The sequence below is a fragment of the Nannocystis sp. genome, from assembly GCF_016714285.1.
In the GTDB taxonomy this organism is placed as follows: Bacteria; Myxococcota_A; Polyangia; order Nannocystales; family Nannocystaceae; genus Nannocystis.
Genome location: NZ_JADJNN010000010.1, coordinates 172,745 through 230,415, shown reverse-complemented (window position 1 = coordinate 230,415; position 57,671 = coordinate 172,745). Strand labels below are relative to the sequence as shown.

General features: G+C 73.1%; 37 protein-coding genes, 2 tRNA genes and 4 pseudogenes (1 of these 43 cut by a window edge). 18 read left to right on the top strand and 25 right to left on the bottom strand.

The window, feature by feature from the left end; all coding sequences use genetic code 11:
• Window positions 1–1,478, top strand: the 3' portion of a protein-coding gene (locus IPJ59_RS19165; RefSeq protein ID WP_293272812.1) for a peptide chain release factor 3. 223 nt of this gene lie to the left of the window's left edge; only the last 1,478 of its 1,701 coding nucleotides appear in the window; its start codon lies off the left edge, out of view; the stop codon is at window positions 1,476–1,478.
• Between the two features lie 16 nt (window positions 1,479–1,494).
• On the opposite strand, the gene IPJ59_RS38730 is transcribed toward IPJ59_RS19165, so the two are convergent.
• The 3 genes from IPJ59_RS38730 to rpmB form a co-directional block, all read right to left on the bottom strand.
• A complete protein-coding gene (locus IPJ59_RS38730; RefSeq protein WP_463673372.1) occupies window positions 1,495–4,065 on the bottom strand; it encodes an extracellular catalytic domain type 1 short-chain-length polyhydroxyalkanoate depolymerase in 2,571 nt (856 codons plus the stop codon).
• 76 nt (window positions 4,066–4,141) lie between these two features.
• On the bottom strand, window positions 4,142–5,362 hold the full coding sequence (locus IPJ59_RS19155; RefSeq protein WP_293253206.1) for a serine/threonine-protein kinase: 1,221 nt from the start codon (window positions 5,360–5,362) through the stop codon (window positions 4,142–4,144).
• Between the two features lie 42 nt (window positions 5,363–5,404).
• Window positions 5,405–5,641, bottom strand: coding sequence for a 50S ribosomal protein L28 (gene rpmB, locus IPJ59_RS19150; protein ID WP_293253203.1), 237 nt, complete (start codon window positions 5,639–5,641; stop codon window positions 5,405–5,407).
• 283 nt (window positions 5,642–5,924) lie between these two features.
• On the opposite strand from rpmB, the gene IPJ59_RS19145 reads away from it, so the two are divergent.
• A complete protein-coding gene (locus IPJ59_RS19145) occupies window positions 5,925–6,533 on the top strand; it encodes a superoxide dismutase (protein WP_293253200.1) in 609 nt (202 codons plus the stop codon).
• A 70-nt stretch (window positions 6,534–6,603) separates the two neighbouring features.
• On the opposite strand, the gene IPJ59_RS19140 is transcribed toward IPJ59_RS19145, so the two are convergent.
• The 9 genes and pseudogenes from IPJ59_RS19140 to IPJ59_RS19100 all read right to left on the bottom strand — a co-directional run bounded on the left by IPJ59_RS19140 (window position 6,604) and on the right by IPJ59_RS19100 (window position 12,327).
• Entirely contained in the window at window positions 6,604–7,113 is a 510-nt protein-coding gene (locus IPJ59_RS19140) for a hypothetical protein (protein ID WP_293272810.1), read from the bottom strand.
• A gap of 60 nt (window positions 7,114–7,173) precedes the next feature.
• Window positions 7,174–7,806, bottom strand: coding sequence for a hypothetical protein (locus IPJ59_RS19135; protein ID WP_293272809.1), 633 nt, complete (start codon window positions 7,804–7,806; stop codon window positions 7,174–7,176).
• A 153-nt stretch (window positions 7,807–7,959) separates the two neighbouring features.
• On the bottom strand, window positions 7,960–8,526 hold the full coding sequence (locus IPJ59_RS19130; RefSeq protein WP_293272808.1) for a hypothetical protein: 567 nt from the start codon (window positions 8,524–8,526) through the stop codon (window positions 7,960–7,962).
• Window positions 8,527–8,635: 109 nt separating this feature from the next.
• On the bottom strand, window positions 8,636–9,016 hold the full coding sequence (gene apaG / locus IPJ59_RS19125) for a Co2+/Mg2+ efflux protein ApaG (protein ID WP_293253191.1): 381 nt from the start codon (window positions 9,014–9,016) through the stop codon (window positions 8,636–8,638).
• A 49-nt stretch (window positions 9,017–9,065) separates the two neighbouring features.
• Window positions 9,066–10,922, bottom strand: coding sequence for an aldehyde ferredoxin oxidoreductase C-terminal domain-containing protein (locus tag IPJ59_RS19120; RefSeq protein WP_293272807.1), 1,857 nt, complete (start codon window positions 10,920–10,922; stop codon window positions 9,066–9,068).
• A 31-nt stretch (window positions 10,923–10,953) separates the two neighbouring features.
• Window positions 10,954–11,214 (bottom strand): MoaD/ThiS family protein, encoded by a 261-nt coding sequence (locus tag IPJ59_RS19115; protein ID WP_293272806.1) that lies wholly within the window; start codon window positions 11,212–11,214, stop codon window positions 10,954–10,956.
• Window positions 11,215–11,216: 2 nt separating this feature from the next.
• A complete protein-coding gene (locus tag IPJ59_RS19110) occupies window positions 11,217–11,771 on the bottom strand; it encodes a hypothetical protein (protein WP_293272805.1) in 555 nt (184 codons plus the stop codon).
• Window positions 11,772–11,805: 34 nt separating this feature from the next.
• Window positions 11,806–12,123, bottom strand: a pseudogene (locus IPJ59_RS19105) (redoxin domain-containing protein); the annotation flags it as partial.
• Between the two features lie 12 nt (window positions 12,124–12,135).
• On the bottom strand, window positions 12,136–12,327 hold the full coding sequence (locus IPJ59_RS19100) for a thioredoxin domain-containing protein (RefSeq protein WP_293253180.1): 192 nt from the start codon (window positions 12,325–12,327) through the stop codon (window positions 12,136–12,138).
• Window positions 12,328–12,813: 486 nt separating this feature from the next.
• Between IPJ59_RS19100 and IPJ59_RS19095 the strand changes: the two are divergent.
• Both IPJ59_RS19095 and IPJ59_RS19090 read left to right on the top strand, forming a co-directional pair.
• Window positions 12,814–13,553 (top strand): annotated as a pseudogene (locus tag IPJ59_RS19095) (protein kinase domain-containing protein); the annotation flags it as partial.
• Window positions 13,554–13,586: 33 nt separating this feature from the next.
• Entirely contained in the window at window positions 13,587–15,347 is a 1,761-nt protein-coding gene (locus IPJ59_RS19090) for a tetratricopeptide repeat protein (RefSeq protein WP_366524640.1), read from the top strand.
• A 78-nt stretch (window positions 15,348–15,425) separates the two neighbouring features.
• On the opposite strand, the gene IPJ59_RS19085 is transcribed toward IPJ59_RS19090, so the two are convergent.
• Together IPJ59_RS19085 and IPJ59_RS19080 are read right to left on the bottom strand one after the other, a co-directional pair.
• Window positions 15,426–16,451 carry a hypothetical protein gene (locus IPJ59_RS19085; protein WP_293253172.1) on the bottom strand — a complete coding sequence of 342 codons (1,026 nt, stop codon included), beginning with the start codon at window positions 16,449–16,451 and terminating at the stop codon, window positions 15,426–15,428.
• Between the two features lie 9 nt (window positions 16,452–16,460).
• On the bottom strand, window positions 16,461–17,234 hold the full coding sequence (locus tag IPJ59_RS19080) for an alpha/beta fold hydrolase (protein WP_293272804.1): 774 nt from the start codon (window positions 17,232–17,234) through the stop codon (window positions 16,461–16,463).
• A 148-nt stretch (window positions 17,235–17,382) separates the two neighbouring features.
• On the opposite strand from IPJ59_RS19080, the gene IPJ59_RS19075 reads away from it, so the two are divergent.
• Window positions 17,383–17,934: a hypothetical protein gene (locus IPJ59_RS19075; protein WP_293253166.1), complete on the top strand. Its 552-nt coding sequence runs from the start codon at window positions 17,383–17,385 to the stop codon at window positions 17,932–17,934.
• Between the two features lie 111 nt (window positions 17,935–18,045).
• Here IPJ59_RS19075 and IPJ59_RS19070 read toward each other — a convergent pair whose 3' ends face one another.
• From IPJ59_RS19070 to IPJ59_RS19055, 4 genes are all read right to left on the bottom strand, one after another.
• Entirely contained in the window at window positions 18,046–25,800 is a 7,755-nt protein-coding gene (locus IPJ59_RS19070; RefSeq protein ID WP_293272803.1) for a tetratricopeptide repeat protein, read from the bottom strand.
• A 360-nt stretch (window positions 25,801–26,160) separates the two neighbouring features.
• Window positions 26,161–28,515 (bottom strand): hypothetical protein, encoded by a 2,355-nt coding sequence (locus IPJ59_RS19065; protein ID WP_293272802.1) that lies wholly within the window; start codon window positions 28,513–28,515, stop codon window positions 26,161–26,163.
• Window positions 28,512–30,905: a S46 family peptidase gene (locus IPJ59_RS19060; RefSeq protein WP_293272801.1), complete on the bottom strand. Its 2,394-nt coding sequence runs from the start codon at window positions 30,903–30,905 to the stop codon at window positions 28,512–28,514. The genes IPJ59_RS19065 and IPJ59_RS19060 overlap by 4 nt, the downstream gene beginning before the upstream one ends.
• 41 nt (window positions 30,906–30,946) lie before the next feature.
• Entirely contained in the window at window positions 30,947–31,321 is a 375-nt protein-coding gene (locus tag IPJ59_RS19055) for a DUF962 domain-containing protein (RefSeq protein WP_293253154.1), read from the bottom strand.
• Between the two features lie 114 nt (window positions 31,322–31,435).
• Here IPJ59_RS19055 and IPJ59_RS19050 point away from each other — a divergent pair, with 114 nt between their 5' ends.
• Complete coding sequence (locus IPJ59_RS19050) at window positions 31,436–32,785, top strand: DUF4114 domain-containing protein (protein ID WP_293253151.1); 1,350 nt, start codon at window positions 31,436–31,438, stop codon at window positions 32,783–32,785.
• Between the two features lie 226 nt (window positions 32,786–33,011).
• Here the strand turns inward: IPJ59_RS19050 and IPJ59_RS19045 are convergent, their stop codons facing one another.
• Window positions 33,012–34,253 carry a serine hydrolase domain-containing protein gene (locus IPJ59_RS19045; protein WP_293272800.1) on the bottom strand — a complete coding sequence of 414 codons (1,242 nt, stop codon included), beginning with the start codon at window positions 34,251–34,253 and terminating at the stop codon, window positions 33,012–33,014.
• Window positions 34,254–34,352: 99 nt separating this feature from the next.
• On the opposite strand from IPJ59_RS19045, the gene IPJ59_RS19040 reads away from it, so the two are divergent.
• The 7 genes and pseudogenes from IPJ59_RS19040 (at window position 34,353) to IPJ59_RS19010 (ending at window position 42,115) form a co-directional block, all read left to right on the top strand.
• Window positions 34,353–34,499, top strand: a complete 147-nt coding sequence (locus IPJ59_RS19040) for a hypothetical protein (protein ID WP_293253145.1) — start codon at window positions 34,353–34,355, stop codon at window positions 34,497–34,499.
• 69 nt (window positions 34,500–34,568) lie between these two features.
• Window positions 34,569–35,252, top strand: a pseudogene (locus IPJ59_RS37945) (SDR family NAD(P)-dependent oxidoreductase); the annotation flags it as partial.
• Window positions 35,253–35,296: 44 nt separating this feature from the next.
• A complete protein-coding gene (locus tag IPJ59_RS19030; protein WP_293272798.1) occupies window positions 35,297–35,452 on the top strand; it encodes a hypothetical protein in 156 nt (51 codons plus the stop codon).
• 164 nt (window positions 35,453–35,616) lie between these two features.
• Window positions 35,617–36,744 carry a transposase gene (locus IPJ59_RS19025; RefSeq protein ID WP_293272797.1) on the top strand — a complete coding sequence of 376 codons (1,128 nt, stop codon included), beginning with the start codon at window positions 35,617–35,619 and terminating at the stop codon, window positions 36,742–36,744.
• 31 nt (window positions 36,745–36,775) lie between these two features.
• Window positions 36,776–37,369, top strand: a complete 594-nt coding sequence (locus IPJ59_RS19020) for a hypothetical protein (protein WP_293253136.1) — start codon at window positions 36,776–36,778, stop codon at window positions 37,367–37,369.
• 12 nt (window positions 37,370–37,381) lie between these two features.
• Window positions 37,382–38,785 carry an MBOAT family O-acyltransferase gene (locus IPJ59_RS19015; RefSeq protein WP_293272796.1) on the top strand — a complete coding sequence of 468 codons (1,404 nt, stop codon included), beginning with the start codon at window positions 37,382–37,384 and terminating at the stop codon, window positions 38,783–38,785.
• A 6-nt stretch (window positions 38,786–38,791) separates the two neighbouring features.
• On the top strand, window positions 38,792–42,115 hold the full coding sequence (locus IPJ59_RS19010; protein ID WP_293272795.1) for a hypothetical protein: 3,324 nt from the start codon (window positions 38,792–38,794) through the stop codon (window positions 42,113–42,115).
• Between the two features lie 42 nt (window positions 42,116–42,157).
• Here IPJ59_RS19010 and IPJ59_RS19005 read toward each other — a convergent pair whose 3' ends face one another.
• From IPJ59_RS19005 to IPJ59_RS18995, 3 genes are all read right to left on the bottom strand, one after another.
• Entirely contained in the window at window positions 42,158–42,856 is a 699-nt protein-coding gene (locus IPJ59_RS19005; RefSeq protein WP_293253129.1) for an SDR family NAD(P)-dependent oxidoreductase, read from the bottom strand.
• Window positions 42,857–43,039: 183 nt separating this feature from the next.
• A complete protein-coding gene (locus IPJ59_RS19000) occupies window positions 43,040–45,418 on the bottom strand; it encodes a GMC family oxidoreductase N-terminal domain-containing protein (protein ID WP_293253127.1) in 2,379 nt (792 codons plus the stop codon).
• 221 nt (window positions 45,419–45,639) lie between these two features.
• Window positions 45,640–45,728, bottom strand: a tRNA-Ser gene (locus IPJ59_RS18995).
• Between the two features lie 291 nt (window positions 45,729–46,019).
• On the opposite strand from IPJ59_RS18995, the gene IPJ59_RS18990 reads away from it, so the two are divergent.
• From IPJ59_RS18990 to IPJ59_RS18980, 3 genes are all read left to right on the top strand, one after another.
• Window positions 46,020–46,784 (top strand): CPBP family intramembrane glutamic endopeptidase, encoded by a 765-nt coding sequence (locus IPJ59_RS18990; RefSeq protein ID WP_293253125.1) that lies wholly within the window; start codon window positions 46,020–46,022, stop codon window positions 46,782–46,784.
• Window positions 46,785–46,952: 168 nt separating this feature from the next.
• Window positions 46,953–47,026: transfer RNA gene (locus IPJ59_RS18985), tRNA-Arg, on the top strand.
• 172 nt (window positions 47,027–47,198) lie between these two features.
• Window positions 47,199–48,680, top strand: a complete 1,482-nt coding sequence (locus IPJ59_RS18980) for a single stranded DNA-binding domain-containing protein (protein ID WP_293272794.1) — start codon at window positions 47,199–47,201, stop codon at window positions 48,678–48,680.
• 161 nt (window positions 48,681–48,841) lie between these two features.
• Here the strand turns inward: IPJ59_RS18980 and IPJ59_RS18970 are convergent.
• Both IPJ59_RS18970 and IPJ59_RS18965 read right to left on the bottom strand, forming a co-directional pair.
• Window positions 48,842–50,244: pseudogene (locus IPJ59_RS18970) on the bottom strand (dihydrolipoyl dehydrogenase).
• 188 nt (window positions 50,245–50,432) lie between these two features.
• The gene (locus IPJ59_RS18965; protein ID WP_293272791.1) at window positions 50,433–51,233 is read right to left on the bottom strand and encodes a uracil-DNA glycosylase family protein; all 801 of its coding nucleotides are present in this window, start codon (window positions 51,231–51,233) and stop codon (window positions 50,433–50,435) included.
• A gap of 168 nt (window positions 51,234–51,401) precedes the next feature.
• Here IPJ59_RS18965 and IPJ59_RS18960 point away from each other — a divergent pair, with 168 nt between their 5' ends.
• Together IPJ59_RS18960 and IPJ59_RS18955 are read left to right on the top strand one after the other, a co-directional pair.
• The gene (locus tag IPJ59_RS18960) at window positions 51,402–53,624 is read left to right on the top strand and encodes an alpha/beta hydrolase (RefSeq protein WP_293272790.1); all 2,223 of its coding nucleotides are present in this window, start codon (window positions 51,402–51,404) and stop codon (window positions 53,622–53,624) included.
• A 136-nt stretch (window positions 53,625–53,760) separates the two neighbouring features.
• Complete coding sequence (locus IPJ59_RS18955; RefSeq protein WP_293272789.1) at window positions 53,761–54,567, top strand: crotonase/enoyl-CoA hydratase family protein; 807 nt, start codon at window positions 53,761–53,763, stop codon at window positions 54,565–54,567.
• A 135-nt stretch (window positions 54,568–54,702) separates the two neighbouring features.
• Here IPJ59_RS18955 and IPJ59_RS18950 read toward each other — a convergent pair whose 3' ends face one another.
• Entirely contained in the window at window positions 54,703–57,555 is a 2,853-nt protein-coding gene (locus IPJ59_RS18950) for a hypothetical protein (RefSeq protein ID WP_293272788.1), read from the bottom strand.
• Between the last annotated feature and the right edge of the window lie 116 nt (window positions 57,556–57,671).

The following is a 57,671-nucleotide window of genomic DNA, read 5'->3' as shown; positions in this document are numbered from 1 at the left end:
CGACCTCGGTGATGAGCTTCGAGTACCCGCACCCGGAGCTCCCCGCCGACGCGCCGCCGGTGCAGGTCAACCTGCTCGACACTCCCGGCCACGCCGACTTCGGCGAGGACACCTACCGGGTGCTGACCGCCGTCGACGCCGCGCTGATGGTGATCGACGGGGCCAAGGGCGTCGAGGAGCGCACCGAGAAGCTGATCGAGATCTGCCGCCTGCGCGACACCCCGGTCGTCACCTTCGTCAACAAGTTCGACCGCGAGTGCCTCGACCCCTTCGCGCTCATGCAGGAGATCGAGAAGAAGCTCGGCATGACCTGCGTGCCGCTCACCTGGCCGGTCGGCACCGGCAAGCGCTTCAAGGGCGTCTACGACCTCCAGCGCCATCGCATGTACATGTTCGCCGCCCAGGGCCACAGCCGCATCCAGGAGGGCATCCTGGTCGAGGGCCTCGATGACCCCCGCCTCGACGAGCTGCTCGGCGACCAGGTCGACGAGCTGCGCATGGCCGCCGAGCTGCTCGGCGGCGCCAGCCAGCCGCTCGACCACGCCGCCTTCCTCGCCGGCAAGCAGACCCCGCTGCTGTTCGGCTCGGCGATGAACAACTTCGGCGTCCGCGAGCTGCTGGAGGCGTACATCCGCCTGGCCCCCGGCCCGCTGGCGCGGCAGGCCATCACCGGCGCCGCCGCGACCACGCCGCCGGCCCCCGGCGAGCCGGTGCCGGTGCGCACGGTGGACCCCTGCGAGCCGGCCTTCACCGGCTTCGTGTTCAAGATCCAGGCGAACATGGACCCGAACCACCGCGACCGCATGGCCTTCCTGCGGGTGTGCTCGGGCCGCTTCGAGCGCGGCATGCGGGCGCTGCACTGCCGCCTCGGCCGCGAGGTCGGGCTCGGCAACGCGACCACCTTCCTCGCCCGCGACCGCGAGATCGTCGAGGCCGCCTACGCTGGCGACATCATCGGCCTGCCGAACCACGGCACGATCAAGATCGGCGACGCCTTCACCAGCGGCGAGCTGCTGCGCTTCACCGGCATCCCCAGCTTCGCCCCGGAGCTGTTTCGCCGGGTCCTGCTCAAGAGCCCGCTCAAGGCCAAGAGCCTGGCCAAGGGCCTCACCCAGCTCGCCGAGGAGGGCGCCATCCAGGTGTTCAAGCCCTTCCTCGGGACCCAGTACATCGTCGGCGCCGTCGGTCAGCTCCAGCTCGAGGTGATGAAGCACCGCCTCAAGGCCGAGTACGACGTCGACGCCGACTACGAGGGCATCGAGTACTCGACCGCGCGGTGGATCACCCCGCGCAGCGAGGGCAAGACGAAGATCGAGGTCCAGAAGCTGATGGAGAACTTCCACAGCCGCAACCAGCAGAACCTCGCCACCGACAGCCACGGCGACCTCGCCTACCTCGCACCCAACCGCTGGAACCTGCAAAAGGTCGAGGAGCGCTTCCCCGACATCCGCTTCGCGGCCACCCGCGAACACACCTGAAGCGAGCCGCTCCGCCTCAGGCAGCGGGCGCTTCAGGAACGCAGCTTCGCGGGCCACGTGGCCGGACCCGAGCGACGGGGGGGGGCCGGGGGGGGGGGCCGGGGGCCCCTTTGGTCCCGCCTGGGGGGGGGGCGGGGGGCGCGCGCCCCGCCGCCCCCCCCCCCCCCCCCCCCCCCCCCCCCCCCCCCGCCCGCGGGTCCCCCCCCCCCCCCCGGCCGCCCCCCCCCCCCCCCCCCCCCCGCCGCCGCCCCCGCCCCGCCCCCCCGGGCCCCGCGGGGCGCTTTTCTCCCCCCGCGGCCCCCGCCCTCCCCCCGGCCCCCCGCGCCCCCCCCCCCCCCCGCCCCCCCCCTTGCCCCCCCCCCCCCCCCCCCCCCCCCCCCCCCCCCCCCCCCCCCCCCCCCCCCCCCCCCCGCCCCCCGCCCCCGCCCCCCCCCCCCCCCCCCCCGCCCCCCGCGCCCCCCCGGGGGGCGCCGCCCCTTGGCCCCCCCGGTCCCTCGCGGGGGCCCCCCCCCCCCCCCCCCCCCCCCCCCCCCCCCCCCCCCGCCCCCCCCCCCCCCCCCCCCCCCCCCCCCCGCGGCGGGCCCCCCGCCCCCCCCCCCCCCCCCCCCCCCCCCCCCCCCCCCCCCCCCCCGCCCCGCCCCGCCCCCCCCCCCCCCCCCCCCCCCCCCCCCCCCCCGCCCCCCCCCCCCCCCCCCCCCCCCCCCCCCCCCCCCCCCCCGCCCCCCCCCCGGGGGCCCGGGCCCCCCCCCCCCCCCCCCGCCGCCCCCCCCCGGCCCGCGCCCGCCCCCCCCCCCCCGCGCCCCCCGCGGGCTGCCCCCCCCCCCCCCCCCCCCCCCCCCCCCCGGGGCCCCCCCGGGGGGCCCCCGCCCCCCCCCCCCCCCCCCCCCCCCCCCCCCCCCCCCCCCCCCCCCCCCCCCCGCCCGGCCCGCCACCACCCCGCCCGCCCCCCCCCCGCCCCCCCCCCCCCCCCCCCCCCCCCCCCCGCGCCCCCCCCCCCCCCCCCCCCCCCCCCCCCCCCCCCCCCCCCCCCCCCCCCCCCCCCCCCCCCCGCCCCCCGCCCCGCCGCCCCCCCACCCCCCCCGCCCCCCCTCCCCCCCCCCCCCCCCCCCCCCCCCCCCCCTGCCCCCCCCCCGGCCCGGGGGGCGGCCCCGGGGCGGCCCCCCCCCCCCCCTTCCCCCCCCCCCCCCGCCCCCCCCCCCCGCCCCCCGCCGCCCCCCCCCCCCCCCCCCCCCCCCCCCCCCCCGCGCCCCGGCCCCCCCCCCCCCCCCCGCCCCCCCGGGCCCCCGCCCCCCCGCCCCCCGGGCCCGCTGCCGCCCGCGCCCGCCGGTCCCGCCCCCCCCCCCCCCTCCCCTCCCCCCCCCCCCCCCCCCCCCCCCCCCCCCCCCCCCCCCCCCCCCCCCCCCCCCCCCCCCCCCCCCCCCCCCCCCCCCCCCCCCCCCCCCCCCCCCCCCCCCCCCCCCCCCCCCCCCCCCCCCCCCCGGCGCCAGGGCAGCGGGTTCTGCTGGAAGAACTCCCACATCTCGTCGTTGGCCGACAGCTCGGTGTTCGGCGTGCCAAACAGGCAGGTCGGCTGACCCGGCCAGCAGTGGCCCATGCCCTCGTGGGTGCACAGGGTGACGCTGACGTCGGCGTCGCAGATGTCGTGGGTCTTGCACGAGGTGCCGCCATTCTTCTTGGTGGGGATCGCGGCGCCGATGCAGCCGTCGCGCTCGGCCCACTCGTCGAAGGTCTGCGGGGCGCTGATGAAGGCGCCGCCGTTGCCGCCGCCGGTGTAGATGACGAGGACATCGGCGGTGCCGTTGAACATGAGCAGCGGGACCGGTCGGCTCGGCTTGCAGTCGTCCATGCCGTTGACGGCCGAGACCGGGGCGAAGGCGGCGAACAGGTCGGCGGCCTCGCAGGCCAGGCGGTGGGTCATGAAGCCGCCGTTCGACATGCCGGTGGCGTAGATCCGCCTGGGGTCGATGCACAGCTTGGTCTGCAGCTCGGCCACGAGGGCGCGCACGAAGCCGACGTCGTCGACGTTGTCGGTGGCCGCCGTGCCGCAGCAGTCGCCCGCGTTCCACGAGCTGCCGGTGCCGTCGGGGTACACGAGGATGAAGCCGGCCTCGTCGGACTTCGGCGTCATGCCCGAGAAGTCGGCCTCCTGCTTGCCGTTGCCGAGGTAGCCGTGGAAGTTGAACACCAGCGGCGTGGGCTCATCGAGCTTGGCGCTCGCGGGCACGTGCAGGAAGGCCGTGCGCTTGACGCCGTCGTGGACGATCTCGAGGTCGTGGTCGCCGGGCTCGAAGGCGGCGGGCGGGCAGGCCGGCGCGGCGGTGGTCGTGTCGTCGCCGCCGCTGCTGGTGCTCAGGTCGGTGGTCGCGGTGGTCGTGCCTGGACCCGGGCCGGTGCTCGCGTCGCCCGAGATCGAGCCGCCAGTGCTCGCGGGCTCGCCCGTCGTCGGGCTGGTCGGCGACGTGGTGTCAGCGGTGCCGGTGGCCGCGGTCTCATCGCCGCCGCTGCTGCTGCTGCCGGTGTCGCTGCCCTCCGCGCTCTTGTTGCAGGCGACGCCGAGGAGGATGAGGGTCAGGCCGAGGGATCGCATGATCGCGCATCATATCTGGTCGCCCCCGGAGAGGGAGGCGGGCCGGACGCGGCCCCCGGCGGCACCGACTGCGGCATCACAGGCGGACGGTCGGGGCCGGGCCGTGCCAGGTCGGGGCCTCGCTGTCCTCGCTGGTCTCGGTGTTGAGGGCGGCCTGCAGCGCCTGCACCGACGGGAAGCGGGCGGACGGGGTCTTCTCGAGGGCGCGGGTGATCACGCTGTCCCACACCGCCGGGATGTCGGGCCGGAGCTGACGCGGCGGGGTCACCGGGTCCTGACAGTGGGCCAGGCCGACCGAGATCGGTGTGTCGCCACGGAACGGCGGGCGCCCAGTGAGCGCGTGGTAGAGCACCGCGCCGAGCGCGTAGACATCGGTGCGAGCGTCGACCGCCCCGCCCCGCACCTGCTCGGGCGCCATGTACTCGGGGGTGCCGACGATCATGTTGGTCGCGGTCATGCCGGCCTGCAGGTCGCCGCGGGCGATGCCGAAGTCGATGAGCTTGACCCGGTCGTTGGCGTCGATGAGGACGTTGGCCGGCTTCAGGTCGCGGTGGATGATGCCGACGGCATGCGCGGCGCTCAGGCCCTCGCACAGCTGGGCGACGAGCGGCCGCAGCTGGGCGGGCGTGAGGGTGCCGAGGCGCTGGATGCGGGCGCTGAGGCTCTCACCGGCGACGTACTCCATCGACACGAAGAGCAGGCCGTGCTCCTCGCCGAGGTCGTGCATACGCACGACGTTGGGGTGGGAGATCCGCCGGGCCAGGCTGGCCTCGCGGCGCAGACGATCGGCCGAGCCCGGGTCGAGCAGCGCCATGCCGGCGATCACCTTGAGCGCGACCGACTCGCCGAGCTGCTCGTCGCGCGCGAGGTAGACGGCACCCATGCCGCCGGCGCCGAGCGGCCGCTCGATGACGAAGCGCCCCGCGACCTTGGTGCCGGCCCGCATCTTCCCGCTGGCGAGGCTGCCGGCCTCCTCGATGACGGCGGGACGAGACCCCGACCCCGCGGGAGCCGACATGGCGGCGATGCTCTGGGTAGCCAGGCGGTTGATCTTGGCGTTGAGCTCGAAGTCGACGTTGCAGACGATCGTCTCGAGGTTGCGGATGCGCTGCTCGAGCTCGGCGCGCTGCGCCTCGAGGGCCTTGAGCTCGGGCCCCGGCGGCAGCGCTCGCTGCAGGCCGTGGCCCTGCTCCAGCTGCTTCATCTTCAGCTCATGGGCGTACTTGAGGTAACGCAGAGCGACGATCGATCCGAAGATCGAGGAGAAGATGATGAAGGGGATGAGGATCTCGGCCACATCATCCTTGACGCGGGCGAGATCTCGCCCGCGGGGCCGCGCCTAGACCTTCTCGCCGCGGGCCCGGATCTCGGCCAGCACGGACTCGATGCCGCGCTTGTCGATGATCTTCATGCCGTGGCAGCTGACGCGCAGCGAGACGAAGCGGTTCTCGCTCGGCACCCAGTAGCGCTTGCCGTGCAGGTTGGGCATCGTGCGGCGCTTGGTCCGGATGTGCGAGTGAGACACGTTCATCCCCGAGAGGGGGCGCTTACCGGTGACCTGGCAGACTTGCGACATGGCTAGGGGCCTTCGTGAGGAGGCGGGAGATAAGCATCGGAGCGCCTGGAGTGTCAAGTCGCGGCCAGACAGGCGCCACAAAGGCCATGAGCGCATCCGCACCCGCACATCGCGGGCCGCTTCGGGCGTGGAGCCGCGGCCAGGTCAGGGCCAGCGTGGGCGGTGTTACCTTCCCTGCACCCAGGATGGGGCGGCTGTCCGCGATCGCGGCGCCGGCCCGCCCGAGAACCAAATCCTCCCCATTTTTGCGTGGCGGCACGCAGGACACGCCGCAGGAGCCTCGATGACAACCACGACTTACACCCCGCGCGAGTACAAGGCCAACGACTACTCCGGCCTCAGGGGCCTGCACGGCATCACGGACGAGCAGATCGAGGTCCACCTCAAGCTCTACAACGGCTACGTCAACCGCACCAACGCGCTGCTGGCCAAGGTCGCGAAGATGGCGAACGAGGGGCTGCACGCGGACTCCAGCTACCAGGAGCTCAAGCGTCGGGCCGGCTGGGAGTGGAACGGCATGCGCCTGCACGAGTACTACTTCGACAACCTCGGCGCGGGCGCCGGTCCGCTCGCCGCCACGAACGCCTTCGCCGACGCGGTGACGGCCCAGTTCGGCAGCGTCGACGCGTGGAAGGCCGACCTGATGGGCGTGGCCAAGATGCCGGGCGTGGGCTGGGCGATCACCTACCACGACGCGAAGAACGGGCAGATCTGGAACCAGTGGATCAATCAGCACGAGGTCGGGCACCCGTCGGGCGCCACGGCGCTGCTGGTCCTCGACGTGTGGGAGCACGCGTTCTCGGTGTACCGCAAGCCCACCGACCGCCCGGCCTACCTCGAGGACTTCTTCGCCAACGTGCGCTGGGACGTCGTCGGCAAGCGACTCGGCTGATCGCGCCGCGCACGAGCAAGGCCGCCCTCGCTGTCGCGGGGCGGCCTTTGTTGTTTGGTCTGCGAGCAGCTCAGGGGTTGGCGCCGTCGTCGATCCACTGCTTGATCGTGGCGATCTGCTCCGGGGTGACCGAGCCCGAGAGCGGCATCTTGGAGCCGCCGCCGCCGGCCTCGGCCTGGGTGCCCTCGAGCTTGTTGATGATGTAGCTTGCGGTTGAGTCGCCCGCGGTGACGAAGTTCACGGTCGGGGCGCCGCCCGCCTTGACGCCGAGCATCGCGGCGAGGGCGGTGGCCGCGTCGTCGCCCATGACGAGGCTGCCGGAACCCGCGACGTGGTGACAGCTGCAGATCGGATCGAGGATCGGGCCCCAGACGTCGGTCGCGAAGCTGAGCGGGCCGCTGGCGGTGGTTGTGTCGTCCGTGGTGGTCGGCGTGTCGGTGGTGGTTGGGTCGGTGGCCGAGGCGTCGCTCGTCGCGGCGTCGCTGGTCGAGCCCTCGTCGCTGGTGGTCTTGTCGCCGCCGTCGCAGGCCGGGAGGGCGAGGATCGTGGCGAGGATCGTGGCGGTCGCGGAGAATTTCATGGTCTCAGGTCCTTCAGGTGAATGGGTCCAGGCTTGGCGCGCAGGAAGTGCAGGAGGGTCTCACGGGAGGGCGCCCTCGTCGATCCACTGGGCGATCAGATCTATCGTCGCCTGCGGGAGCGGGGCGGCGCCCTTCGGCATCTGGCTGCCACCACCGCCGACGTCGAGCTGGGTGCCGTTGATCTTGTGCCAGAGGTAACTCGTGGTGTGGTCGCCGGGCTCGACGCGGGCGATCGGGGCGCCATTGGCCGCCTTGCCGACCAGGTTCATGTACGCGTCCGCGACCGTGCCCATCTTCAGCCCGCCCGAGCCCGGGGTGTGGCAGTCGCAGCTCACGGGCGGGTTCAACACCGGGTAGACGTCGGCGGCGAAGCTCAGGCCCTCCACGCCGGTGGTCGTGTCCGGGCCGGTGCTGCTCACGACACCCGTGGTGGTCGCGTCGGGGCCGGTGCTGCCGACCTCGGTGGTGGCGGCGGTGGTCGGGTCGGTGGTCGCGTCGGTGGTCGCGTCGGTGGTCGCGTCCGCGGTGGTGTCGGGCGCCCCGGTTGTGGGCGTGTCGGTGGCGCCACTGGTGCTCTGCGCCCCGGTGGAGGCCGACGTGGTGGTGAGGGCGTCGGTGTCGCCCTTGTCGTCCCCGCAGGCGGTGAAGGAGAGCGTCGCGGCCACGAGGAGGAGAGCGCTACGAATTGTCATGATTTGGATCCGTATCGAGGACAAGGCCAGGGCCGACGCTGAGGTCGGCCTGGCATCTTACCGAGATCAGGCCGCGTCGGGCCCGCGGTCTGCCGCCTGCGAGCGACGGCGCCGGGATCGTGACGACGTCGCTGGGTGAACGTGCGCGTGCGATCAGGGCAGCGCGCCGCCGTCGATCCAGCTCTTGATCGTGGCGAGATCGCCGGGCGGCAAGCCGCCCACGGGCATCTGGCTGCCGCTGCCGCCGACGTCGACCTGCGTGTTGTTGAGCTTGTGCCAGAGATAGCTGCCATCGCTGTCGCCGGCGGCGACACGCGAGAGCGCGGGCGCGCCGACCGACATCACGCCGACGAGCTGGCTGTACGACATCGCGGGGCTGAGATCGAGACCGGAGGTGAGGAAGCCGCCGCCGCCGGGCTCGTGACAGCCGATGACGCAGCGCGCGTCCCACAGCGGCTGGACGTCGGCGGTGTAGCTGACGACGCCGGGGCCGGTGGTGGGCGCGTCGGTGGTGGGCGCGTCGGTGGTGGGCGCGGTGGTTTGCTCCTCACCGGTGCTGCCGGCGCTTGGGTCGGTGGCGGTGGTGGTGGCCGCGTCGGTGGCGTTGCTGTCCGTGCCGGTGCCGCTGTCGCCGCAGCCGGTGGCGAGCACGATCGCGGCGAAGGCGAGGGTCCTCAGCGGACGGACGTCGGTGACACAGGGGCGAGAAACAAGGTTCATGGTCGGCGACCGATACCACCCTTGCTGTCCGGCGATCAAGCCGGCGAGGCGGTGGCAAAACAGGTCAACAGCAGCGTGTATTCGCCTGCGCGGGGCGTGTCTCGCGGCGCTAATTCATGGCCTGGGGGATGGCCAGGACGAAGGGTTCGATGCGGGCCTCGAAGCAGCGGCCGTCGGGGCGCAGCATCATGTAGCTGCCGTGCATCGCGCCGTGCGGGGTCTCGAGCACGCACCCGCTGGTGTACTCGAACGAGTCGCCGGGGTGGAGCAGCGGCTGGGAGCCGACGACGCCCTCGCCCTCGACCTCACGCACGCCGCCGGTGGCGTCGGTGATGATCCAGTGGCGCCGACGCAGCTGCGCCGGGTCGCGGCCCTCGTTCGAGATCTTGATCGTGTAGGCGAACACGAAGCGGGCGGGCTCCGATTGCTCTTGCACGTAGCGCGAGCGGACGACGACGCGGATCCCCTGAGTCTCGGCGGTGCTGGACACCTGCACGCCATACCCAAACCACCCGCGGGTGCGCAAGCCCCTCGCGCCATCACGACGGATCGGTCGCCTCGCCGTCGGGACCGCGACCGCGGGCGCGGTGGTACGCGAGCACCTGGGCGGCGAGGCTGGCGCGGTCGATCGGCGGGGCGTCGACGGCGGCGTCGGCGTCACGCACGGGCTCGTCGTGGAAGCGCCCGGGCAGCTGGTCCTCGGCGAGGGTCCAGCCCTCACGCAGGTTGAAGGCGTGGCGCAGGCCGGCGATCGTCGCCACGGCGCGGCGCAGGCTGGCCTCGTCGAAGGGCAAGCCGGTGACCATGCGCAGCAGCTCGGCGCCCTCGCGCCACGGCTCGGGCACGGCGCCACGCAGGAACTTGCAGAGGATCAGCGAGTCGAGCAGGGTCGCGTGGTCCTCGGTCTCGATCACGAGCGCGGGCGCGCGCGCGGGGTCGGCGTGGTAGCGATCGACGCCGGGGCGCAGGTCGGCCTGGTAGGCGCCGCTGCGGTTGTGGTCGGCGCCGCGGCTGGCGACGCACAGGCCGAGCGCCAGGGTCTGCATCGCCCGCGGCTCGTAGCCGGGGAGCTCGAGGCCCTTCACGTGGCAGGCGAAGGCCGCGCTGCCGCCACCGATCAGCTCGGCGGCGCGGCGGGTGCCCTCGGCCAGGAGATCGCCGGGGCCGTCACGGCGGGCGATGCGGGCGAGCCAGGGCACGAGGTCGTCGCCGAAGCGCAGCGGCCAATCGAGGAGGCCGCGCTCGCAGCACTCCATCGCGAAGGCGAGCGAGCCGCCGGCGGAGATCGTGTCGAGGCCGAGCTCGTCGCAGGCCCGGGCGGCGGCGAGGAGGCGGGCGGGGTCGTCGACGCCGCACAGCGGGCCGAGGGCGAACTGGGTCTCGTACTCGAGGCGCTGGCCGCCGTAGCGGTGGTCGCAGCCGATCGTGCAGCCGGCGCAGCCGGCCCGGGTGTGTTCGCCGGCGCTGGCGAGCCCGGCGGGCGCGAGTCGCTTCGCTCTGGCCGCGCCGATCGCCGCGGCCTGGAAGTTGCGCGACGGCAGGATGCGCAGGCGGTCGAAGGTCTCGAGGTTGCTGGCGGTGCCGAGGCGCCGATACTTGTCGGTGCTCACACCCTGGCTGCGCGCGGCGAGGTCGCGGGCCCGGGCGCGCACGGCCGCGGGGTCGGCGACGCCGGCGACGGCCTCGCCGCGCACGGTGATCGCCTTGATCTTCTTGGCCCCGAGGACGGCCCCGGCGCCGCCGCGTCCGGCGTGGCGGCCGTCGTTGGACACGGTGGCGTAGCGGACCAGGGCCTCACCGGCGGGGCCGATCGCGGAGACATGGCTGGCGACACCTGTCCTCTGGAACATGTCCGAAACAGCAGCCGCAGAGAGGCCGGCGAGCTCGGGGCAGGGCGCGACGCGGCAGCGCTGCGGGTCCTCGTCGAGGTGCAGGGTCGAGAGCTGGCCCAGGGCGCCGCGGATGACGACGGCGTCGACGCCGAGGCGCTTGGCGGCGAGGGCGAAGCGCGAGGAGCTGAGGCCGTCGCAGATGCGGCCGGTCAGCGGGCTCTTGCACACCAGGGCGAACTTGGCGGTGGTGGTGAGGGGGGTGCCGAGCAGCGGGCTGAAGACGTAGAGGATCGGCGCCGCGGGGGCGAGCGGGTCGACGCCGGCGGGGGCGAAGCGGAGCAGCAACCACGCGCCGAGGCCGACGCCGCCGATGCACTCGCGGTAGACGGACTCGGGCAGGGGCTGGCGCTCGGCGCGGACGCGGTCGCCGTCGAGGTCGACGAGCAAGATCTGGCCGAAGTTGCCGAACACGCGGCCCATCATGCGGCCGATCTCGCGGCCGATCTCGTGGTCGATCGCGCAAGCGATCGCACGAGGGCGATCAGGACGAGCTTCGGAGCGCATGGCCCAGCGAGCGAAGGTCCCACGAGGGCGATCAGCCGCCGGCCTGGGCGGAGATCAGGACGAGCACGGCGCCGTCGGGGATCTGGGCCTCGGGGTCGGTGAGGAGGTCGCGGCCGTCGACGGCGAGCAGGGCGTGCTCGCTGAGGCCGCCGTCGCGGAGGATGTCGGGCACCAGGCCGGGCAGCGCGGCGGCCAGCGCGGCGAGCAGCTCGCGCAGGCGGCCCGGGGCGAGCTCACAGCGCTCGGCCCCCGCGCGCAGGCGGGGCAGGCCGTAGAGCTCGACGGTGACCACGCCTACTCGGCGAAGTCGTCGACGACGACGAAGGCGTCGGCTTCGGCTGCATCGACCGCCGGGACGGGCGCGGGCGCGTCGAGGACCTTGGTGAGCTCGGGGTGCTCGGGGAGGCTGTCGAGGGTCCAGTCGTGGCGGCTGTAGTAGAGGACCTTGCGGCTCTTGTTGCTGAGCTCGAGGCACAGCTGGAACGGGGCCGGTGCCTCGCCCTCGCAGTCCCACACGCGGACGCCGAGGTCGAGGCGCTTGCGGTCCTGCGGGAGCAGGAGGGTGAGGCGGTCGTCCTCGCGGGACCAGCGGAAGATCTCGATGAAGTGGCGCCACTGCGAGCTCTTGCCGAAGGCGCCGAAGCGATCGCGGCCGTCCTCGACGAGCACGAGGTGGTTGATCATGTCGCGGTCGTCCTTGGGGAGCCGCTCGATCCACACCTGGTTGGCGAGGCGCTGGGCCGAGAGCGAGTCGTCGCCCAGCAAGGCGCTGCCGAGCTTGTAGGTGCCGAGGACGAGGGTGCCAACGGTGGCGAGTGCGACGAGGGTGCGAGTGTTGCTGCGTGCCATCGCCGGCGAGGATGCCAGCGCGGGCACGCCGCGTCTACAGACCGCGGGCAACCTCGAGCACACGTGCAGCCGACGGGCGCCGGTAGAACTTCTCGCCGTCGTCCTCATAGAACACGACGCTGCGGTCGGGGCGGATCACGAAGGTGCCGGCGAGGCCGATCTCAGCCTCGCTGTCCCAGTGCTTGTAGGCCCGCAGCAGCGCGCCCTTCGGGTCGCTGAGGATCGGGAAGCGCAGCTGCTTGCGCTCGACGATCGTGCGCGCTCCGTCCATGTCGTCGGCCGAGACGGCGGCGACCTGCACGCCCATGGCGGTGAACTCCGCGAGGTGGTCCTGCAGCTGCCCGAGCTGCGCGCGACAGAAGGGTCACCAGTGACCGCGGTAGAGCACCAGCACGAGGCCCTTGGGGCCCATCAGCGAGGCGAGGCTGCGCTCGGCGCCGGTGGCGTCGGGGAGCTTGAAGTCGGGGGCGACGGGGAAGGGGGGCGGCGCCTCCATGCCGTTGCGTCGCGGGGCGGCGCCCGGTGCTGTTGCGCAGGCGCTGATGCTGGCGGCCACGCTGAGGCAGAGGCCGAGCGAGAGCCCGACGATGAGACCGCGCCCCCATTGAGCGGGGTGGTGGCGCTGGACGTCGCGAGGGGGTCGCGCGGGGAGAGGCGGCGAGGCACGAGGTGAGCTTGCGACGACGCACCGGCCCGTGGGAGTGAGCGAGACACCGGCGGGCAGCGTAGCGGGAAGCGCATGTGGGCAGCAACCGGGAAGCGGTGGCTGAGGTAGGATCGCCGGTCATGGCGCGCGGGAGCGGTGAGGTGCGGGCGCGGAGCGGGGGCGCGGGGCCGGACTACGCCACGCCGCTGACGCCGATCACGCCGATCACGGGGTGACACGCCGCAGCCCGCGGGGGCGAGGCCGGAGGACACGCCGAGCCACCAGACGCCGATGGCGTCGGCACCGACGCCGATCGAGGGCGACGCGGGTGAGGTCGGCGCGGTGCCGGCGGAGGCCGAGACGACGCCGGCGTACATCGGCCGCTTTCAGGTGATCCGTCGCCTCGGCTCGGGCGGGATGGGGGTGGTGTACGCGGCGTGGGATGAGGCGCTCAACCGCAAGGTCGCGCTCAAGGTGCTGCGCACGCGGACGGGCCCGAGCAAGCGCGACACGGGGCGCAAGCGGCTGCAACGCGAGGCCCAGGCGATGGCGAAGCTGTCGCACCCGAACGTGGTCGCGATCTACGACGTGGGGGTGCTCGACGAGCAGATCTTCCTGGCGATGGAGTTCGTGAAGGGGGTGACGCTGACACGCTGGCTGCGGGCCGAGCGGCGCAGCTGGCGAGACGTGCTGGGGTGTTCGTGCAGGCCGGGCGCGGGCTGGCGGCGGCGCACCGGGCCGGCATCATCCACCGCGACTTCAAGCCCGACAACGTGCTGATCGACGGCGACAACCGGGTGCGGGTGGTGGACTTCGGGCTCGCGCGGGCCGACGGCGGGTCGGGTCTGTTCCCGCGGCCCGACACCTACGAGGCGATCCCGCAGAAGCCGAGCAACAGCATGCTCGACATGCGCATCACCAGGACCGGCGGCATGACCGGGACGCCGGCGTACATGGCCCCGGAGCAGTATCTGGGCCAGCCGACCGACGCGCGCACCGACCAGTTCAGCTTCTGCGTCGCGCTGTTCGAGGGGCTCTACGGGGTGCGGCCCTTCGTCGGCGAGCGCGTCGCGGTGGTCCGTGAGGCGGTGCTCGCCGGTCAGATCCAGGATGTCCCGAAGGACAGCGACGTCCCGGCCTGGCTACTGCGGCTGCTCGCGCGCGGCTTGATGGTCCGCCCGGGCGAACGCTGGCGCTCGATGGACGACCTGCTGGCCCAGCTCGGCAGCGACCCGCGCCCGCCGGTGCGCCGCTGGCTGCTCGTCGGCGGCGGGGTCGTGCTCGCCGGCGTGGCCGCGGCTGCAGCCTTCACGCTCGCGCCGGTGCACCCGATCGCGGCGCCGACAACCTCGGCGCTGGCGCTGTGCGACGTCGACGCGGTGCTGGCGGGGGTGTGGGACGACACGCGGCGGCAGGCGGTCGCGGCGGCGCTGCGCGACGCGCAGGCGTCCGAGCTGCAGGCGCGTCGGGTCGCCGCGGTGCTGGAGCTCCGCGTCGAGGAGTGGCGGGAGATGGTGCGCCAGACCTGCGCGCAGGCGCAGTCGGGCGCACGCGCGCCGGCCGAGCCGGTCGCGGCGTGCCTGCGTCGGCGCCTCGCGGGGCTGCGGGGGCTCTCCGATGCGCTGCTGCGGGCGCCGAAGGAGGCCGCCTCGCGCGGGCTGGTGGCCGCGTGGTCGCTGCCACCGGCGACCAGCTGCGCCGACGCGCGGTGGCCGAAGGAGGCGCCGTGGCATCAGGTCGACGAGCGACCGCTGGCGGAGCTCGACCGCGCCGGCGTGCTGGGTGCGCTGGGTGATGTGGCCGGGGCGCTGGCGCTGGCGCGGGGGCTCGCGATCACGGCGCGCGAGCAGGGCGACCTGCCGCTGCAGGCCGAGGCGCTGCACCGTCAGGCCGCGCTCGAGCGGGCCGCGGGCGACCCGGCGGCGGCGGAGCGCAGCCTGCTGACGGCGCTGTGGGCGGCCGAGGCGAGCCACCAGGACGAGCTGGTGATCGACAGCGAGACGCTGCTGCTCGAGGTGCTCGGCGACCTCGGCCGCGACGACGAGGCGATCGCGCTGTGGCAGCGGCTGACCGCGGTGCTGCAGCGACGCAGCGACGACGGCCGGCGCGAGTCGGCCGCGCTGCACGCGATCGGGCGCCTGCTGCTGCGCCGCGGGCGACACGCGGAGGCCGCGACCCAGCTGGCGCTGGCGCTGCGGCTCGGCGAGCGCAGCCTGAGCCCCGAGCACCCGCAGGTCGGCCGCCTGCTCCTCGACCTCGCGCTCGCGCAGGCGCGGCTGGGGGCGCACGACGAGGCGGCGCGCCAGCTCGACCGGGCGGTGCAGCTGCTGCGCGCGGCGCTGCCGAACGACGACCCGGCGCTGGTCCAGGCCCACCTGGCGCGGGCCGAGGTCGAGCGTCGACGCGGCCGGCTGCGCGAGGCCGCGGCCGACTACGAGCTGGCGGAGTCGCTGCTGGTCGCTAGCGGGGCGCAGGGGCGCGAGCCGATGGCGCTGGCGCAGCTCGGGCTCGCCGAGGTGGCGCGCGCGCAGGAGCGCTGGCCAGCGGCGGAGGCCGGGTTCACGCGGGCGCTGCAGATCCGCGAGCGGCTGCACGGCGCGGCCGACCCGTCGCTGATCGAGCCGCTGATCGGCCAGTGCATCGCGGCGACCGGACGCGGCGCGCACGACCAGGCGATCGCCAGCTGCCGGCGGGCGCTGGAGATCTCCGGACGACCGAGCGGCGCGGCCGGGGTCGGCGCGGCCCGCCTGGCCCTCGCCCGCGCGCTGTGGGCCCAGGCGGCGAGCACCGCCACGGCGACGCCCTCGGTGCGCACGCAGATCCTCGGGCTCGCGCGCGCCGGCCTGGCCGAGCTGCAGGCCGCCGACCACCCGGACTCGCGGGCGATCGCCGAGGCGGCCGACTGGATCGCCGGCCGCAGCGGGCAATGACCCTTCGGCCATGTTCGTTGGGACATGTCCTCAAGGACTGGTACCATCACGGACGGGTGCCATCACGGACGGGTGCCATCACGGACGGGTGAAGAACACCGGCAGCGAGGGGCGCACGTCGACGGCGCGCTCGAGCGCGGCGACCTCGGCCGCGAGCGCCGTGAACAACCCGGGCCAGTCGACGGCGGCCGGGTCGGCGGCCGGGCTTCGCGTCAGCAGGCGGGTGTAGATCTCGCCGAAGTAGGTCATCTCGGCCCCGGACTCGCAGCCGAAGCTGGTGCGGTCGAAGCGGGCCGAGGCGATCGCGGTCAGGTTCGGGACATCGGTGATCGCGTCGGCCCGCAGCTCCGCCCGCGCGGCGTCGAGGAAGCCGCCGCTGTGGCAGGCTTGGAGCACCACCAGCTTGGGCGTGGCCGCGGGGAAGGCCCGCAGCAGCCCGCGCAGCAGCCGCGGCGAGAGCACGAGGTCATCGGGGTCGGCGCCGCGACGCATCGCCATGGCCAGCGGCCCGGGCTCGGCGCCGCGGCCGAGACCGGCGCCCATCTGGATGACGTACTGGTCGAAGAGGTCGCGCTCGCCGGGGAGCAAGCTGTCCTTTGGGACATCCGGCGGCATGATGTCGGCGTCGCCGTGGCTGGTGATGTAGAGGTAGAGGGAGGGCAGCGGGCGCGCTGCCTGCTGGCGCAGGTGGGCGCGCAGGACCGCGGTTGAGGCGGGGTAGCAGGCGCGCAGCTCGGCGGCGAGGCGTCGGTACTGGCGTCGGTCGGCGCGCAGCTCGGCCGGCCCGGGCCGGGCCCAGTAGCAGGCGATCTCGTCGGGGGTGAGGCCGCGGTCGAGCCACAGGCGCCGCTGGGCGACGACCTCGGCGGCGAAGTTGGCGACTTCGGTGCCGCCGGCGACGAGGAAGACGCGGGTGCGCGGCGGCAGCGGGGCGGCGTTGTAGGGCCGCGCGAGCAGCTGCCGCCCGGCGCAGCCCGGCAGCCCGGCGGCCGCGACGAGCGACGCGACGGCCCACCAGCCCGTGACCCGCCGACACACCGCGAGCACGACGCCCAGCAGCGCCGCCGCGACGGCCACCAGGGCGGCCATCCGCAGACGCGCCATCGCCCGGGCTCAGCCGAGGCCGGCGAGGAAGGCGGTGAGCAGCGCGGCGGACTCGCGGCTACGCTCGACCGGCACGTAGTGACCGGCGCCGTGGAGCTCGGCGAGCCGCGCCCCGGCGATGCGACCGACGATCGCCGCCTGCAGGAACGCCGCCGGGAGGAAGGGGTCGTCGGTGGCGACCACCAGGGTGTGGGCCGTGACCGCGGCGAGGGCGTCGCCGAAGTCGGCGCCGCGCCAGGCCTCGAAGGCCTCGGCGATGCAGCCCGCCGGCACGGTGGCGGCGGCGGCGAGCAGGCGCTCGCGACCGACGTCCGAGAGGTTGGTGCAGGCCATGCCGAGGATCGCCGCGTGGGCGCCGGCGTTGTTGGCGTTGCGGAACAGCTCGAGCGCCTGCTCGGGGAAGCCGGGCATGCCGGAGGCGGGCACCGGGCAGTAGAGCAGCATGCCGTCGACGCGGGCGGGCGCGTGGGCGGCGATCCACTGCGAGATCGTCCCGCCCATGCTGTGGCCGACGAGCACGAAGCTGCGGGCGTCGAGGTCGTCGGCGAGGCCGAGGATGTCGCGGCCGTAGCGTTCGATGGTGTAGCCGCTGGCTGGCTTGTCCGAGTCGCCCGCGCCGCGCAGGTCGGGCACGACCAGGCGGACGCCGGAGAGGTCGAGGGCGGCGACGAGGTCGTCCCACACGCGACCAGAGACCATCCAGCCGTGCACGAGGATCACCGTGCGCGGCCCGTCGCCGAGCACCCGATACGCAAGCTTCACACCGTCGTTTGTCGTCGTCACCGTCTCACCTCCGAGCGGGAGCGATGATACCGACTTCGGCCCCGTTGCACAGGGGCACCGGGGCACCGCGGCGCGAAGGGCGGGGCCCTGCATCTGCACCGGCAGGGCCGGCAGGGCGGTCTCCGGCGATCCGCTATGATGGCCGGCGATGCTCCGCCGCCACGCCCTGCTCCTCGCGTCCGTCCTGCTCGCGCCGGCGTGCGTGCGGCGGGCCGACGAGGCGCGGCCGCCCGACGGCAGCCACGCGCGCCGCGACCCACACCCGCACGACGGCCTCGAGCACGAGCACGTGGAGAGTGACGGCGAGCTGAACATCAGCCCCGCGGGCAAGCCGTGTCCGGGGCCGGAGGGGCTGGTGCGGGTGCGGGTGCTGGACACCACGGCGCTCGAGGAGTCTGACCCGCTGGCCTTCGTGCGCGAGCCGGAGCTGCGCTTCGTGGTGATGCTCGCGGTGGTCGAGACGCTGGTCGGCGAGGCGATCGGGTCGCGGCTCGGGGTGCTGGTCCACAGCCCCACCCTGTTCGCGGGCAAGGTGTGGGGCCGGGACGGCTCGCCGGAGAAGAACCCGGCGATGCTCGAGCTGCGGTGGTCGCACAAGTACTGCATGTTCGAGGTGATGCAGTTCCAGGCGCCGCCCTCGGCCCACGCGGACGCCGCCAACGAGGCGCCGCGGGTGCACTCGACCGTGCTCGGACAGTGACGGGTTAACGACGAGAGGCCCACGCGGACGCACGCGACGGTGCTCGGGCAGTGACGCGTTAAACGCGAGAGCCCGCGAGGCGAACCCCGCGGGCCCGGGTTCAGGCGCTGACTACAGCTCGCCGATCTGCTTGAGGAAGTCGGTGGCCTCGGTGCAGTTCGGGTCCTCCATGAGCGCCTTGCGGCCCCACAGCACGGCCTTCTGGCGGTCGCCGCGGCGCTCGGCGATGTAGCCCTGGCGCAGGTAGGCGACGGCGCGGCTCATCGGCGCGGCCTCCATCAGGGCGATGCTGCGGAGCACGCGGATCGCCAGGTCGTAGTCCTCGAGCTTCTCGGCCAGGGCCGCGAGCTCGACGGCGACGTCACCGTTGTTGCGGTCGGTGTTGTGGGCCTCCTTGAGCCAGTGCAGCTGCTGCTCCTGGTTGCCGGCCGAGGCGGCGACGGCGGCCTTGCGGTACTGCAGGACGCACAGCTCGGGCGAGCGGCGGCCCTTCATCGCGTCGATCGCGGCGTCGAGGATCGCGTCGGCGTTGTCCTGCTGCTTGGCCGCGGTGTAGGCCTCGACGAGCAGGAGGTTGACGGCCTGGTCCGAGGGCTTGAGCGCGAGCGCCTGCTTGAGCGCCTCGGCTGCGGAGGCGGCGTCCTCGTCGAGCAGGAGCTCGCCGGCCTGGCGCAGCATGAGGAAGCGGGCGCCCTCATCCTCGATCCCGCTGGCCTCGCCGATGAGGATCCGCGCGAGCGCGGGGTAGTTCTCCTCCTCCTCGTAGATCTGCTTCAGGCGGCCGCGTACGGCCTCGTTCTGCGGCTGGGCCTGGTGGGCGACCTCGAGGCCGGCGCGGGCGTCCTCGGGGCGACCGACCTTGCCGGTGGCCTCGACGAGTTGCAGCACGGCCTCGATCTGGGCCGGGCCGGTCTCGGCGGCGACGAGCTTGGTGACGCTGGCGACCACGTCCTCCCAGCGGCCGGCGGCGCGGTCCATGTCCATGAGCATGCGCAGGGCCTGGGTGTCGCCGGGCTCGCGCGCGACCCACTCGGCGAGGGCGACGCGGGCCTGCTCGCCGGCGCCTTCCTTGCCGAGGATCTCGACCAGGCGCAGGGTGGCCGCGCGCTCGCCGGCGCGGTCGCTGCGGCGGGTGGCGGCGCTGCGCCAGCGCTCGAGGCCGTCGACCAGGTCAGGGATCAGCTCGGGGCCGACGACCTCGTAGGCGCGCTCGAGGTCCTGCGCGGCCTGGGCCTCGTTGCCGACGATCATGCCGAGCTCGGCGCGGCGCCGGAGGAACTCGACGAGGGTGGCCTGGTCGAGCGGCTGCCAGTCGATCGCCTGGGTCAGCTCGTCGATCGCGGCCTGGTGCTCGCCGGTGTCGGCGAGGCGATTGACCAGCTCGCGGAGCAGGACCATGTCGATCGGGTCGTAGCCGCAGGCCTTGCGCAGGACCTCGGCCGCCCTGGCCGCGTCGCTGAGCTTGTCGGCGTACAGCTCGGAGGCCTCGCGCAGCAGGCGGACCGCGTCGGTCGGCTCGATCGCGCGGTCGGCCGAGTCGACGAGCAGCGCGGCCAGGCTGGCCCAGTCCTCGCGCTCGCGGTACCAGGAGTCGAGGCGGGCGCGCAGCTCGTCGCTCTCGGGCGCGGCCTTGTAGCCGCGCTCGAGCACGCGGGCGACGGACTCGGGCTCGCCGAGCTTGACCCACTGGCTGGCGAGGTCGAGGGTGCGCTGGACGGCGGCGTCGCCGGTCTCGACGGCGAGCAGGCGCTCGGTGATCTCGGCGCGCTCGCGGTTGTCGTGCTCCGGGTCGAGCTGGGACAGCAGCGCCTCGATGAGCTCGCGGTTCTGCGGGGCGAAGTCGAGGGCGGCGCGGTAGACCGACTTGGCCTCGTCGGGCTGGGTGCGGCGGTGCAGCTCGCCGAGGCGCAGCGCGCTGGCCACCACGCCGTCGACGTCCTTGGCCTCCTGGGCGGTGAGCAGCTGCTGACCGAGCAGCTCGACCAGCTCCGAGTCGTAGCCGGTGCGCTCGAACACCGAGGCGAGCAGGCGCTCGGCCTCCTTGTGCGATGGCTCCTCCATCAACATGTCCTTGAGGAGGCGGACGGCGTCGGTCTCGCGGCCGATGTTGGCGAGCAGGGAGTGGACGAGCTCGAGGCGGAGGGTGTTGCGCTCTTTGGCGTCGCCGAGGGTCTGGAGGGTGGCCTCGACGAGCTGCTGGAGGCGGCTCTGGTCCTCGAGGCGCTTGTAGACGTCCATGAGCGGGAGCCAGACCTCGCGGTTGCTGGGGTCCTGGGCGAGCAGGTCCTCGTAGAGCTCGGCGGCGAGGCTGAGCTTGTCGGGCTGGGCGGCGGCGAGGCCGGCGAGCTCGAGGCCGAGGCTGAAGACCTGGGATGGTTCAGCGAGGCCGGAGGCGTCGCGGAGGTAGGCGATCGCGCCGACGAGGTCACCGGCGGCCTGATGCCGGCGGGCCAGCGCGAGCAGGGCCCAGATCGCGTGCTCGTTGCCGTCGCCGCGCTCGCGCGAGAGCTCGAGGGTGCGGCCGAGGAGGCTGGCGACGCGCTCGTCGTCGGCGCCGGTCTCGACCGCGAGCTCTGCGGCCTCACGTGCGACCGCGGGGTTGGCATCCTCGGCGGCGGCGCGGCGCTCGAGGAAGGCGAGCAGCTGGACCTTGTCGCCGATCTCACGGACGACGTGCTCGTAGAGCGCGAGCAGCTCGGCGTGGTCGGGCGCGGCCGCGAGGGTGCGGCGGAGGATCGGCTCGGCGACGCTGTAGCGCGGGTCGTGCTCGAGGGCGCGGCGCATCGCGGCGACGCCGGCGTCGCGCGACTCGGGCGCGGCGAGGTGGATCTCGGCGAGGCCGAAGGCCGCGCGGGCGCGGACCTCCGGGGTCATCGCGTCGTCGGGGGCGCTCGAGATGCGCTCGAACAGCTCGACCTGGCGGGCCGAGTCGCCGCGGGCGGCGGCGATGCGTGCGAGGCCCATCCAGGCCTCGACGACGCGGTGGCCCTGGGCCTCGACGCGGCCGTACATCTCTGCCGCGCGCTCGAGGTCGCCGAACTCCCGCTCGACGATCTCCGCGCTGCGGATCAGCAGGTCGGCGGCGACGGCCGAGTCGGCCTTGCGACGGGCGCGCTCGACGAGCGCGGTGAGGCTGTCGACGTAGCGTTGACTCTGGCCGAGGCGGGCGGCCTGCTCGGCGGCGGCGCGGTGGAGGTTGACGGAGCCGGGGGCGTCCTGGAGGGCCTGGAGGCGCAGGCCGAGGGCCTCTTCGGCGCGGCCGGTGGTGTCGAGCGCGTCGGCCAGCTCGCCGAGGATCGCGGCCTTCACCTCGCCCTCGGGGCCGTGTGACAGGCGCGAGCGCAGCACGCGGATGAGCAGCGGTGCGTCGCCGCGGAGCCGCAGCGTGCGCTGCAGCTTGCCGGCCTCGCGGTCGTCCTGCAGCGCGGTGTGGATCGCCGACTCGAGCAGCTCGGCGGCCTGGCCGTCCTGCTTGCGCGCGGCGGCGAGGCGGCTCAATTCGTAGAGCGCCTCGCTGATGCCGAGCACGTCGCTGTTGGCGTCGACGGTGCGGCGGCGGGCGGCCAGCAGCAGGGCCCGGTACGAGCGCTCGGCGCGGGCCGAGTCACCTGACTCCTGGGACAGCTCGGCCAACATCTGCAGGGCCGGGATGTTGGCCATGTCCATGTTGGTCGCGAGCTCGAGCTGGGCGAGGGCCTCGATGCGGTTGCCCTCGCCGCGGGCGAGCGCCGCGAGCTTGGTGTGGACGGCGGCGCGTTCGCTCGAGCGGCGGCGGCCGAACTCGGCGAGCAGCTGCTCGAGGATGACGCGGGCGTCGGCGTGGCGGTTGGCGGCCCACAGCGCGTCGGCGAGGCTCTGCAGCACGCCGCGGTCGTCGGGGACGAGGCGGCGCAGCTGCTCGAGCACGGGGATGGCGCGATCGAGGGTGCCGAGGCGGTCGCGGTAGATCGCGGCGGCCTCGTAGAGGTGGGCGAGGATCTGGGCCCGCTGGTCGGTGTGCGCCGCGGCGACCTGCAGCAGGGCGGCGAGCGGCTCCCAGGCCTGGGCGTCGCGGTAGAGCTTGAGCAGCAGCTCGCGCGTGCGCGACTCGCCGGGCTCCTCGGCGACGGCGCGCGCGAGCACCTGGGTGGCCCGCTCGCTGCGGCTGGCGCCGAGCAGGGCCTCGGCCAGCTGCAGCACGACGCCGGTGCGCTCGGGGCCGGCGGTCTTGTCGAGGCGCTGGGTCAGCCAGGGCACGGCCTCGGCGGGCTCGCTCCGGGCCATGCGCAGGCGGGCGAGCGCGTCGAGGGCGTCGAGGCGGGGCTCGAGGACGACGACGCGGCGGTGGGCCTCGAGGGCGCGCTCGACGTCGCCGAGGCGCTGCTCGGCCAGGGTGGCTAGCTGGGCCCACAGGCGGACGGCGCGGGGCTTGTCGCCGACGGCCTCGAGGCGTTCGGCGTGTTGGCCGAGGAAGCCGGCGAGCTCGTCGGGGCTGGCCTTGGCGGAGAGGACCTCGGTGAGCGCGGCGAGCGACGGGTCGTGGCCGGGTTGTTCCTCGAGGTTGCGGCGCAGCACCTCGATGCGACCGCCGCGCTGCTCGACGATGCCGACGACGCGAGCGATATCGAGGCGCAGCTCGAGCTTGCGGGCGGGGTCATCGGTGCGGGCCAGCTCGTGGTGACGCAGGGTGAGCAGCTCGGGGTAGCGCTCCTCGGCCTCGAGCAGCGCGCCGAGCAGACGCAGGGTCGCGAGGTCGTCGGGGCGCTCGTCGAGCACGCCGCGGTAGAGGGCGATCGCCAGCGTGCGCGCGCCCAGCTCGCCGTAGATCGCGGCGGCGCGCAGGCGCATCGCCTGCGAGGTCTCGGCGGCGAAGGGCAGCGTGGCGCTGCGGGCCAGCAGGTCGGCGGCCTGGCGGCGCTCGCCGGCTTGATCGTGGAGGCGGCCGAGCTGCTGCACGCCCCAGGCGACGCTCTCCTCGGGGCTGCGACGGCCGCGGGCGGCGAGGCCACGGTTCCACAGGGCGGCGGCGCGGTCCTTGAGGCGGTTCAAGATCTCACGCGAGCGCGGGGTGTCGCCGTCGAGGCCAAGGGCCAGCTCGGAGGCCTCGTAGAGCTCGTCGAAGTTGTCCTCGCGCTGGGCGTCGAGGGCGAGCAGGGTGTCGATGAGGGCCGCGTCGGGGGTGGCGCGCTGGAGCTCGGCGAGCTGAATGAGGCGCTCGAGCTTGCCGGGCTCGATCGCCAGGGAACGCTGCAGGGCCGCCATCGCAGCCGCCGCGTCGCCGCGGTGGTCGCGGTGCCACAGCGCGACGCGGGCGGTCAGGAGGGCCGCCGGAGCGGCCGGCAGGCGGGCCCGACCGAGAGCTGTCTCGAGGGACAGGGTGATGCCCTGCCAGCCGTCGTGCTCGCCGGCCTGGGCCTCGAGCAGGGCGAGCAGGGAGGCGTCGAGCTTCTCGTCGGCGGCGACCTGACCGACCAGCGCCGCGGCGGCGGCGTCCCAGCGGTTGACGCGAGCCGCCATGCGCACGGCGCCGCGGACCGCGTCGGGGTCGCCGGGCTCGATCGCCAGGACGGCCTGATAGGCGAGCAGCGCGGGCTCGGGCTCACCGAGCTTGTGCTCGTGGATGCGGGCCTCGGAGAGGCGGAGCTCGGCGCTGCGGCGCGGCTCACCGACGAGGCTGGAGACCGCCTCGCGGTAGGCCTCGACGGCGGTGCGCCAGTCGCCGGTCTGGTCGGCGAGGCGGACCAGGTCGCGCTCGAGCTCGCGGTCGCGAGGGATGCGGGAAAAGGCGCGGCGCAGCAGGGCGAGCGCCGCGTTGGCGTCGTGGACGTGCTGCTCCTGCAGGGCGGCCGTCTCGCGGAGGATGTCGGCTTGCTTGCGCGGGTCGTCGGTGCCGGCGAGGCGGGCCTCGACGATGCCGGCCAGGTCGGGCCACTCCTCGCGCTTGCGGTAGAGCTTGCCGAGCAGCTCGACGGCGGCGGGGCGGGCGACAGCGTCCTCGAGCACCGCGAGCAGGCCGGCGCGGGCGCCCGCGTGGGTCGGGTCGGCCGAGAGGGCGGCGTCGTAGCAGGCGACGGCGCGGGTGCTCTGGCCGAGCTGGCCGCGGTACACGTCGCCGAGGCGGGTCGAGAGGTCGGCGAGGGCGGCGGTCTCGCGACCGGCGGCGCGACCGAGCAGCTCGGCGAGGTCCTTCCAGCGGGTCACGCGGGACAGCAGGGCCGCGAGGGCCTCGACGGTCTCACCGTTCTCGCCGAACTCGCGCTGGATCGCGAGCCAGGTGGTGATCGCGGAGGCGGCGTCGTCGAGCTGCTGGGCCTCGAGGATGGCGACGCGGGCCAGGTCGGCGCGGCGCTGGTGCGGCGCGACCGGGCCGTTGGCGCGCTGACGCAGGGCGCCGACGAGCTCGGCCCAGCGGCTCAGCTGCTCGAGCAGGCGGATCGCGTGGCTGAGGGCCTCGCTGTCGTCGCCGTCGTGGCCGAGGCGAGCGCGCCAGCTGTGCAGCGCGCGCTCGGGCTCGCCGAGGTTCTCGGCGAGGCGAGCCGCGTCGCCGAGGACCTGGCTGCGGGCCGCGTCGTCCTCGAGGGCGCCGAGGCGCTCGAGCACGACGAGGCGCTCGGCGCTGCGACCTGTCTCTTCGAGCAGGCGATCGAGGATGCGTGCGACCCGCAGGGCGGTCGCCGCGGGGGCGGCCGACTCGGCGAGCACGCGGGTGTAGAGCTCGATCGCGGCGGCCGTGTCGTGCAGCGTGGCGTGCTGGACGTCGCCGGCCTCGGCGAGCAGGGCGACGCGGCGCTCGCGGTCGCGGGTAGCATCGGCGGCGCCGAGGAGGCCGAGCACGTAAAGGAGGAATTCGCCGGTGGTCTCGGCGAGGTGACGCAGGCGACGCTGGTCGTCGTGGGCATCGGGGGCGAGGCCGAGGAGAGCGACGTAGTGCTCCATCGCCGAGACGGCGCGGTCGATGGCGACGAGGCGCTCGCCGATCTCGCGATGGAGGGCGATCGCCGCGGCGGGGTCGGCGAGCGGGAGGGCGACGCCGAGGACGCGGATGACCTCCTCGGGGCGACGGGCGTCCTCGAAGCTGCTGCGCAGGAGGTCGAGGGCGCCGGCGCGGACGCTGGCGTCGGCGCTCTTGAGGACGATCAGCCGCTCGAGCAGCGCGGTGCCCTCGCGGTCGCCGGCGCTCTCCTGCAGGAGTGTGCGGACCTCCTCGAGCGCGAGCGCCGGGTCGTGCAGGCGATCGAGCGAGGCCTCGGCGATGCGGGCTTGCAGGCCCGCGGTGGCCTCGCGACCCAGGAGCTCGATGCGCCGCTTCCACAGCGCGACCAGGTCGCCCCACCGGCCCTGACGCTCGAGCAGGCGCTCGAGGCTGGCCTCGAGGCGCTCGTCGCCCGGGCGGAGGCCGAGCAGCTGCTGCATGTAGCCGACGGCGCGGTCGGCCTGGCCGGCGAAGTCGCGGGCGATGTTCGCGGCCTCCTCGAGCAGCTGCACGCGGCGGGCCTCGCCGACGGGGGCGACGAGGGTTTGGTCGTAGACGGCGAGCAGGTCGGTCCAGCGCTCGCGGAGGGTGTAGACGGCGGTGAGCTGGGCGAAGGCCCACTCGGCGCCCGGCTGCACGGCGAGGACGCGGAGGAGGACGCGCGCCAGGCTGGCGTTGTCGTCGCCGAGCCAGGCCTCGTGGAAGGCGGCGGCGCGGCGGCCGAGGCGTTCGATGGCGTCGGGTGAGAGGTCGTGGGCGAGGGCTTCGCGGTAGGCCGCGGCGACCTCGTCGACGCGCTGGAGGATCTCCGCGAGCTGCTCGGCGAGCGCCCAGTGGTCATTCTTTTCGGGCTCGCTGCGCGCAGCAGCGAGGGCGGCGGCGAGGGCTTGGTCGTCAGTGGAGTGGGTTGCCATCGGAAGCCTCGAGTGAGTCGGACCTGAGGTATCGAACCGCGGACAGTGCAGCTGCGGCGCGACGCGTATGCATGGGCGCCGCACGGCCGTGCGGCGTGAAGGCGAGGTTCGCACCATACCAGGCTTTTGCGTCAGCGCGGGCCGTGGGCCGGTCGCAAGTCCTGCTCGAGCAACGGTTCGCGCGAGCGGGCGCAGACGGGTGCGGGCGCGCTCGCGAGCCGAGAACGACGCATATACAGCGATCGCTTGCGAGCGCGATCGTGACAGCGATCGCGGGTCGCGGATCCGCGCGAGGGATCTACGTTCCGTGGGGACCAGTAGGGTTCGCGGACCTCCGGACGCTCGCGGTGTTTCACCGCGTCATGCCGCGCGCTCGGCCTCGGCGAGCCAGGCACGCAGCCAGGCGTGACAGCGCGGGAGCACGGCCTCGGGGTCGAGCTCGAGGGTCTCGGGCATGCGCGCGAGCAGGTGACCGGCGATGCGATGCGGCGCCCAGGGCTGGCGCATCACCCAGCGCCAGTCGTCGGCGACCTCGGCCCGGCGCTCGCCGGGGAAGCCGGCGGCGACCCGCTCGGGCGCGCCGAGCTGCTGTTGCAGCGCCGCGACCTCGGCCCGGCGCAGGGTGCTGCGCGCGGGCTGCAGCAGGCGGCGGTCGATCGCGTAGATGAGGAGGACGATGAGGAAGCCGGCGAGCTGCTCGAGGCGGGCGCGCAGGGCCCCGGTGAAGCAGTCGCTGTAGTGGATCGCGGTCCGGCGGGCGCGTTCGAGGTCGGCGATCAGCGCCGGTGCGCCGCAGGGCGTCAGGCGGGCCGCGAGGTTGAGCGCGAGGTCGAGGTAGGCCCCGCGTTCGCCGGGCTCGTCGCGCGTGCCGTGGCTCCGCGGGTGACGCGGGCCGACGCCCTCCTGCGCGAGCACGAGGTCGAGGGCGCTGTCGAGGTCGAGGTCGCGAGCGGCGGCCATCTCCATCACGATCGCCTGCAGGGTGGTGTCGTCGGCGGCGAGGCTGACGAGGCCGAGCTCGAGCTCGAGGAAGCGATGGAACAGCTCGCGGACGGGGCGGAGCTCGGTCGGTGAGCTGTCGGCATAGAGCGCCGTCGCGGTGACGGGCCCGAGGGTGCCGCCCTCGGCGAGCAGCAGGCCGAGCGGGAGGGCGCGCAGCAGCGGCGCGACGCAGGGGCCCCAGGCCGCGTCGAGGGCCGCGAGCGCGAGCAGCAGCGGGCGCGGACGCAGGGCCGCCGGCCGCATCTCGACCAGGCGCTCGCGCGCGGGCACGGCCCGGCGCAGCACGAAGATCGCCTCGGGGCCCCACCAGCCGGCGTGGTGGCCGAGCCAGACCAGGCGCGCCATCTCGTCGTCGTGGCCGTCGACGCAGCGCGAGCGCGGGACCCTGACCGGGCTGTCCGCGAGGACAGGTCGCAGAGGACAGCCGCCCTCGGCCCACGCGCGCGTGGCCGCCAGCAGGAGGCCGCTGCCGGTCGGGCCGAGCCGGACGTCGCGGCCGAGCGCCTCGCCGAGGTCGACGTGGTCGCAGGCGACCGCGACGGCGACCAGCGCGGCGAGCCAGGCCCGACGAGTCGGCATGTCGAGGGCGCTGTCGGGGTCGGCGACGACGCGCGCGAGCAGCTGGCGGTGCGCGGGGTGACCGAGGTCGAGGCTGCCGAGCATCGCGTGGTGGAGCTCGGCGAGGGTGCCCGGGAGCTCGGCCGTGCCGGCGGACAGGACGGCCAGCACAGCGAGGTCTGCGGGCCTGCGCGTGAGGGCGGCGAGCGCGGGCCGGGCGAGCATCGCGGCCTTGAGGCGCTCGGGTGTGGCGCGGCCCCAGGCGCCGTCGATGCGGCCCCAGCACGCGAGGAAGCGGTCGATCGGCGGGCGGGTGAGCGGCAGGACGTGGAGGCGGCGCAGCAAGCCGCCGACGAACGGGGTCGACCTCGGCTCAGCAGATCTGTCGCCATCGCCGACGCGATCGACGCGATCGCCGACTCGGTCGCCAGTACGATCGGGATCTCCCGTGGAGCTCGCTATGGGCAGCCCCTGCTCGCAGAGGGCGGCCTGCTCGGGGAGGTCGTCGTCGCGGCTGCTGACGATGACGCGGACGCCGGCCGTGGCGAGCTCGCGGGCCCACGCGAGCACGGTCTGTTGGGCGGCGAGCTCGCGCAGCTCGTCGACGCCGCCGAGGATCACCAGCGGATCACAGGGGCCCGCGCGCAGCGGCGCCGCGCGCCAGCTGCGGTCGATGTGGCGCCGGAGGTCGAGCTCCACCGCCGACCACCAGCGCTCGATCGCCTCAGCCACCGACAGGCCGTGCCACGGTCCGGTGAGGCCGAGCATGCAGATCGAGGCGCGCGTGGCGTTGCCGCAGACCAGCAGGGGGATCGGGATCTGCGGCCGATCGGGCGGACGCGCCGAGCCGCACAGGCCGAGCACGAGGTCGTGCAACAAGGTGCACACGCCGGTGCGCGCCGGGCCCACCACCCACAGTCCGCGGCTGTCCCCAGGGACCTGTCCTTCGAGCCAGGTCTCAAGCCGGGCACCCGCGCCAGCCAGCTCGGCCTCGTCGATGTCCTCGGCGAGCGGCTCGGTCCCGAGGCGCAGCTCGCGACACAGCTCGTGCCACGCGACGGCCTGGTCCGGGGTCATGAGGTCGTCGACCAGCGTGTGCCCCAGCCGCCACTGCAGCCAGTGCAGGTAGGTCTCGACGGCCCCCCGCGTGCTCATGCGGCGGACCTCCGTTTGCGCCGGAGCAGCAGGGCCAACAGGGCCAACGCGCCGCCGCTGGCCGCCTCGCCGCCGCTGCAGCCGCAGGCCCGGCGCTCGCGGCAATCTTCGGCGGCCGGCCTGCCCCCGGCGGGAGCAGCGGGAGCAACGGGCACGCCCGCGGCGTCGGGAGCAGCTTGCTGCGGCCGCGGCCCGGCGTCACGCAAACCAGCGACGCCGAGCTCGGCGAGCAAGGGGCCAGCGTCCTCGACGCGGTCGAGCAGCCACAGCATGTAACGGAGGTCGACGATGACGTTGCGCGAGCGGGCGGGGTTGTAGCCGAAGTCGCCGGCGATGTTCTCCCACACGCGATCGAAGTTGAGGCCGACCAGCTCGCCGCGGCCATTGATCACCGGGCTGCCCGAGTTTCCGCCGGTGGTGTCCCCGTTGGCCAGGAAGTTGATCGGCAGGTCGCCGAGCGCGGGGTCGGACCAGTAGCTCTGCGCGGCGCTGCCGGCCTGCGCGAGCACCCGCTCGGGCAAGGTGAAGGGCGAGCTGCCAGTGAGCTTGGCCAGCTGCCCGGTGAGCGTGGTCTGCGGCGCGGCGACCAGCGCCTCGCGCGGGCTGTAGCCGCCGATCGTGGCGTAGGAGAAGCGCAACGTGCCGTTGGCGTCGGGGTAGACCGGACCCTGCCTGACCGTGCGCAGCATGGTGAAGTAGCGTGGTCCGACCCGCGCGCCGCGGCCAACGCGAGCCTCGCCGCGCGCCTCGTAGGCCTCGATCTCGAGCACGAGCGCGCGCGCGAGGACCACGATCGGGTCGTTGCTGCGCGCGAGGGTCTCCTCGTCCGCGGCGAGCAGGGCGAGCGCGACCTCGCGGTCGGCGAGCCGCGAGCCGGAGATCCTTCGCCGCAGGCCCGGCACGAAGGCGTCGCGCTGCGTGAGCGGACCGCTGGCATCGGCCAGCAAGGGCGCGAGGGCGGCGATGCGGGCGGCCTCCGGCACGGCCGCGGCGCGCACCAGCAGCGCCGCGAGCAGCTGGGCGTCGACCTCGGGGTCGAAGTCTCGCAGGCGCCGCTCCACGCGGTCGCGCAGGCGCTTGGCGTCGCGGTCCATGAAGCCGCTGACGCGCTCGAGGTCCGGCTTCTTGGCCTCACGCGCGCGGCGGACGACGTCGATCGCCACGCCAAGGAGATTGCCGGCGTTGCCGAGGCTGTCGAGCAGGAACTCGGCGGCGAAGCCGTCGCGCCGCTCCTGACTGATCGCCCGGATCTCCGGCAACACATCAGCGAAGCCGGCGTTCTCGGGGCGCGCAGCCCACTGCTCGAGCGCGGCCTCCTCGAGCTTGCGACGCTCGACCAGCTTCATGGCCCGCAGCCCCGCGATCATGCCCTCGGCGTTCTTGTGGCGGTTGGCCAGGCTCTTCTTGCTGGCCGCGACCTTGATCCCGAGCGCCGGGTCGCGCCCGCCGAGCGCCTCGAAGATCGCTATCCACTCGCCGTACAGGTCGATGCGGGCGGGGAACACCTGGTCGATGTAGCGCTCGGTCTCCACGACCGGCAGATAGCGCTGGGTGCTGCCCGGGTAGCCGAGCACGGCGACGAAGTCGCCAGGCTTCACGCCGGTGTGCGCCGGCCGCAACCACTGCACCGGCCGGTAGGGCACGTTGCTCGCGCCTTGCTCCGCCGGCTGATTGTCGGCGCCCGCGTAGGCGCGCAGCAGCGAGAAGTCGCCGGTGTGCCGCGGCCACATCCAGTTGTCGACCTCGCCGCCGAACTCGCCGATCGCGGCCGGCGGCGCGTAGACGAGGCGGACATCGCGGAACTCGCGGTAGGTGAAGCGCTGGTACTGGCTGCCGCTGTAGAAGGTGGCGACCTCGCAGCGCAGCTGCGGCCCGGCCTTCTCGCACTCGTCGACGATCTGCTTGCGCGTGCGGTCGATCGCCTGGGCTCGCGCGCGGTCGTCCGGGGCCGCGTCGGCGGCGGCCTGGACCCTCGCCGTGACGTCATCGATCCCCTCGAGCACCCGCACGCTGAGGTCCTTGCCCGGCAGCTCCTGCTCGCGGCTGCGGGCGACGAAGCCGTCCTTGAGATAGTCGTGCTCGACGCTGCTGTTGGCCTGGATCGCCCCATAGGCGCAGTGATGGTTGGTGGCGATGAGGCCGTCGGCGGAGATGAAGGCGGCCGAGCAACCGCTGAGGTTCACCGCCGCGCGCATCAGGCCGCCGCCCTCGCTCCACAGCTGCTCCGGCGCGAGCTCCAGGCCGAGCTCGCGCAGCCGCACCTGATCGAGCTCGGCGATCTGCGAGGGCATCCACTGGCCCTCATCGGCGCGAACCGACCCGGCCGGGACCACCACGACTGCGGTGCCGGCGAGGACGAGGGTGCGAGAGAGCAGGGCGAAGCGCGGCATCGTCGCCACCTTACACCACTTTCACCGCCCCCTGAATGGGCTCACAAGCCAACGGCCTCGCGTGCCCGGCGGGCGAAGCTGAAGTGCAGGCCGAGATACTCGGCGAACTCGACCAGGACCATCAACGGCCCCATCAAGAAGGAGATCGGCCGCTTGAGCAGCGCTGGACGGTTGCCCTCGATCTTGTGGCCGGCGATCTGGATCGCCCAGCCGACCACCTGTCCGCCGACGAGCAGCGCCCAGTCCTGCCACCACAGGCCGAGCACCGCAGTCACGATGAGCAGCGGCACGCCGAACATATGCGTGAGCCGGTTCAGCGGGTTTCTGTGCTCATGAAGATAGAAGGCAAACTCGCGGGTCCAGAAGTCCGAGAGCGCGGCGATGTGCGGAGGGGCGGTCGACGAGGTGCTGGCCATGCAGGAGGTCCGTGAGCGTTGTAACCGATCGCGCCGCGTCCTGTCACGAGCACGAGCTGCATCGACGGTTGCGTCGGCCACCAGGCCGTGCGACGGTGGTGCATGGCGTGGAACATGGGTGGGTGGAGTGTCGTCGCGGGACTTGTTGTTGCGCTTGGTTGGAGCGGCAGCGCCGCGGCGCTCAAGCAGCCGAACAACCAGGTGATCCCGGTCGGGCAGAGCTTGCAGAATCTCTTCAACACGCTCACCGAACCGCTCAACGCGCTCAACGACGCGAAGACCACGCCCGAGACCTTCCTGCCGGCCTGCGAGGTCCAGTTCAAGGTGCTGCAGCGCAACGCCGGCTACAAGAACTCCTTCGGCTGGTACAACGTCGACAAGGTCAAGCCGACCCTCGCCGATCTACATCAGATCCTCAGCTGCAACGACGGCGTCAACACGGTCAAGAAGGTCTCGATCGTCACCGACCCGGCGTACAAGGGCGGCGAGGTCGGCTTCTTCGAGGCCGTGGGCAACTGCGCCGACATCAACAACCCCGGCAGCGTGCTCTACGTGTTCCACAGCGAACCGAAGCACAACCCGGATGCGCAGAACATGAACCCGTTCATCCACCTCATCGTCTACGACAGCATCAACTTCCCACGCACCTACTATTTTGCGTGGGAGGATCTGATCCAGGGTGGCGACAACGACTTCGATGACCTGACCACCAGCGTCGCCGGCGTCTCGTGCAACGGCATGCCCTGCATGCCCTTCATCGACGCCCAGGACCCCGACGGGGACGGCTACTGCGACATCGAAGGGCTGGTCACGCTGGACAACTGCAAGGGTGTGCCGAACAAGGACCAGCTCGACACCGACAAGGACCTGCTCGGCGACGCCTGCGACAACTGCCCCGACGACGACAACCCCGACCAGCTCGACACCGACAAGGACGGCCTCGGCGACGCGTGTGACGCGATCGACACCGGCGAGAGCACCAGCTCGAGCACGGGCGGCACCGGCGGCGACGCCACCGGCGGCACCAGTATGGGCGTGGACACGGGCTCCGGCGGCGGCACCGACTCGGGCCCCGTGAGCACCGGTGTTGACACGCTCACGACGGGCGGCAGCGACTCGAGCCCGCAGACCACCAGCGGCTCCGCGTCGGCCACGGATAGCGGCGCCTCGCAGTCCGACTCCAACGTCAGCGTGAGCGACAGCGGCACGGGCGTCAGCGGTGGCGGCACCGGGGCCAGCGACTCGCTCACTGGCGGTGACTCGCTCACCGGCGGCTCCGCGCCCACCGAGGGCTCCGCGAGCGCCACAGCTTCGGCTACCGACAGCGGCAGCGGCAGCGACAGCGCCGGCGCCGGCGAGGACGGCAGCGGCTGCGGCTGCCGTCAGGACTCCCGGCCCGACGCCGCCGCCGCGCTGCTCCTGCTCACCGGCCTCGCCCTGCGCCGCCGCAGATCCACGATCTGACGACCGGGCCGCCACCGCCACCGCGCCGCAACCCCGTCGACGCCGTCGGCCGGTCGTCATGCCACCGATCGTCCTCCCGCAGCAGCCGGTGCTCAACCTGCGCATCTCCGTCGAGGCCACCCCGGTCAAGCCCCGTCACCGGCGCCAGGCTCATGGCCGACCTCGACGACGGCAGCGACGACGGCTTCTCCCGCCGCCCCACGCGGCTCACGCCGCCCCACGCGGCTCACGCGGGTGGGATCGCGTCAAGGATCTGGTGGGCGAGGGTCTTCAGGGCGCCGGTCTCGGCCATGTCACTGGTGTTCGCCAGCAGGACCACCGCGGCGGGCGGTGACGTCGAGAACAGCAGGAATGCCGTGAAGCCTGCTGTTTGGCCGTCCTTGAAGTATCGATATTGGCCGTCGATCGTCTCGCGTCCGATCAACAGGCCGATCTGCCCGCCTTGCCCGACGGGGCTCGGTCGCTGCGGTTCGAGCGCCCGGGCCCACGCGGCGACCACCGCCGGATCGCCGGTCCCAAGCGCCGCCTCGACAAAGCGGAGCATGTCGGCGCCGGTCGAGCGCAGCGCGCCAGCGCCGGCCAGGGGCTCACCGATCTGATTGGCTGGGGCCGCAGCCGCCTGCCAGTACCCCTGGGCGAGGCGCTCCTGGCTGCCGGCTGGGACGACGATTCGCGTGTCGGACAGCTCAAGCGGAGTGGCCAGGTCGCGCAGGACCAGCGCCTCGTAGCTCGCCTCGCCGGCGTCCTCGACCAGGTAATAGCCGAGGGTTCCGGCGCCCAGGTTGGAGTAGACCATCCGCGCGCCTGGGGCGCTCGTCAACGTATGGGTCGACATGAACGCCGCGAGGTCGTCGTCCGTGTATCCCGCCGCGGGATTGCGAGGATCTGGCGAATGCGTGTTGTTGGGCATGCCCGGCAGCCCCGATGTGTGGGTGGCCAGGTCGAGCAGCGCGATCGCCTGGCCGGCGAAGTGCGGCGCACCGAGCGGGAATACCTCGTCGATCGGATCGGCGAGCGCGACGGTGCCGCGATCGAGCGCGCGGGCTAGCAGCACGCCGGTGACCGCCTTGGTGAGCGAGCCAAGCTCGAAGATCGTATCGGGGCGCGGCGCAGGACCGCCGATCGAGGTCGCGCCAAACCCTGCAACGATCCGCAGGCCGGGCCCCACCACCGCCGCGACCATACCGACCGCTTTGCCCGGCACACCTGCCGGATCGACGTTGGGTGCGACCAACCTGGCGAGCTCGGCGGCGAACGCGTCCTCGGCGGGCGTCGATGCGTCGGTCGCCGTGCTGTCCTCGCTCGTGGCGTTCGCAGCGGTGACCGGGCCCGCGCCCTCCCTGTCGCCACCACACGCGGCGAGGACAGCGAGCACGCATGAGCCGAATGCCGGGTGAAGAGGGCGCCCCATGGCCATGATGATGCCCACGCTCACCACGCTTCGCCAAGGCCCGACGGGCACCGCCATGGACACGACGGAGGGCGTGGCGGCGCCGACCGGTCTCGTCGTCGACCCGGCGGCGGACCTGGGCTACGGCAAGACCACTACAACCTCGCCGACCCGGAGGTGCTCGGGCAGTCGGACACGACGACGATGCGGCTGGACACCGAGGAGACGGACCTCTGCGGCGTCTTCCCCCACATGCATCAGCGCGGCCGCAAGAGGTTGATCGACAAGAAGGAGCAGCGCTGCGCCGCGGACGTCCAAGCATGAACCCAAAGGAATCGTCGACCGGGGGTGGCGACGCAGCGGGTCGTCCGGCCGCGTGGTAGCGTCGCCGCAATGTCAGAGCCACGGACGATCATCGTGACCGGCGGAGGCCGCGGCCTCGGCCTCGCCGCCGCCGAGAAGCTGGCGCGGGCCGGGCACCGGGTCCTGCTCACCGCGCGGGACCACAAGCGCGGCGAGCAGGCCGTCCAGCAGATCCACCACGCCGTGCCCGGCGGCCGCGTCGAGCTGCGGATCCTCGACCTCGCCGCGCTCGCCTCCGTGCGCGCCTTCGCCGGCGAGGTGCTGCACGAGGGCCTGGTCGTCGACGTGCTCCTGCACAACGCCGGGATCATGCAGCAGAGCCGCGAGCGCCGCGTGACCGGCGACGGCTTCGAGGAGACCCTCCAGACCAACACGCTCGCCCCCTTCCTCCTCACCCGTGAGCTACTGCCGGCGCTCGCGCGCTCCACCGCGGCCCGGGTGGTCTGCGTGTCCTCAATGTTGCACATGCCAGGCACGCGCGGCGAGCCGGTGAACTTCGACTTCGACGACCCCCAGCTGCTGCGCGGCTACAACCCCGACCGCGCCTACAAGAACAGCAAGCTCGCGCTGCTGTGGTGGACCTACGAACTCCAGCGGCGCCTGGCGCCGCGCCCCATCACCGCCAACGCGGTGTGCCCCGGCTTCGTGCCGGTCACCGCAGCCGAGAGCGTGCGCGGCCCGATGCGCTGGTTCATGCGCCACGTGCTGGCCCACATGCCCTTCGCGCGCTCACTCGACCAGGCCGCCGGCGCGCTCGCGTGGATGGCCGTCGACCCTGCGATGGAGGGGTTGGCGGCAAGTACTACACCGACCGCGCCGAGCTGCGCTCGAGCGACGATTCGCTCGACCCGGCTCTCGCGGCCCGGTTCTGGCGCCTCGCCTGCGAGCTCGTGGCGATCCCCGACTGGCCGTGATGCATCGACGGCGCAGCGGAGCGGCCTCGACCGATATGGACCGACGACACGCAGGGGCCCGCGGACGACCGCCGCCCCGAACGCCACCCCAGGCACAACCCCCCCCTTGGCCTCCTGCTCGTCGGACTGCAACGCGCGAGTGACTGTGGCCGAGTCCCCGTGCAATGTCCTCCGCGCAACTCGACTTCGCCGATCTCGTCGTACGTGGCGCCGCCGAACTCACCAGGGAGGCCCCGTCGCTGGCGGCCGCTCCAGCGGTCGCTTCGCGTCTGGCGCGGGTGCTCGGAGCCCGCCTCCCCTGCCAGGCGGTGATCCACTGGGCGTGCCCGGTATGCAGCACGCGGACCGTGACGCGCTGGCGCTGCGGCCCCCGGTGCGCGACGTGCAGTGCCGGCGCCCCGGCGAGCGCGAGCCTGCTGCGGCAGATCCCGCAGGTACCGGTGCGCCACTGGGTACTATCGCTGCCGTCGCCGCAGCGCTTCGACTTCGCGGGCGACGCCCGGAGCGAGGCCGCGATCGTCAAGGCCTTCATGCACGCCGTCTTCGCCCGCCTGCGCGCCCAGGGCGGCGATCGGTCGGCGGGCTGTGGGGCGGTCGCCGCGATCCACCGCAGCGGCGCGGCCCTCAACCTCAATCTTCACATCCATGCCCTGGTCGTCGACGGCGTATTTCACCGCTCCCCCGACGGCTCAAACTTCGCAGCCCAGGCGCCCGGACCCGAGGACCTCGCCATCGTCGCCCAGGAGGTAAACGCGGCCCTCGCCCGTCTCCCGGCCAGCGATATCAAGGACCCCGCGCTCGCCACGTTACAGCAGGCCGCGCGCCCGCGCCGCAAGATCAATCGGGCATCGCAGCGCCGCTCCGGCAACACCTTCGACCTCGGCGGTCTCAAGGTCTTCGCCGGCCTCCCTGTGGCAGCCAGCGACCGCGCCGCCCTGCGGCGGCTTTGCGACTATGTCACTCGCACTGCCTCGGCGCGCCTCGCCATGGCCACGTCCGGCCCACACATAGCGACGCACCCCGAGCTCGGCGCCCACGAGCTCGTCGCCCGACTCGTCGCTGCCACCCCTGCCGAACCCGCGGTATCGGTGCGCACATACGGGGTCCTCGCGCCGCGCGCGGCTCATCTCTGGCAGCTCTGCCACGGGCACCAGCTCGAGCTTCCGGCGATGCCCTGCGCCGAACCAAGGCGACTCGCCCGAGCCCGATCGCCCCGTTGCGCTCGCTGCGATGTCGCCCTCGCGGCGTTCGCCGTCGAGGACGCCTCCGACCCACCCGCGCGCGGCACGTGATGCGAACTCGGACCGCCGAGACCTCGGATTGGTGTACCTTGCCGCCGACGCCATGTTTCAGGTCCACCGCTCGGAGTCTGGCCAGTACGTCCTCATGCACCCGGCGACGGAGACCGTCGTCGTCAGCGACGATCTCGCGGCCGGGTTCGCGCGGCTCTCCGCCGCGGTCGGCGACGCCGCGGACACGCCAGTGAGGATGGCACCCGCCGCGTCGACGGTCGGCAGCGGGCGCACCGTGGTGATCGTGGCGGCGGTGCTGCCCTTCGTGTGGTTGCTCGCGCTCTATCTGTCGCTCGGCCGGCTCGCGGCAGAGCTCGCCGTCGAGATACGTGCACCTGCAGACGACGCCGCGGTGGCGACGCGCCGTGAGCTCAAGGAGCTGCGCCTGGAGATCAGCCGCGTCGAGGCCCGTATCAAGGACGGACGCCCAGCGACCGCCCCGGCTGGGTCGAAGGCGGACGACGACGACGACAATCCCGGCGAGCTGAAGCCGCTGCGCCCCGCGAAGGACAAGCCGCAACCCGCGTCGGTCGAGACGACGGCGACCGCCGGGACCAAGGTGCCCGCCGAGATCAAGGCGACCGCCGAGCCGACGCCGCCATCGCCCGTGGACGACGCGCAGTAGCGAGGCCGCCTCGTGGAGTTCAACTCCCTCACGTACCTCGTCTTTCTGCTGGCGACGCTGGGGCTGTTCTTCGCCCTGCCGCGCGGCGCGAGGATGCTGCTGCTCGTCGCTGCGAGCCTGTTCTTCTACGGCGCGTGGAGCGTGCCGTTCACGGGCCTCATCGTCGTCTCCGCGGTGGTCGACTTCATCGCCGCGAGGGCGATCCACCGCGCCCGCGCGGGGCTGCGGCGCAAGCTGTGGCTGATCGCCAGCCTGACGGTCAACCTGGGCCTGCTCGGCGTCTTCAAGTACGCCGGCTTCTTCCGCGACAGCCTGGCCGCCGCGATGGGCTGGCCGCCAGCCGAGGCCCTGGCGATCACCCTGCCGCCGGGGATCAGCTTCTATACGTTTCAGACCATGAGCTACACGATCGACGTGTACCGCGGCGCGCTGGCGCCGTCGTCGTCGTTCACGCGCTTCCTGCTCTACGTCAGCTTCTTCCCGCAGCTGGTCGCGGGGCCGATCGAGCGCGCCGGGCACCTGCTCACGCAGTTCGATCATGCGGTGCGGCAGCGATGTTCACCGGTCAACCTCGCGATCGGCGGGCGCATGATCGTCTGGGGCCTGTTCAAGAAGGTGTGCCTCGCCGACACCTGCGCCCGCTTCGCCGACCCCGTGTTCGCCGCGCCCGCGGGCTACGAGGGCTGGAGCCTGTGGGTCGCCACCTACGCGTTCACGCTGCAGATCTACTTCGACTTCTCAGCCTACTCGGAGATCGCCCGCGGTTCGGCGCGCCTGTTCGGCGTCGACCTCATGCGAAACTTCGACCAGCCCTACCTCGCCCGCAACATCACCGAATTCTGGCGCCGCTGGCACATCTCGCTGTCGACGTGGTTTCGCGACTACGTCTATCTCCCGCTCGGCGGCAGCCGCGGCGGTCGCCTGTTCACCCTGCGTAACCTCGTCATCACCATGTTCCTGTCCGGCCTGTGGCACGGCGCCGCCTGGAACTTCGTGCTGTGGGGGCTGTACCACGGGCTCCTGCTCCTGCTGCACGCGCTGCTGCGCGACACAGCGGCGGCCCGGGCCCTGAGCCGCGGCCTCGGCCGGCTGGCCGCGCCAGCGGCGATGCTGCTCACCTTCCACCTGGTCGTGCTCGGCTGGGTGCTGTTCCGCGTCGAGGCCACGGCGGACATCGCCACGGTGCTGAGCGGAATGACGGGGGCCTTCGCCACGGCGCCCGAGCCGGCGCAGCTGCGCTTCTTCGCCATGGTCGCGCTGGTGCTCGCGGCGAGCTGGGCCGAGCGCCGCCACGGACTTCTGGCCCGGGTCGCGCGTGAGCCGGCGGTGGCCGCGGTGTTCTACGGGCTATTGCTGGCGCTGGTCGCCCTGCTGTCGCGGAGCGGCGGCCCGGCCTTTATCTACTTCCAGTTCTGAGGACCCATGGCCGAACCAACGATCACGGTGTGGAGGGGAGGGACGGTGGTCGACGACGAGCCGTCGCCACGCCGACCATGGTCGCTGATCGTCGGCACCCTGCTGGTGCTGTGGGTCCTCGACCTGACGCTGGCGCTGACGCTGCCGCGACCGGACGCCCCGCCGCTGGCCTTCGACGGCGCGAGCGCGGCGCGAGCGGAGCTCACCGCGGCCGCCGGGGCCGCCGGGGCCGAGGACGCGTGGCTGCTGATCGGTGATTCGGTGCTGGCCGGCGACGTCATGGCCGGGCGCATCGACGGCTGGGAACACGAGCGGGTGGTCGATGCCATGCGCCGCGAGCAGGGTCCGTCGACCCGCGCGCGCCTGTTTCAGGTCGCGCTCGACGGACTCCTGCCGACCGACCTCCTGCACCTGACCCGCGAGCTCGATCGCATCGATCCCGCGGGGCGCGTCGGACTCGTCGTCGAGCTGAACCCGCGCTTCTTCTCGCGCCAGTACGCCGACTTGACCACGTGCACGCGGCCGTGGCTGTGTGAGCTCGGCGCCGAGACGATCACGCCCGAGGGACATGTCCGCTGGGACAGCCTCGCGCTCGACGTCCTGAGCGACCTGAGGGACGCAGTCGCGGCGATCGTCCCGGTGTATCGCCACCGGCGCCGCATCCCGCCGCTGCAGCCCGATCCCGCCCGACTCCTGCGCCCGGCCGCGGACACGGGCGACGCTCTGGCCGCGCGCGCCCGCCTGCTCGCCCACTACCGCGATCCAGCCATCGACGCCGAGGCGACCCAGATGACGGCGCTGCGCCTCGTGGTCCAGCGCCTGCGCGGCGTCGGCCGCCGCGCGCTGTTCTTCACCACGCCGATCGCCGACGACTTCATGGCCCAGGCGCAATCTCCAGCCGAGAACGGCGCCTACACGGCGGCCCTCTCGGCGGTCATCGACGGCGACGGGGCCGACAAGCGCGTCACCCTCGTCCCGCTCGACGACCCCGGCTTCCACGCCCAGCTGTTCCTCGACCACTGCCACCTGAACCCCGAGGGCAACCGCCGGCTCGCGCTCAACCTGCTGCATGCGCTGGGCCTCAGCCTGCGCCAGCGACCGCGGACCGAGGAGCTGGTGCACCCGGAGGGCTTCGACCGCACGCTGGTCGGACGGGCGACCCACGGCTACGTCGATGGCCCGGGCTGGCAAGCCCTGTTCAACGGGCCGCGCGGCGTCGCGGTCGCGCCAGGCGGGCGGCGGATCGTCATCGCCGACAGCGACAACCACGCCCTGCGCGAGCTGGTCGGCGACCACTACACCGTGCGCACGCTGGTCGGCGCGCCGGAGCGGCAGGGCTGGCGCGACGGACATGTCTCGCAAGCCATGCTCGATCGACCCAGCGCGCCGTGGATCGCCGGCGACGACGTGTACTTCGCCGACCAGGGCGGCTCAACCTTGCGACGCGTGCGCTCGGGGATCGTGTCGACGCTGCGGCCACCACAGCTGGAGTTCACGCGCATCGACCAGATCCAGGGCCACAAGGGCGACCTCCTGATCCTCGACGACGGGCGCCGGCTGTTCCGCTACAACCCACGGACGGGCGCCAGCCGCCTGCTCGCCGTCGCCGAGGGCAAGCTCCGGATCGCCGCATTCGCCTCGGCCCCGGACGGACGCCTGTGGCTGGCCGAGCGCGAGGGGCAGATCTGGCAGGCCCGCGTCGGCCACCTGGCGAAGCTCGGGCCGCGCCCCGACGGCGTCGCTCGCGTGTTCCCCGACACCGCGGCGGCCTACGTGCCGCAGCGCCGCGGCTCGCTGTGGCCGCTGAGGTTCGACGAGGTCCAGCTCGACCGGCCGGTGGCGCTGACCTACGTGCCGCGTTACGACGCCCTGCTGGTCGCCGACGACGTGCGGGCGCGGGTGCCGATCGCGGACTATCACGAGCGTGTCCAGCTGCGCCTGCTCGACCTGGCGGAGCGGCGCATGTACCCGTGGATCCACACGCAGGTGGCCTCCAGTTACCTGTACTGGAACACCAACGCCGAGGCCTACGCGTCGACCCTGCACACCGGCAGCCTCGCCTTCGAGCCGGACTCGGCGTCCCTGGTCTACCTCGAGCGCCACCGGTCGCGCCTGCTGTGGCTGTCCGACGGCATCATGGCCACCGCCAAGACCAGCCACACCGCGAACATAATCAACGCTGGCGGGGTCCGCGAGCTGATGGGCAACGAGGCGGGCATCCGGGCGCTCGAGCGCTTCCACCCCGACCACTACCTGCTGCGTCGCGTCGAGCGCCTGCCGCGGCGCGGGCCGTTCACCGGGTTGCTGCTGAGTTCGTCGATGTCGACGATGTCGCAGGCCATCGGACCGTACTCCCTGGCCCGCCGGCTCGAGCAACACCTGCAGGACGCTCTGGGGACCCGCGACGGCGTCCGCTTCGATCTCGCACACAGGGCCTACTCGAGCCCGTTGCTCGAACACTTCCTCGAGGGCACCGATCGCTACACCGCCACGGGGCGCCCCGACGTGATCTTCATCGAGATCCACAACTTCAACAACAAGCTGTTCCGCGGGGACTTCACCGACGATCGCCTGCGCTCGGACCTGCAGCGCTTCGCCGACTACGCCGCCAGGTCGGACGCGCTGGTCGTGCTGTTCGATAACTCGGGGCTCATCTCCATCGAACACGACGGGCTGCGTGCCAGTCCGGAGGTGGTCGAGCGGGCCAAGACGATCGCGCGGCAAATGGGCATGGTGGTGATCGAGCTGACCGACGCCCTGCTGCCGCGCAGCCTCGGCGAGGGCGTGTGGGGCAGCCCGCCGCTCAAGGGCGCCCACTCGACCCCGCACGCGATCGACGCGACCGCGGCGCTGCTCGCCGAGCGCAGCTACCCGATCGTCGCGGCCCACCTCGGCCCCGAGCGCACGCCGGCGCTGCTGCGCGCGGCCGAGACCCCGTGGGTCGCCGCCGACCCCGGCGCGACCCTCGTCGGGGCGTTCACAGAGGTCGCGGCCGACTGGCAGACGATCCTCCCGAACGTGCCCGGCGAGGCGATCCAGCGCGAACGCGGGCCCGAGGGCGCCCTGCTCTTCGTCGATCTCCAGGTGGCGCTCGGCGAGCGGCGCGAGCTGTCCGCCGCGGAGCTCGAGCGCCTCGCCGTCGCCAGCGTGTACACGACCCTCGTCCGCGATCGTTCGTTCGCCGACGTCACGCGGGCCAGCGTGCGCCTGGCCTGGTTCACCCGCTACGACGAGTACGGCGCGGGCGTGTCGACCGGGGCCAGCGTGGTCCTGCAGCGCGAGCTCGACCGCGAGGCCCTGACGGCCCATCTGCAGGCCGCCAGCGAGTGACCGGCCGCCAGCGAGTGACCGGCGCGAGCCCGGCGAGCGGCGCTAGGAGATGTTGACCGAGGCCTCGCTGCGGCTCTGGAACAGCTCCCAGAATCGGTTGGCCACCGACGAGGCCTCGAGGGTCGCATGGCCGGAGTCGAAGGCCGTGCCCTTCACGCTCCCGAGCACCACGACCTCGCCGACGTAGACGCCCTCGCCGGCGAGCCGCTGATGCAGCAAGCCCACGGCCTTGTGCTGGGCGGCCTTCGCCACGGCGAGGCCCATCGCGCCCCAGCTCACGGCCATCGCGTCGATCTTCGGGTCGTAGAAGGCCAGGCCGCCGCCGGTCACGAGCAGCGCGCCCTTCTCGCTGCGGAGGTCCGGCAGGGCCTCCTGGGTCGCGGCCACCATCCCGTGCAGCGACACGTTCAGCGCGCCGCGCAGCTCGTCGATGCTCCCGGTGGTCAAGTCCCCGGCGCCGTAGGCGTACGCGTTCCAGTGGACGATCGCCACGGGACCGAGCGCCGCGCGGGCGTCGCGGACCAGCGCGCGGACGGCCTCCGGATCGCCGAGGTCGCAGGGGAAGGCGCGCGCGGTGATCCCCGCGTCGGTCAGGGCGGCAGCCGCGGCCGAGAGGCGCTCGGCGTTGCGGGCGACCAGCGCGACCGCGAAGCCCTCGCCGCCGAACTTCCGCGCGACCGCGTCCGAGATGCCCGGTCCATACCCACATACAATGATGGTTCGCTGACTGGTTCGCTGCATTGGCCGGACGGTATCACGTCGGGCCCCCACCCCGCCACCCGGCCAGGAACGCGCCGGCCGGGGCCTCGGAGCTCACGCTCAATGCACACACCGGACGTGGTACGTACCCGTATCGACCGCCCCCGATTCACACAGACGCTGGATCTCCCGCTCAACCTCGGTCCGGTCCGCGGCGGTCATCCGTCAACCCTGCGTCGGCCCGTGCGACCCGCCCGCGAACCACTTTCCATACACATCGATCAGCGCATATCCAAAGAACTTGCCAAACTGTGCCACCGCCGCCGCCTGCTCCGCCGCCGTGAGCTGCGCCCCGGTCGCCTGCGTCGTCCCCAGCTGCTTCATGAAGTCGCCGAGCTGCACGTGAATGATGCCCTTGCCGAGCACCGGCGCGTCCGGCCCCTCGCCGTCGTGGATCGTGCTAAACAGCGTCGTCATGTCGGCCCAGACGTCGATACCGGCGTCGTCGTGGACCACCTTGACCCCGTCGAAGTAGTAGGTCTTGCCCTCGCGGCTGTGCATGCGCATGCGATAGCGCAGGTTACGGGTCGCGTCGGCGCCCGGGTTCTCCACGAACAAATTGAAGCGCCCCTCGGAGATCGTCAGCGGCGCCGACGACAGCGCCGGCGCGTCGACGGTGCCGACCATCCCCGCGCAATGCTGCGAGTCGCGGACGATCCGCGCCAGGTCGCGGCAGAACACGGTCAACACGACCTCGAAAGGCGAATCCTCCGCCTTACCGCGGGCCTCGCCGCGCGCGCAGTCCTCCGTCTCCCCGACGGCGAAGTGCCCGCGCATCGCCTCCGAGAAGCTCACCCCGGTCGGGTCGTCGTGGGTCGCCAGCGGCGCCGCCTGGGCCGGAGCTGTCGAGACCGTCAGCCCGCGCGCCTCGGCCAGCAGCTCGAGGTTGCGCTCGGCCAGCGCGCAGATCGTCATCAGCGGATTGGCCCCGAGCGACCGCGGCACGATCGAACCATCACACACCAACAAGTTATCGTACACCTCGGCCCCCCGGCGACCCGAGAACACCTGCCCGCGGTGATTGACCACCCCGTGCTCCGCGTCCTCCGCCATCGCGCAGCCACCGAGCGGGTGCACCGTGATCAACGCGTGCTTCATCAGCGCCGTCCACAGCGGGCTCGGCACATAAGTCCCCCCCTCCGAGCGGACCACCCGCGCCAGCGCCTCGTTGATCTGCGCCACCCCGCGCGAGCTCCCGACCTCCGGCCACGACACCCGCAGGCGGCCCTCGTCGAGGTACAGCGAGCCGCCGCTGTCGTCGTGCCCGGTGACGATGAACGCCGCCGTGTTGCGCAGCGCCCCGACGTAAGCGTCGTCCGCGATCACGCTGACCAGCCCGCGCCCGGCCGCCGCCAGCTTGCCCATGATCGTGCTCGGGCCACCCGAGCCGAACGCCGCCGCCGCCGCCGTCAGCCCGCCGACACACAGCCGCCCGATCGCCCCGGGGATCGCCCCGTCCTGGACCACAAAGCCGTCATCCAGATCGGTCTGCCCGCGGACGTCGATCATCCCCGTCAAGGTCGGCCCGACCGGCGTGTCCGGCGTGTACGGCCGGTCGCCCCAGCCGATCGCGTCCACCTGGTCGTGCTGGTTGAAGCCGAAGCCGATCACGTCGCCGTTGCCGCTGAAGCGCGCCCCGACCCGCTCCGACAGCCGCAGCCCGGCCTCCTTCGAGCGCAGCAGCAGCTCCGTGCTGCCCAGAGTCCCGGCCGCCACGATCACCAGATCGGCGGACACGAACATGTCGGCCGCGCCGAACTTCTCGCGGCCCACCCCGGGACAGTCATAGAACACCAGCCACTGCGAGCCCCGACGCTCGAGCCGACGCACCGCCACCTGCGTGAAGATCTCCGCCCCGTGCGCGTGCGCGTCGGGCAGGTAGGTCGCCGCCACCGTGTTCTTCGCCTCGTGGTTGCAGCCCGTCACGCAGTCGCCGCACAGCTTGCACGCCTGCTGGCGCAACCCCGCGGTCTCGCGGTCCTCGGTGAAGTTCACCGCGATCGGCAGCGGCCCGCTCGCCAGCCCCAGCGCCTTGCCGGCGCGGATCAAGGTGCGCAGCTTGGCCGGCTGCGGCAGGCCGTCAGGGTACCGCGTCGGCCGCAACATCGCCTCGGCCCGGACGAACCCGGCCTCCACCCGCGTCGCCAGGTCGGCCCGCAGCGCCGCCGGCCAGCGCGGGTCAGCGAACACCCGCGCCTCCGGACGCAAGCACACGTTCGCGTTGATCAGCGAGGTCCCGCCGAGTCCGCAGCCGACCAGCACCGAGATGTCGCCGTTGACGCGGAAGTCGAACAGCGCCGTCGGCGAGCCGAGCTGGGCCCCGCCCGCGGGTGTCGGCACGTCGACCTGCACCTCGCCCGTGAACGCCGACTCGATCGCTGGAAAGTCGCCTGGCAAAAATTCGCGGCCGCGCTCGAGCACCGCCACCTGCACACCAGCCCGCGCGAGCCGGGCGGCCGCGACGCCGCCTCCATAACCCGAGCCGATCACGATGGCTGGGTAGTGCGGGCGGAGGGACTCGATCGGGCGGGACAACCTCGGCATGCGCGACCTCGGGGAGGGGACCGTCCGGCCATCGTACGACCGCGACGCGGAGCCCGTCGACGGGCGCCCGCGCACGCACCTGACCGATCGGACAGGCGGGGCCGGCTCCAGGATAGCGACGCCGGACGCCCCACCGGATCGAATTTTTCTCGGCCCGCGCCTGAGCCGCAGCCTGTGCCGCAAACAAAAGAGCCGCCCGTCGACGAACGAGGGCGGCTCAGCGGAACGGGAGGGATTCGAACCCTCGGTAGAGGTTACCCCCTACGCAGGTTTAGCAAACCTGTGCCTTCAGCCACTCGGCCACCGTTCCTGGGGTTTTCGGGGCGCGTGCCGGATGCACGAACCCCTGGCTGTTTCGCGGGGGTGCAACCTATCCGTGTTTGCCCGCCGTTGCAAGCGCGGCTCACCGCGCGGACTGGCGCCGACCCAGGACTCTCGCCCGGGCACCCGGGCACTCGGCGTCAGCCCGGCAGGGCTCCTTGGCGCGGCTCCTTCGGGTCCCTCGGGTGCCCAGGCTTGTGCGGGCGCAGACCCGTGGTGCACAGTCTCGCCGGTGCAGGAGCCACCCTCCGCGGGCCTGACTCCGGGCCTGACTCCGGCTTTGGCTGGCGCGAGCGAGCTGCTGCTGGCCGCGCTCACCTTCTTCTGCGGCCTCAGCCTGGTGCTCGGCGTGCCCGGGCTGCAGGCGGCGATCTTCGGCCTGCTCGACGCGGTGTTCGGCCGCCCCGACCTCAGCCCCGAGAAGATCCACCAGGCCCACGCGGTCGTGCTCACCCCACTGGCCACCCTCGTCGCGGCCTTCCTCTACCGCGGCGTCGGTCGCTGGCTCGACCACCGCGTCGCCAACCAGATCGACCACCGCATACCCGGCTCCCCCGGCCTGCCCGAGCAGCCCTGGCCGCGCAGCGACGCCCGCGACAGCGCCGCCCAGGTCGCCCTTCACCTGCTCGTCGCCGTCGCCGGCAGCTACCTGCTCGCCGTGCTGATGCACCTGCTCGGCGCCCCGGTCGTCGAGCAGGGCCTGGTCCTCGAGCTCACGGCCAGCGGCGACCTGCGCCGCCCCGAGCTGGCGATCCTCTGCTTCTCCGCCCTCGTCCTCGCGCCGATCGGCGAGGAGCTGTTCTTCCGCGGCCAGCTCCTGCGCCGCACCTGGCGACGCGGCGGCCCGCTCGCGGCCTACCTCGCCTCCGCCTTCCTGTTCGCCGCCTTCCACGGCAACCTCCAGGGCTTCGTCGTCTACGCCTGGCTCGGCCTCGTGTTCGCCCACGTCCACGCCCGCACCGGCCGCCTCTCCGCCGCCGTCGCCGTCCACCTCGGCAACAACGCCGTCACCCTCGCCATCCTCCTCCTCGCCCCACCCACCTGACCTGTCCTTGGAGACAGCCACGCCCGCAGCCATTCCCCGAAACCATTCCCCGAAGCAGAACGCGTGAGTTCCCGCTCCGCTCGCCACCCAGCTCCTCCCCGCGACGAGCTTGCTTCGCAGGGGCGCCCTTGATAGGTTCCGCGGCCCCTGCCAAGGGGACATCCAGCTGCACCCGTAGCTCAGTTGGATAGAGCATCGGTCTACGGAACCGAGGGTCGTAGGTTCGAATCCTTCCGGGTGCGCTCCAGAGGGCCTCGCAGCAGCCGCTGCGAGGCCCTCTTTGTTTGTGCGTGGGTCGTCCGCCGCGAGCCCCGCCGCGGCGCCCAGGTGACAACCCGGAAAATTTCGCGCCCGGCGGTTTTATCCGCGCCAGCGCGGTGCTAATGCTCGCGCACCCTTATGCAGCACCGTGGATTGACCGCCCTCCCCATCCTCGCGCTGGCCCTCGCCGCGTGCACCGAGACGCCCGCCACCAGCGACACCGAGGCGACCAGCGCCGGCACGACCGGCACGACCGGCACCGCCAGCGCCACCGCCACCGACGCGACGAGCGACACCCCGACCACCGACACCCCGACCACCGACACCCCGACCAACCCGTCGGGCTCGACCAGCGACGCCACCACCAGCCCGACCGGCCAGAGCACCACCGACAGCGGCGGCGCCGACGTCACGATCTACGACGTGCAGATGGGCAAGTTCGCGGTCGATGATGTCGTCACGATCAAGGGCGTCATCGTCACCTCGCCGGTCAAGCTCAAGGACCTCAAGGGCACCATGTTCGTCGAGGAGCCCGAGGGCGGCGAGTACTCCGGCATCGCCGTGTACATGTACGACGAGGTGACGGCCGCCCTCGACGCCCCGCCCGGCAGCATCGTCGACATCACCGCCAGCTACAGCGAATTCTTCGACAACAGCCAGCTGGTCGTCAAGGCCGTCGGCGACATCACCGTGGTCGGCCAGGGCCAGGTCCCGGCGCCCGCGCTCGTGCAGTCCGCCGACATCGCCACCGGCGGACCCAAGGCCGAGAACTACGAGGGTGTGCTGGTCGAGATCGACGACGCCGTCGTCACCGACCCCGCGATCGACATCGGCCAGTTCGAGGTCGAGGGCGGCGCCCGCGTCTCCGACTACTTCCTGTTCGACCTCGGTCAGGCGCCCAAGCCCAAGCAGGGCGACGTGTACCCCACCGTCATCGGCCCGCTGCTCTACAGCTTCGACCAGTTCCAGATCGCCCCGCGCAGCCTCGCCGACCTCGGCGACCCGGGCGACACCACCGGCGGCACCACCGGCGACACCACCGGCGGCGGCATGTCCGACACCATCTACGACATCCAGATGGGCAAGTTCCAGCTCATGGATCCCGTCACCGTCGAGGGCGTGATCGCCACCAGCGGCCTCACCTTCAAGCAGGACGGCTTCTTCGTCCAGGACCCCAAGGGCGGCGAGTACTCCGGCATCTTCGTCTACATCGGCGGCAACAAGGTCGCCGTGGCCCCCGGCGACGTGCTCACCATCGCCGGCACCTACGACGAGTTCTTCACCTACAGCGAGATCAAGATCGCCAAGCCCGCGGACATCATCAAGACCGGCACCGCCCCGGTCCCCGCCCCCGCCGTCGTCACCTCCGCCGAGGTCGCCACCGGCGGCGCCAAGGCCGAGAACTACGAGGGCGTGCTGGTCCAGGTGAAGAACGCCAAGGTCAGCGCCGCCATCGACATGAACAACGAGTTCATCGTCGACACCAAGCTCCGCGTCGACGACCTGTTCTTCGCCAAGGCCGACTGGGTCGCCCCCAAGATCGGCGACACCTACACGAGCATCACCGGCCCCCTCGCCTACACCTTCGACAACTTCAAGGTCGCCCCCCGCACCCTCGCCGACCTCGTGAAGTGATCCGCCCTGCGCCGCCGCCTACCCGCGGCGGCGCACGCGATTCAACCAAGAATCTTCGATTCAATCATTTGCCATTCTGAGCCCATCCAGCCCAGAACTGGCCGCATTCGCGCCGAATCCGCACAGTCTTTGGCGAGAATAATGATTGAATCACAATTCAATCACCCCCCGCGCAACGCCGCCCGCAGCCCCTGCAGCGCCGTCCGCAGCCCCTCCTCGAGCACCGGGTGATAAAACGGCATCTCCAGCGCCCGCTCGACGCTCAGCCCCTGCTGTACCGCCCAGGCCAGCAGGTGCCCCATGTGCTCCGCCCCCGGCCCCGCCATCTCCGCCGCGCGCAGCACCCCGTCCGCCCGCGTCGCCCACACCCGCGTCAGCCCGACGTTCTTCCCGAGCACCCGTGCCCGCCCCTGACGCCCCCAGTCGACCTCGCCGAACGCGTGCGTCTCGGCCCGCGTATGCGTGCTCCCGTCCCCGACCACCACCAGCTGCGGGTCGGTGAACACCACGCTCAAGGGCAACGCCGCGGCCTCGCCACCACCCCGCCCGGCAGGCTCGCCGCGTTCGCCCCCGCGATGTGCCCCTCGTCGCTCGCCTCGTGCAGCAGCGGCCGCAGCCCTGACACGTCGCCCGCGAGGAACACCGGCGTCTCCGCGACCCGCAGCGTGTGCGGGTCGAAGCCCCGCGGCTGCCCCTGCGCGTCGAGCTCCACCCCTGCGCGCTCGAGCCCCAACCCGTGCAGCTGCGACCTGCGCCCCGCCGCCACCAGCACCCGCTCCCAGGTCCCGGTCCGCAGCGCCCCGTCGTCGCCGCGGTAGCGCATCGTCACCCCGTCGCCGCCGACCCGGATGTCCTCGAGGATATATTGCGTGTGCAGCTCGAGCTCCCGCCGCAGCGCCGCGTACGCGGCCCCCTTGACCGCCTCGTCGCGCAGCGGCCCGAGCACCCCGCGGTTGCCGATGATCGTCACCCGCACCCCAAGGCGCTGCAGCGCCTGGCCGAGCTCGAGCCCGATCGGCCCGGCCCCGACCACCAGCACGCTCGCCGGCAGGTCGGCCAGCTCGAACACCGCCTCGTTGGTCAACAACAGCTCGTGCGGCAGCGCCATGAACACCGCGGGGATCGCCGGCACCGTCCCGGTCGCCACCACCAGCCCGGCGAAGCGCACCTGCATCGACTCCCCGACCTGCAGCAGATCCGGCGCGATCACCCGCGCCTCGCCCGCGAGCAGCTCACCCGCCGCCGCCAGCCTCTCGCAGTCGGCCAGCACGAACGAGACGAAGCGGTCGCGCTCGCTGCGGACCCGACCCAGCACCGCCGGACCGTCGATCCGCGGGGTCCCGGCGTGGACCCCGAACATCCCCGCCGCATGCACCGCGTGGGCCGCCTCACCGGCCGCGATCAACAGCTTCGACGGCATGCAGCCGACCCGCGCGCAGGTCGTGCCGAGCGGCCCGCGGTCGATCATCAACGCCGTCGCCCCCGCCTTGCGCGCCGCTCGCTGGGCCGTGAGCCCCGCCGTCCCGGCGCCGATCACCGCCACGTCCACCGTGTGCAACTTCATGGCTCGTCCTCCACGCGCCCTGCCGACGCGCCGTGAGCATAGCCCCCGCGTCCACCGCCCGGATACCCGCGCCGCGACCATCGCCCCCCACGCCCACCGCCCGATGCCCGCGCGCCGCGAACACCGCCCCGACCGGACACCCCCGCCCGACGAGCACCGCCCCGACCGGACACCCCTCGCCGAGCGACTCAGCCGCGCGCCGGACTGACCCGCGCCCGCGCGGCCACCTTCACCGGGGCCGCCCCCATCGACCTGTCCTTCAGGTCAGGTACATCGAGCCCCAGCGCCCGCAGCTCCGCCGTCGCCGCCTCGGCCCAGCCGCGGTTCGCCACCGGGCTCGCCGGGCTCGGGTGCAAGATCCTCCCGATCTTCACCCTGTCCCCCAGCGCGGTGCGAGCCTGCTGCTCCGCGTAGCCGCCGATCCCGATCACCCACACCGGCGCGAGCAGCTCGACCACCCGCCGCAAGTGACGATCGCAGGCCGCCTGCAGCCCCGCCCGCTCCGCGCTCGCCAGCTTGTCCGGCGTCCGGTTCTTGCCGCTCGCCTCCATGAACAGCAGCGGGCAGTAGTTGGCGACGTAGCGCTCGCGAAAGAACTGCTCCGCCGTGCCCCAGCGCGACTCGACCAGCCCCCACACCCGCGCCCCGCTGACCTCGCTGCGCGTGCACGCGAAGCCCTGCACCGGCCGCTCCGGGTGCTCATGCGCCGGCCGCCCCACCGCCGCGTCGATCCCGAGGAACTCCCGCACCCGCGACACCTCGCCGAACGGCACCCCCGTCTGCCCCATCCCGAACGGCCCCGGGTTCATCCCCAGTAGCACCACCTGCTTGCGCGTCGCCCCGTAGCGCTCGATGTACTGCCGCTGCGGCCCCCAGGCGTACTCGAGCGGGTTGTACACGTGCGTCACCGGCGGCCCGAAGCGCAGCCGCGAGACGTCCTCACAGAGTCGGCGGGCGGCGCTCAGCATCTCCTCGGCGATGGTCGGCATGGGCTCCGCAGCCACCACTAGACGAGCGCGACCGCGCACGCAAGCCCCTGCCCGCACGCACTCACCTGTCCCCACCTGTCCCCCACGATCCCATCGCATCCGGCCAAGCGCGCAGTTTCGCCGGGCGCATTGCTGGGCCTGCGCGTGTCCCGCTGCTATGTTCCGCGCATGCGCTGGACCCCGGTCGCCCCCCTCGCCGCGTCCCTCCTCCCCCTCCTCGCCTGCAACCTCGACATCGGTGGCGGCAGCTGCCACGGCAACTGCTCCGCCTCCGCCACCCTCGACCCCGACGACACCGGCACCGGCACCGATAGCGACACCGATAGCGGCGGCCCGCCCAATTTCTGGCCCGGCGTCGTCTGTGCCCCCGACGCCGACGAGACCCCGCGCTTCTACTTCGACCTGCGCGCCGGCAAGGACCAAGGGCGCGACTTCTTCCGCCTGCCCTTCCCCGCCGACGCAAGGCGCAAGGGCGGCGGCATCGACCTCGAGGGCTTCCCACGGGCCCCCGCCGAGTTCTCCCCGGCGCCGGAGCTCGCCACCGTGATCGACCGCTGGATGGCGCACATCGAGCAGGACACCGACGGCTTCGCGGTCGAGGGCGCCGTCCTGTTCCGCAGCAGCGTCAGCATCGGCCCGGTCAAGGGCATCCGCTACCTCAACATCACCCCCGGCCACCCCGACTACGGCCAGACCCTCTCCGGCCAGACCTTCATCGCCCAGAACGGCCCCGGCAGCGGCAACCACTACATCTGCGACAACTGGCTGGCGATCGAGCCGATCGACGGCCTCCCCCTCGACCCCGGCGCCACCTATGCCGTCGTCCTCCTCGACGGCACCAAGCCCAAGGCCGGCGGCGAGTTCGAACAGGACACTGACCTCAAGGCCATGTTCTCCGGGACAGCCCCGAAGGACCCGCTGCAGGCCGCCGCCTGGCCGAGCTTCGCCCCCCTGCGCGACTACATCGCCGCCGGCGACGGCGTCACCGAACTCCGCGCCGACCAGATCGTCGCCGCCACCGTGTTCACCACCGGCCGCCACCGCGACCTCCTCGCCCGCGCCCGCGAGGCCGTCCACGAGGGCCCGCTGCAGGTCAGCGAGCTCCACACCTGCGACGCCGCCGCGCCCTCGCCCTGCTCGAGCGACCCCGGCCTCAGCGACGACGAACGCAGCGCCCGCAGCTGCGGCGCCAGCAGCAGCAAGTTCACCGAGATCCAGGGCCGCGTCACCCTGCCGATCTTCCAGGAGGGCCGCGCCCCCTACGCCAGCCTCGGCGGCAAGATCCAGCTCGATGCCACCGGCGTCCCCATCCTCCACGACGTCCAAAACGCCTGCTTCTCGCTCGCCGTCCCCGCCGGCGAGGCCCCCAGCGCCGGCTGGCCCACCCTCGTGTTCGCACACGGCACCGGCGGCAGCTTCCGCAGCGCCATCGCCGAGGGCCTCGCCGGCCGCCTCGCCGAGGTCGGCATCGCCACCCTCTCCGTCGAGGGCCTGCTCCACGGTCAGCGCCGCGGCGACAGCGACAGCGACGGCCTCGTCGAGGGCCTCCCGCTCGACCAGCTCATCTTCAACCTGCGCAACCCCGACGCCGCCCGCGACAACCCGCTGCAAGCCGCGATCGATCAGTTCACCGGCGTCCGCCTCGCCCGCGAGCTCGCCAAGGCCAGCGCCCCCGAGCCCGCGCCCGCCACCCTCGACCCCGCCAACGTCTTCTTCATGGGCCACAGCCAGGGCGCCCAGGCCGGCCTCGCCTTCCTCCCCTACGAGCCCGAGGTCCACACCGCCGTGCTCTCCGGCGCCGGCGCCAACCTCCTGCGGGCGATCCTCGCCAAGAGCGAACCAAAGGTCACCCTCCCCGACGGCAACGCCTACCCCCCGCGCGACCTCCTCCAGCTCGCCTTCCAGGAGCGTCCCGACCGCCCCCTCACCAGCACCCACCCGCTGCTCCTGCTCTTCAACACCTTCGTCAACCGCTCCGACGGCGACGTGTACAGCCCCCTGCTCCGCCGCCAGCCGCCGCTCGAAGGCGGCGCCAAGCACCTCCTCACATACATCGGCCACGTCGACAACTACGCCCCGCTGCGCGCCGCCGGCAGCTTCGTCGTCGGCGCCGGCCTCCAGCTCGGCGACCACAACCTGTTCCCCGGCCCCTGCAACCAGTACGACGACGAGCGCCACGACGCCTGCAGCTACACCGTCAGCGGCTTCCTCCCGACCACCCCGCTGCCCGCCAGCGGCAACGCTGGTGGCATCACCTCCGTCGTCCTGATGCGCGAGCAATCGGACGGCCGCGACGGCCACTTCGTCGCCTTCGCCGCGGCGGAGCAGGCCCGCATCGTCGGCTTCTTCGACTCGGCCCGCGACGGCGCCGTCCCGGTCGTCAACAACTGACCCGCCGCATCCCGCTGCCCGCGACAGCACCGTCCCGGTCGTGAACAACGAACACCGGCATGCCCGCGACGGCACCGTCAACAACGGGCCACGCCGCCTCGCTCGCCAGCGCGGTCGAGCGGTACACTCGCCGACCATGTCCAGCGAAGCAGCCCGCGTCACCGTCAGCATCGAGGCCGGCGTCGCCGACGTCCGCCTCAACCGGCCCGACAAGCGCAACGGCCTCGACCCCGCCATGTTCACCGCCCTGATCGCCGTCGGCGACCAGCTCGCGGCCGACAACAGCGTGCGCTGCGTCGTCCTCTCCGGCGCCGGCAAGGCCTTCTGCGCCGGCCTCGACTGGCCCGCCTTCCTCGCCCTCGGCGACGAGGGCAGCCGTGCCCTGCTCGCGCGGGACCCCGGCTCGCCCGCCAACGTCGCCCAGCGCGCCGGCTGGGTCTGGGCCGAGCTGCCCGTCCCCGTCATCGCCGCCATCCACGGCCCCACCCTCGGCGGCGGCCTCCAGCTGGCCCTCGCCTGCGACCTCCGCATCGCCGCCCCCGACGTCCAGCTCTCGGTGATGGAGATCCGCTACGGCCTCATCCCCGACATGAGCGGCTCGCAGACCCTGCTCCGCCTGCTCCGCCCCGACCTCGCCCGCGAGCTCATCTACACCGGCCGCATCGTCCACGCCGACGAGGCCGCCCAGATCGGCCTCGTCACCCGCATCGCCGCCGACCCCCACGCCGACGCCCTCGCCCTCGCCCGCACGATCGCCGGCCACTCCCCGCAGGCCATCCGCGCCGCCAAGCGCCTGTGCAACGAGGCCCCCCTGCAGGACCCCGCCACCTCCTTCCGCCTCGAGACCGACCTCCAGCTCGGCCTGCTCGCCACCCCCAACCAGTTCGAGGCCGTGCAAGCCGCCCTCACCCGCCGCCCGCCCACGTTCCGCGACCCCGAGTGAACACCGGCTTGCGAGGCGGACGAGCCACCGCCGCACCACCCACGTTCCACGACCCCGAGTGAACGCCGGCTTGCGAGGCCGGACGAGCCACCGCCGCGCGCCCACGCATCACCCGCGCTCGCACGCGGGTGGCGTTCACGGCTTCGCGGGCACCGCCGTCTTCGCCTCGAGCTTCGCCCCGGTCTTCGTCTCCGTGCGCGGCTCGGGCTTGGGCTTGGGCGGCTCGAGGCGCCGGTCCCACGCCTTCTTGCGCAGGTTCGGCAGCGGCACGAAGGCCCCCTCCGGCAGCGGCGGCAGCCCGTGACGCGCCCGGATCGAGTCCGGCAGCTGGCCGTGGACCGCCGTCGCGCACTTCTCCACGTGCTGCCGCTCCTCGCGGCCAGTGTCGTACAGCAGCTTGTGCGGCACGTACCAGCCCTGCTTCGCGACCACGTCGGGCGGCGGCATCTTGTACGACACCTTGAACAGCTCGACCTTCTCCGGCATCACCCCGCGGTGCGTGCGGGCCCACTCGCGGCACAGGTAGCGCCCGTACCACTTCTGATACACGTCGCCCTTGCCCGCCTCGCCGCCGATGACCCGCCGGTTCATCTTGCGCATGCGGTCGTTCCAGATCCACGGGATCGGCATCCGCTCGGGCGCGTACAGGTCGGTCCGCATGTCCCACGCCTCGCCCTTCTCGTCGGTCAACACGATGCGCATGAACACGTTGTGACGCGGCGGGTTCGGGGCGAACATCCCCCACTGCTGGTCCATCTTCGTCGCGAACACCCAGGTCGAGAACGCCTCGCGGCTCTTGCCGCGGAAGCTCGACAGCGAGTCCTTGTCCGGCATCTCCCACAGCGCGATCGCGGTGACGTGATAGACGATGATGAACCCGACCAGCAGGCGCCCGCCCGGTCGATAGGCCCACGGCGCCCGCGGGTGCCCCGGCGGGTCGTCCACCGGCACATCCGCCTCACGCTGCGGGCGGTCCGGCGGGTTGAAGGTCAACCCGAGGACTGCCAGGCGCCGGTGCACCCACGGCACCTGCTGCAAGATCAGCACCGCCGCCAGCCCGAGGTTCACCGCCACGCGGATGAGCTTCACCGTCTCGGCCGTCTGCGGGTCGATGAAGCGCACCCCCATCAGCCACAGGTACGCCCCCGCCAGCGCGGCCACCAGCGCCAGCTTGCGGGCGAAGCCCGGCGTCCCGCGCTGCGCCTGCACGTAGCTGACCGCCACCGCGATCACCCCGATCGCCAGCACGAACCACCCGAAGTGCAGCCCGGTGCTCGCCCCCGCCGCCGTCGCCTCCCAGCCGAGCACGCTCTGCTTGAACCACGGCACCAGCGGCCCGCCGTGGATGAACGCGCCGAACGCAGCCAGCGCGATAAACCCGTAGATCAGCCGCGGCGGCAGCTTGCGCCCGTCGCGGAGGTGGTGCGGCAACCTGCGGTCCTCGGCCGGCAGCGGCAGCTCGCCGCGGCGCACCGTCGCCGGCATCGGCACCCCGATCCGCGCCAGCACGCCCCCGAAGAAGCGCAGCACCCGGCCCGGCTCGTCGCCCTGCAGGCAGAACAGGTACGTCGACATCATGATCGGCGCGAACATGCCGATGTTCATCAGCACCAGCAGCTGCCCGTGGAAGATCAGCCCCAGCGTCAGCCACACCCGCCGCCCGAGGAACCAGCGACAGAACCACTCGCGGTCCAGCACGTAGCTCCGCCCGCGCAGCCGCACCCGCAGCCGCCCGCTCCCGAGCAGCCACCAAAACCCGCCGACCACCCCCATCCCGACCAACCAGCTCGCGGCGAACACCCGCTGCATCTTGACCAGGCTGAGCCCGCCCTTCGGCGGCACGTAGTGCACCGGGTAGACCACCAGCACCACCGCCAGCACCAGCAGCCCGAGCCCGAGCCAGCACGCGCGCACCGCCCACAGGCGCCCGCCCTGCAGCGGCGCCAGCCGCTCACGCAGCCCCCAGCGCGTCACCAGCCCGAAGACCATCATCGGGAAGAACGCCTCCCACCAGTGCGTGACCCACGTCGCCAGGCGAAACAGGTTGGTGCCGATCACCGACGACACTTCTTGCGGATAGAACCGATAGAAGTGGTCCATGTTGAGCGCGTAGTACAGCGTGTCCCCGGCCGCCCACACGTGGCCGTTCTTCACCGTGCCGGTGAAGCAGTAGAGCACCCCGAGGTTGCACACCATCAACCAGCGCGGCCACGCGGGGATCAGCCGGTACACCGCCGCCAGCCCGCGCGGGTGCTCGGCCGAGGGCACAAGCCCGGCCCCGCCGCCCGGCCCGTCGCGCTCCGACAGCAGCCCCTGCTTGCGCAGCCTCCGACACCGCAGCCAGTTGTCGATCGAGTACGCGTGCCCGCTGCGCGCCAGCAGCAGGTAGCCGAAGAACACCCGGTAGACCAGCTCCGTGCCCTCCCAGAACAGGTAGTTGCGGACGAAGAAGCTGTTCATCAACAGGAAGCTCAGCACGCCCATCACGCGCGTCTTCCAGCCCAGCATGAACGCCACCGTCACGAAGTAGAACGCGAACATCTGCGCCCACATCGCCCGCGGCGTGTCGAAGAAGTACAGCAGCGAGTACTTCGGCCCCTTCAGGAACTCGAGCACGCCGGACACGTCGAAGAAGCCGAAGGGCTCCCCGGTCTGCCCCTCCCCGAAGCCCTTGAACTGCCCGCCCGCCGACTGCGTGCGCGCGGCGTCGGTCAGGAACAGCCCCTCGTCCGTGAACAGGAAGTCGAAGTACTCCCACAGGTCGTTGATGTTGCAGATGCAGAGGAACGCGAACACGATGCGAAACAGCGCGATCGGCCGCGGGTCCTCGCTCGTCAACCAGAACCTCCGCCAGCGCTCGCCCTGGATCGCGAAGATCAGATAGGCGAACACTGCGCAGCCGAGCAGCAGCCAGCCGACCGTGGGAGACAGCGCGATCGCATCCTGGTTGGGGATGCGATCTCCGGCGAATGCGAGGGCCGCGAGCATGGACCCCGAGTGTCACGGCCCCCACCCGCGCCGCGCAAGGGGTCGGGCACAGCAAAGGCAGCGTTCCCGCGCGCCCCCCGGGCGAAACGCCCCGCGCCCGACAAACAAATTTCTCG

Bases quoted from the DNA above. Each gene is read 5' to 3' on its own strand.
- IPJ59_RS19145 (WP_293253200.1), top strand. From the start codon at position 5,925: ATGACAACCACGACTTACACCCCGCGCGAGTACAAGGCCAACGACTAC.
- IPJ59_RS19135 (WP_293272809.1), bottom strand. From the start codon at position 7,806: ATGACAATTCGTAGCGCTCTCCTCCTCGTGGCCGCGACGCTCTCCTTC.
- IPJ59_RS18960 (WP_293272790.1), top strand. From the start codon at position 51,402: ATGCGCTGGACCCCGGTCGCCCCCCTCGCCGCGTCCCTCCTCCCCCTC.
- IPJ59_RS19075 (WP_293253166.1), top strand. From the start codon at position 17,383: ATGCTCCGCCGCCACGCCCTGCTCCTCGCGTCCGTCCTGCTCGCGCCG.
- IPJ59_RS19050 (WP_293253151.1), top strand. From the start codon at position 31,436: ATGGGTGGGTGGAGTGTCGTCGCGGGACTTGTTGTTGCGCTTGGTTGG.
- IPJ59_RS18955 (WP_293272789.1), top strand. From the start codon at position 53,761: ATGTCCAGCGAAGCAGCCCGCGTCACCGTCAGCATCGAGGCCGGCGTC.
- IPJ59_RS19085 (WP_293253172.1), bottom strand. From the start codon at position 16,451: ATGGCGCGTCTGCGGATGGCCGCCCTGGTGGCCGTCGCGGCGGCGCTG.
- IPJ59_RS38730 (WP_463673372.1), bottom strand. From the start codon at position 4,065: ATGCGATCCCTCGGCCTGACCCTCATCCTCCTCGGCGTCGCCTGCAAC.
- IPJ59_RS19045 (WP_293272800.1), bottom strand. From the start codon at position 34,253: ATGGCGGTGCCCGTCGGGCCTTGGCGAAGCGTGGTGAGCGTGGGCATC.
- rpmB (WP_293253203.1), bottom strand. From the start codon at position 5,641: ATGTCGCAAGTCTGCCAGGTCACCGGTAAGCGCCCCCTCTCGGGGATG.
- IPJ59_RS18965 (WP_293272791.1), bottom strand. From the start codon at position 51,233: ATGCCGACCATCGCCGAGGAGATGCTGAGCGCCGCCCGCCGACTCTGT.
- IPJ59_RS19090 (WP_366524640.1), top strand. From the start codon at position 13,587: ATGGTCCGCCCGGGCGAACGCTGGCGCTCGATGGACGACCTGCTGGCC.
- IPJ59_RS19055 (WP_293253154.1), bottom strand. From the start codon at position 31,321: ATGGCCAGCACCTCGTCGACCGCCCCTCCGCACATCGCCGCGCTCTCG.
- IPJ59_RS19000 (WP_293253127.1), bottom strand. From the start codon at position 45,418: ATGCCGAGGTTGTCCCGCCCGATCGAGTCCCTCCGCCCGCACTACCCA.
- IPJ59_RS18950 (WP_293272788.1), bottom strand. From the start codon at position 57,555: ATGCTCGCGGCCCTCGCATTCGCCGGAGATCGCATCCCCAACCAGGAT.
- IPJ59_RS19005 (WP_293253129.1), bottom strand. From the start codon at position 42,856: ATGCAGCGAACCAGTCAGCGAACCATCATTGTATGTGGGTATGGACCG.
- IPJ59_RS19060 (WP_293272801.1), bottom strand. From the start codon at position 30,905: ATGCCGCGCTTCGCCCTGCTCTCTCGCACCCTCGTCCTCGCCGGCACC.
- IPJ59_RS19140 (WP_293272810.1), bottom strand. From the start codon at position 7,113: ATGAAATTCTCCGCGACCGCCACGATCCTCGCCACGATCCTCGCCCTC.
- IPJ59_RS19130 (WP_293272808.1), bottom strand. From the start codon at position 8,526: ATGAACCTTGTTTCTCGCCCCTGTGTCACCGACGTCCGTCCGCTGAGG.
- IPJ59_RS19025 (WP_293272797.1), top strand. From the start codon at position 35,617: ATGTCCTCCGCGCAACTCGACTTCGCCGATCTCGTCGTACGTGGCGCC.
- IPJ59_RS19010 (WP_293272795.1), top strand. From the start codon at position 38,792: ATGGCCGAACCAACGATCACGGTGTGGAGGGGAGGGACGGTGGTCGAC.
- IPJ59_RS19065 (WP_293272802.1), bottom strand. From the start codon at position 28,515: ATGAGCACGCGGGGGGCCGTCGAGACCTACCTGCACTGGCTGCAGTGG.
- IPJ59_RS19110 (WP_293272805.1), bottom strand. From the start codon at position 11,771: ATGGCACGCAGCAACACTCGCACCCTCGTCGCACTCGCCACCGTTGGC.
- IPJ59_RS19120 (WP_293272807.1), bottom strand. From the start codon at position 10,922: ATGCGCTCCGAAGCTCGTCCTGATCGCCCTCGTGCGATCGCTTGCGCG.
- IPJ59_RS19070 (WP_293272803.1), bottom strand. From the start codon at position 25,800: ATGGCAACCCACTCCACTGACGACCAAGCCCTCGCCGCCGCCCTCGCT.